Genomic DNA, 42,534 nt, shown 5'->3' with positions numbered 1-42,534 from the left:
CAATGGGGGCGGGCGGGGCGGACATCGCGCTGGCTTCAGCGGACGTGGTGCTGATCGGCAGCGACCTGCGCCGCCTCGGCACCTGTGTGCGCTTGAGTCGCCAGTGTCGGCACACGTTGCAGGTCAATGTGATCATCGGTCTGGGCTGGACGCTGGCGATTGTGGTGTTCGCCGCATTTGGCTGGTTGGGGGCCGCAGGGGCAATGATCGCGGCAGTGTTGCACAACCTCAGCACGTTGCTGGTGCTGGGTAACGCCGGGCGTTTGCTACGCTTCCACGAGCCGCTTTTGAAACTCGACGAATAATTTTCAGCAATATTTGCGCACCGCTGTAACGCCGGTGGGGGGCCTCACTCTAGTGGTGTGTCGAGACTGAACAATCCGTTCAGACCGACGCCACTACTGATCATGAGGAATACAACAATGAACATTAAATCCGCCGCTGCTGGTGCCGCTTTCGCGATGGCCGCCGCTACCATGTTTGCTGGTGTCGCCACCCAGGTACAAGCCGCAGACGCGCCAGTGCATTGCTACGGCGTAACCTCCTGCAAGGGCATGAACGACTGCAAGACCGCTGAAAACGCCTGCAAAGGCCAGGCAGAGTGCAAGGGCCACGGCTTCAAGGCTATGACCAAGGCAGCCTGTGACGCGGCTGGCGGCAAAGTCGGCGAATAACCGGCAAACGAGTGCAACCGCAGCGGCAGCCCCCCTCCGCTGCGGACACACTTTCCCCAGGAGTCAGCCATGTCCGCTTCCCTTCCAAGTCTGGGTTACGGCCTGGGTTTACGCAGTGAGTACTACCAGCAGATCCTTGAACAATCGCCGGCCGTGGATTGGTTCGAAGTGATCTCCGAGAATTATCTGGTGCAGGGCGGTAAAGCCTTGTACTTCCTGGACGCGATAGCCGAGCGCTATCCCCTGGTGATGCACGGGGTGTCCCTGTCCATCGGCGGGCCCCACGCCATCGATATCGATTACCTCAAGCAGATCAAACAGCTCGCCGAGCGTATTCAACCGGCGTGGGTTTCCGATCATCTGTGCTGGAGCCGCGGCAGTGCGCACCAGTTGCACGACCTGCTGCCTCTGCCTTACACCGAAGAAAGCCTCTATCACGTCGCCAGCCGCGTTCGCCAAGTGCAGGACGTGTTGCAGCGTCCGCTGGTGCTGGAAAACGTCTCCAGTTACGTGCGTTCCAAGGCAGATGAATTCACCGAGTGGGAATTCCTCAACGCCTTGGCTCATCTGTCGGGGTGCCAGTTGTTGCTGGACGTCAATAATGTGTATGTCAGCTCTCGCAACCATGGCTTCGATGCCTGGACCTTTATCCGCAACCTGCCGCCCGACAGCATTCGCCAGCTGCATTTGGCGGGGCATATGGACTATGGCGACTACGTGGTCGATACCCACGACCATCCGGTCTGTGATCCGGTGTGGGCGCTGTACCAACAGACCCTGGAGCACGTGGGGCCTGTGTCGACGCTGTTGGAGCGCGATGACCATTTTCCGCCGTTCGAAGAGCTGCTCACCGAGTTGAGCAAGGCCCGCGAACTGGGCGCCACCGCCTTGGCCAGGAGAGCGGTATGCGCCTGACCGATTGGCAGTTGGCCTTTGAACAGCATTTATTAGCCCAAACCCCCGACGCCAACAGTGGCTTTGCCGCCACTTTATTGGGCGGGCCGACGCTGGACGTAGACACGGGCCTGGCGATCTATCACAACGCCTATATCGCGCGGTTGCAGGAAGTACTGCGGCACGACTTCAGCGCCATCCTCTATTGGCTGGGGGATGATGAGTTTGCGGCGCTGACCCACGCTTATGTACGCCGTTATCCGTCGGCCCATTACAGCTTGCGCTGGTTTGGCGAACGGTTGCCGGCGTTTATCCACGAGCACCTCGTGGCCGAACAAAGTGCACCGCTGGCAGAGCTGGCTAAGTTGGAGTGGGCTTTTACCCTGGCCTTCGATGCGCCGCAGGGTCAGCCGCTGTCCCTGAATGACATGGCGCTCCTGCCGCCCGAAGATTGGCCGGGTTTGCAGGTTGCCCTGACACCGTCCGTGCAGCAGCGACTGTGTCACTTCAACAGCGTGGGCATCTGGCGTGCCAGCAAAGATGGGGCGGATTTCCCAGGCAGCTACACCTTGGACCTGGCGCAGATCTGCCTGGTATGGCGCCTTCATCAGGTGTGCCATTACCGCAGCCTGGAACCTGCGGAAGCCTTAGCATTGGCCGGTATGGTGACGACCGGTTGGACCTTCGCAGAACTGTGTGAGCAGCTAGCAGTCACTTATGCAGAGGGTGCGCCGCTGCAGGCTGTTACATGGCTGAAACAGTGGGTCCAGGACGGTTTGCTCCAACGCCGAGCTCCATAGAAGAGGGCTATCAAATCGATAGCCTCCTACTTTTATTGGGATGGTCTACCCTCAGTTCAGACGTCTGAAACAAGGGGGGACTACTCATGCTCGCGCAACTTCCACCGGCCTTACAGAATCTTCAGCTACCGCTGCGTCTGCGACTCTGGGACGGCCATGAATTCAACTTGGGCCCAGAGCCCAGTGTGACCATCGTGGTGAAGGACCCCACGGTCGTCTCGCAACTGACCCATCCCACACTCGACTCACTGGGCGAAGCCTTCGTCGAGGGCAAACTGGAGCTGGAAGGTTCCATCAGCGAAGTGATCCGGGTCTGTGATGAGCTGAGTCATGCCTTGATCGAGGGCGACGGCGACAGTCATCCGGTGCGCTCGATCCACGACAAGGCCACGGATGCGGCGGCGATTTCCTACCATTACGACCTGTCCAATGAGTTCTATCAGCTGTGGCTGGATCAGGACATGGCGTACTCCTGCGGCTATTTCGAAACCGGCAGCGAATCCATCGACCAGGCCCAACAAGACAAATTCCGCCACCTGTGCCGCAAGCTACGCTTGCAGGCGGGGGAGTATTTGCTCGACGTCGGTTGCGGATGGGGCGGGCTGGCGCGGTTTGCGGCGCGGGAGTTCGGGGTGAAAGTGTTTGGCATCACCCTGAGCAAAGAGCAGTTGGTATTGGCTCGGGAGCGAGTCAAAGCCGAGGGACTGGAAGACCAGATCGACCTGCAACTGCTGGACTACCGTGATCTACCCCAGGACGGCCGATTCGACAAAGTCGTAAGCGTGGGCATGTTCGAACACGTCGGCCACGCCAACCTGGCGCAGTACTGCCAGACCCTGTTCGGTGCGGTGCGTGAAGGCGGCCTGGTGATGAACCATGGCATCACCGCCAAGCACACCGATGGCCGCCCGGTGGGCCGTGGCGCCGGGGAGTTTATCGAGCGGTACGTGTTCCCAAACGGTGAGTTGCCACACTTGGCAATGATGACCGCCGAGATCAGCGAAGTCGGGCTGGAAGTCGTCGACGTCGAAAGCCTGCGCCTTCACTACGCCCGAACCCTGGACCATTGGAGTGAGCGGCTGGAGGACAACCTGGAAGCGGCGGCCAAGATGGTGCCAGAACAGGCGTTGCGTATCTGGCGGTTGTACCTGGCCGGTTGCGCCTATGCGTTTGCACGGGGTTGGATCAACCTGCACCAGATCCTCGCGGTGAAGCCTCACGCGGATGGTAGCCATGAACTGCCGTGGACGCGGGAAGACATCTATCGCTGATCTGATGTTCCAGAAAGGTGAAGATCCAACTGTGGGAGGGGGCTTGCTCCCGATAGCGGTATATCAGTCGCCACCCGTTGACTGACCCCCCGCTATCGGGAGCAAGCCCCCTCCCACATTTTGTTTTGTGTTGTCTGGTTAAAGGATTGGTGAGATCAAGCGCGCCACACGCATCCCAAGTTGTTGCAGGCGCCGTGTTTCGCGGCTTTCTTCCTGGCTGACTTCATGGGCCTGCGCGAAGTCATCGAGCAGCATATGCTCCACCTCCTGGGCGAAGGCTTCATCGACGGTCAGCAGCATCACTTCAAAATTCAGCCGGAACGAACGGTTGTCCATGTTGGCACTGCCAATGGCGCTGATCTCGCTGTCCACCAACACTACCTTCTGATGCAGAAAGCCCGGCGTGTAGCGGAACACCCGCACTCCGGCGCGCACGGCTTCGATGGCGTAGAGGCTGGAGGCGGCATACACAATGCGGTGATCCGGCCGCGACGGCAGCAGCAGGCGCACATCCACTCCGCGTAGTACCGCCAGGCGCAGAGCGGCAAACACCGCTTCATCGGGGACGAAATACGGGCTGGTGATCCATACCCGCTCGGTCGCTGCGTGGATGGCCTCGACGAAAAACAGCGAACAGGTTTCATACGGATCGGCCGGACCGCTGGCGAGCAATTGGCAGAGCACGCCATCTTCGGGATAGGTGTCCGGCAAGATCAGCGGCGGTAGTTCGCGCGCGGCCCAGAACCAGTCTTCGGCAAACGACTCCTGCAGGCACGCCACCACGGGACCTGTGACCTGTACATGGGTATCGCGCCATGGCGCCAATGGCGGTTTTTTGCCCAGGTATTCATCACCCACGTTATGCCCGCCGACAAACCCGGTGATGCCATCCACCACCACGATTTTGCGATGGTTGCGAAAGTTGACCTGGAAGCGGTTGAGCCATCCACTGCGGGTGGCGAAGGCCTTGACCTGCACGCCGGCGTCGCGCAGTGATTGCACGTAGCGATGGGGCAGGGCGTGACTGCCAATGCGGTCGTAGAGCACGTAGATGGCCACGCCTTGGGCAGCCTTTTCTTTCAGCAGCGTATGTAATTGGCGGCCAAGTTCATCGTCATGAATGATGAAAAACTGAAACAACACAGCGGTTTTGGCGTTGCGAATGGCTTCAAAGATCGCGCTGAAGGTGGCGTCGCCATTGATCAGCAGGCGTACTTCATTGTTGGCCAGGCACGGCATGCGACCCAGTTTGGGCATGGCGCGCAACGAGGCGTAAGCGCTGGAGTTGCGCGCAGCGAGCGCCTCCTCAACCCAAGGACGCCAGTTCAGCGCGGTGATGGCGGTGTGCATTTCCTGATTGGCCTGGCGCCGCGCCTGGATATACGCGTCGAAGGTGCTGCGGCCAAAAATCAGGTAGGGGATCAACGTGAGATAGGGCATGAACATCAGCGACAAGGCCCAGGCTATCGAGCCTTGAGCGGTCCTGACGGTCAGCACCGCGTGGATCGCGGCGAGAGTCCCGAGAAAGTGCAGCGTGGCGATGAAGTAGGCGAGCAGGTGCGGGCCAAAGAAATCCATGGACGACAGTACTCCAGACAATCCAATGCCTAACAGACCATGTTCGGCTGCGAATGTCGCTATTTTATTTGGCGTGCAACACTGGCGCCTTTGCAGCGTCTAACGCCCACAATTGCCCAGGAGTTACCCGATGAATGCTCGTCTGCTCTGTTTATCCATGGTTGTTGGTTTGTCGTTGCCGGTGGCAGCGCAGGCGCAGATGCTGGCGCCGGGTTTGTGGGAATTGACCACCAGCAATATGAAAGTCGATAACCAGGACCTGCCGGACCTGTCGCTGATCCTCGGTCAGCTCAAGCAACAGATGACCCCCGAACAGCGCGCGATGCTCGAAAAGCAGGGCATCACCATGGCAGGTAAAGGCGTGCAGGTGTGCCTCACTCCAGCCCAGGTCGCCTCGGACTCAATCCCTTTGACCGACCCGCAATCGGGCTGCAAACAGGAAGTGACCGACAAAACCGGCAACCAGTGGAAATTCCGTTTCAGCTGCCCGAAAGCTCAGGGCACCGGAGTCGCCACTTTCCAAAGCCAGAAAGAATTCACCACGACCGTCAACGGCACCTTCAATGCCACCGGCATTCAGCAGAAGGGCAGCCTGGACACTCACGCCCAGTGGCTGGGCAACGATTGCGGTACGGTCAAACCACGCGCTTAACGCAGAAAGTGCAGCGGCAAACCCTGGCAGCTGTCGACCACCTTGCCGTTGTGCCAGGCCAGGTGGCCGGAGACCAGGGTGGTGCTGACGCTGTGGCGAAAGCTGCGCTCTGCAAAGGGCGTCCAGCCGCAGCGGGCAAGAATCGGCTCATCCCTGACCGGCTTACCTTCGGGCTCGGGTTTGATCAGCACCAGGTCGGCCCAATACCCTTCACGCAGATAACCACGGTCCGGGATAGCAAACAGGTCGGCGACCCGGTGGCTGGTCTTCGCGACCAGCGTGGCCAGCGGCAGCAGCCCGTCTGCCACCAGCTCCAGTAACGCCGGCAGCGCATGTTGCACCAGGGGCAATCCCGACGGCGCTTCGCGATAGGCCAGTTGTTTTTGCGCCCAGGTATGCGGCGCGTGGTCTGTGCCAATCACATCCAAACGATCATTCAATAACGCCTGGCGCAACGCGTCGCGGTCGGCACGGGTCTTGATCGCCGGGTTGCATTTGATCTGATGGCCGAGGCGGTGATAGTCCCGGTCATCGAACAGCAAGTGGTGCACACAGACTTCGGCGGTGATGCGTTTTTGTGCCAGGGGCTTGTCTTCAAACAGAGCCAATTCGCGCGCGCTGGTGAGGTGCAGCACATGCAGGCGCGTGCCGTGGCGCTGGGCTAACTCCACCGCGAAAGAGGACGAGCGATAGCAGGCCTCGGCGTCGCGGATCAGGGGGTGCGCGACGGCGGGGATGTCATCGCCGAAACGCTCGCGCAAGCGCCGTTCGTTGGCCTGGATACTGGGCGTGTGTTCGCAGTGAGCCAGGAGGATGGTCGGGACTTCGGCAAACAGACGCTCCAGGATCCGTGGGTCGTCCACCAGCATATTGCCGGTGGACGCGCCCATGAACACTTTGACTCCCGCCACCTCGCAGGGGTCGAGGGCGGCGACGATGTCGAGATTGTCGTTACTTACCCCGAAGTGAAAGCCGTAGTTGACCACCGAGTGCAGGGCCGCGCGGCGTTTTTTATCGGCCAGCGCCTCCAGGTTCAGGGTGGCCGGGTTGGTGTTGGGCATGTCCATCACACTGGTGATGCCGCCAGCCGCGGCCGCGCGGGACTCACTGTAGAAACTGCCTTTGTCCGGCGCGCCGGGGTCACGAAAGTGCACCTGGTCGTCGATCATGCCCGGCAGTAGCCATTGCCCCTTGGCGTCGATGGCCAGTGGCGCGTTACAGCCGGTGATGCTGCTGGCGATCTTTTCGATGCGGCCATTGGCGACCAGCACGTCGGCGTCGAAAATCTGGCCCTCGTTGACCAGGCGGGCGTTGCGGATCAGCAGGCGGCTCATGGCTTAGAACTCGTTTTGCAGGGCTTTGTAACCGCGCACCAAGTCGACGTTGGTAAGTGCCACGTCTTCGGAAAACTCCGAGGCGCTGACGCTCACCGGTGGGAATTGCGACAGGTCGGTATTCGGTCCGATGCGGGTGGTGGAGGGCACGTAGAACGCGGCGGGTAAATCACGACCGTCGACCACCGAGTTATGGCGCACCACGCACCCATCGCCCACGGCGCAGTTGAACAGCACGCTGTTGAAACCGATGAATACACGGTCGCCAACTGAGCACGGGCCGTGGACGATGGAGCGGTGGGCGATGGAGGTGAACTCACCGATGGTCACTGCTGCGCCGGATTTGGAGTGGATGACCACACCGTCCTGAATATTGGAATTGGCGCCGATGGTGATCGGATCCATGGCGCCGCTGGCGTCGACTTCGTCTGCGCGGATCACCGCATACGGGCCGACGAAGACGTTCTCGCCAATGATGACCTTGCCGCAGATGATGGCGGTCTTGTCGACGTAGGCCGATTCGGCAATCACTGGCAGATCGCCGGAAGGGTTCTTGCGGATCATGCGCTGGGCTCCGTGATGATGTGGACGTAGTCGCCATCAATGGCGTTGTAGAAACAGGTGGGCCGGCCTGTGTGGCAAGCCGGGCCGAGTTGGTTGACGATCAGCAGCACCGCGTCGCCGTCGCAATCCAGGCGTGCTTCCACCAACTGCTGCCAGTGACCGGAGCGTTCACCTTTGCGCCACAGTTGCTGGCGCGAGCGTGACCAGTAGCAAACTTGCCCGGTAGTGAGGGTTTCGGTGAGGGCCCGGCGGTTCATCCAGGCCAGCATCAACACCTCGCCGCTGCTGTGTTGCTGGGCGATGGCGGCAATCAGGCCATCGCTGTTCCATGGCAGGGCATCGAGCACCGGTTTGAGTGGGAAGCGACTGCCTTTGGCAGCCCCTTCCAGTTCGAGCATGCTCAGGTTCATGGCTTGCTCAGGGCGGCGCACAAGGTGTTGAGGTTGTATTCGAACAGCCCTGTAAACGTGCTGGCCGGGCCTTCGGCGGCGAGTGCGTCGGAGTACAGCGTGCCGCCGATCTGCGCGCCGCTTTCGTCGGCAATTTGCTTGAGCAGGCGCGAGTCTTTGATGTTTTCCATGAACACGGCTTTGACCTTGTCTTTGCGGATCTGTGTGATCAGCGCAGCGACTTCAGCGGCAGAGGGTTCACGTTCGGTAGACAGGCCTTGGGGGGCGAGGAACTGAATGCCATAGGCCTGGCCCAGGTAACCGAAAGCGTCATGGGAGGTGACGATGCGGCGGTTGCCTGGGGGCAGAGCACTGAATTTGGTCTTGGCTTCGGCCAGCAGGCGGTAGATTTCTTTCAGGTAGGTTTGGCTGTTGCGCAGGTAGTCGGCCTTGTTGGCCGGGTCGGCAGCCACCAGCGCCTTGGTGATGTTGTTCACATAGATTTCAGCGTTGGCCAGGTTATGCCAAGCGTGCGGGTCGGGAATGGTTTCGCCATCCTCTTCCATGGTGTGGGAGATCACGCCTTTGCTGGCGGTGACCACCGTGGCTTTGGTTTCGGTGCTGGTGACTAAGCGGTCCAGCCAGGGTTCGAAACCGAGGCCGTTCTTGATGATCAGCTTGGCCTTGAGCAGCGCCTTGGCATCGTCCGGTGTGGGCTCGTAGGTGTGGGCGTCGGCATCCGGGCCGACCATGTTGCTGATCTGAATGTGGTCGCCACCGATCTGGTGCGTAATGTCATTGAGAATACTGAAGCTGGTGACCACCTGGAGTTTGTCGGCGGCCTGGGCCATCGACAGCGGCAGCAGCAGGCTGAACAGCACGAGTAGAGCGCGCATCGGGAGACACCTCATTGGGATGTAAGCAGGGGCGGGCGGCGCATCAAACCGTGCACCGGACCGAAGACCACGGACAGCAGGTACCCAGCGCCAGCCACCAGCACAATCGCCGGGCCGCTGGGCAGTGAGTAGTAGAACGACAACAACAAACCAAGCCATACCGACAGGCATCCCAGCACCGCCGACACCGCAATCAACACCGGCAGGCGCCGGCTCCAGAAACGTGAAGCGATGGCGGGTAACATCATCAGACCCACCACCATCAACGCGCCGATGGCCTGGAAACCGATCACCAGATTCAGCACCACCAGGGTTAAAAACAGCCCATGGGCCAGCGGGCCAAGGCGGCTGACGGTTTGCAGGAACAGCGGGTCGAGGGTGTCCAGCAGCAGTGGTTTGTAGATCAGTCCCATGGCGACCAGGCTGAACCCGGACACCCAGAGCATTCCGGTAAGGGTGGTTGCGTCGACGGCCAAGGCAGAGCCGAACAGCAAGTGCAAAAGATCCAGGCGTTTACCGGCGAGGCCGAGGATCAGTACGCCAGCGGCAAGGGAAATGGGGTAGATGGCGGCGAGGCTGGCGTCTTCGCGCAGGCCGGTACGGCGAGTGATCCAAGCGGAGAGGCCAGCCATGCTCAGGCCGGCGCCGAGGCCGCCGATGGTCAGCGCCGGCAGGCTGAGCCCGGCGAACCAGAAACCCAGCGCAGCGCCGGGCAGGATGCCGTGGGCCACGGCGTCACCGATCAGGCTCATGCGGCGCAGGATCAGGAAGACACCCAGCGGGGCAGTGCTGCACGCGAGTACAAGTCCGCCGATCAGTGCGCGGCGCATAAAGACGAAGTCGAGGAAGGGCATCCATAAGTGGGCGGCGAAGTGCATCAGGCCACCTGCATCTGGGGCTGCGGGCGGATCAGCTCTTTGCTATCGCCGAACACACAACCGGTGTTTTTGATTTGCAGCACTTGCTCGGTGTGGTGGCGTACGGACGCCAAATCGTGGCAAACGATGACCAGCGTGCGGCCTTCGGCATGCCAGGCGTGGATATGTTTCCAGCACAGCGTCTGGCCGTCCTCATCGAGGGCTGCGTGGGGTTCATCGAGCAGCAACACCGGCGAATCGGCCAAACTCATGCGGGCGAGTAGGGCGCGTTGCAATTGGCCGCCGGACAACGCCATCAGCGGGCGCTGTTCCAGGCCACTGAGGCACCAGTCTTCCAGCACTGCTTGCAGGCGCTGATTGCGTTGTTGCGGGGGGAGTCGGGTGCCCCAGAAACCGGCGGCGACCAGTTCTTGCAGGCTAATGGGGAATTGGCGGTCAAGGTGTTGCTGCTGAGGCAGGAACGCTAGGCCGCCACGGCGTGGAACATCGACGACCACCTTGCCAGCCAGCGGCTTTTGCAGGCCAGCGATGACTTTGAGCAGGCTACTTTTGCCGCAGCCATTGGGACCAATTACGCCGGTGAGGCTACCTTTTTCCAGGATGAGATCTATGGCGGGTGTGAGTGGTTGTCCGGGGGCGCCCCAGCGCAAAGCGTTGCAGGTGATCATTCAGGGTGTCTCGTCCAGCGGCTTTCAGCCACGGCATCGTGCGCGTGCAGGCTTTCGGCGTGGATCACTTTGAGGTGGAAGGCGTTGACGGCATCCGAGCGTTTCAAGGCGAGGTTCAGGCGGCGGGCGGCGTCTTCGCAGAACATTAGGTTCTGTCCGTTGGCCAGGGCGAAGGCTTGTTCGTCTGCACGTTTCACAGCGGTTTGTACGGCGGTGCCGAGTGCAGCTTCGGCGTCGTTGATGATGTCGGTCAGCGCCAGTTGCTCGCCTCGCAGGTGTACGTGCAACTGCGCGCTGCTGCGCTGGCTGTGGGGTGTGGCGACGATGCCGTCTGCGCTACCGAGCCAGGTCAGTACGTCTTCATGCTGCAACGGCGTGTCAGCGAAGTCTTCGAGAAATTGCTGCTGAATCAACTGCCTGGCCAGGGCAGCGGAACAGGGGCAAGTTGAGGAATAAGTAACGTTAATTTTTAGTTCCACGTGGAACATCTGATTTTCCAGGCGCGCTTCGATGCTGACTGGGTAGCCTTTCCAGCCAGCTAAGGGGCTGACCAGCGCCGGGCGTTTCAACAGCAAATTCGTGTGCAGACGCAGGTAGGCGTTCTTAGATAAATCTTCATGACTGTCGAGAAAACGCTGCAGTACATTGCGCAGAAGTGCAGGCGTGAGGGGCTGCTGGTCGAGCATCTCCAGTGCCAGGTACAGGCGTGACATATGAATGCCACGGGCGGTGCCGTCATCCAGGCTCACGCCGGCATCGGCGGTGGCGGTCAGGCGCTGACCGTCGATCAGGATTGGCAGGGCGATGCCGCACATGCCGACCCAGTCGAGTGGCAAGGCTTGGCGTGAAGCCTGCGCGGCGATATCCGGCAGAGTCAGCGCGTTCATGAGCAGGTCCATCGTTGGAAATAATTCGATATGTTATAGTATAACAATAGAGTCTACGATGAATTTTCTGTCGTAGGCTTTTTTCAGTCATGTCGAGTACGGACGCTCATTTATCTGCGGTATTTGTCATGCACAGACGTCAGCTTCTCAATCTGCTCTTGGCCAGCCCCTTTTTTGTTTTGCCGCTCACGGCCTACGCCACGCAGATTCGTAACGCGCGTTTATGGCGCTCAGATGACAAGCTGCGGTTGGTGTTCGACCTCAGCGGTCCGGTGCAGTACAAGACCTTCTCCCTGACGGCGCCGGAGCGCCTGATCATCGACCTGAGCGGCGCGGTTCTCAGTGGCGACTTTTCTCAACTGGAGTTGAAGAACACCGGAATCACCTCGATTCGCTCGGGGCATTTCGGCAAATCGGATACGCGCATCGTGCTCGATCTGGCCGCACCGATGCGGCTCACCAGCTTTGTGTTGCCGCCTCAGGAGGGTCAGGGGCATCGCCTGGTGCTCGATCTCACTGGCGCCACTCAGGCGCCACGTCAAATCGCGGCTGAACGTGCGCCCTTGGTGGCGCTAGTGGAAAAGGCGCATCCCAAGCGCGACATCATGGTTGTGGTCGACCCCGGCCACGGCGGCAAAGACCCGGGCGCTATCGGCTCCAAGGGCCAGCGCGAAAAAGACGTGGTGTTGTCCATCGCCCAACTGCTGTCTAAGCGTTTGAAGCGCGAGAAGGGCTTTGACGTGAAACTGGTGCGCAACGACGATTTCTTCGTGCCGTTGCGCAAGCGCGTGGACATCGCCCGTCAGCACAAGGCCGATATGTTTATCTCGGTGCACGCCGATGCTGCGCCGCGGCTCACCGCTTCAGGAGCCTCGGTGTATGCGCTGTCGGAGGGCGGCGCGACCTCGGCCACCGCACGCTTTATGGCCCAGCGCGAAAATGGCGCGGACCTGTTGGGCGCTACCACGTTGCTCAATCTGAAGGATAAAGACCCGATGCTGGCCGGCGTGATTCTCGACATGTCGATGAACGCCACCATCGCCTCAAGCCTGCAACTGGGCAGTTCGGTGCTCGGGAGCCTGCAAAGCATTACCAGCCTGCATCAGAAACGTGTGGAACAGGCCGCGTTTGCAGTGCTCAAGTCACCGGATGTGCCCTCGATCCTGGTGGAGACGGGCTTTATCTCCAATGCCCGAGACGCCCAGCGCTTGGTGACGGCGCGTCATCAACAGGCGGTGGCGGATGGCTTGTTCGATGGCCTGAAAAACTACTTCCAGAAGAATCCGCCGATGAACAGTTACATGGCGTGGGTGCAGGAACAAAAGAATGGTCAGGCCTAACAGCCGGTAATGCGGCTGCAGGTGAACTTGGCGCTGGCCCCGCCGGAGCTGGAGAAGCGATTGATCGTGGTCCAACCCACGCGCCGCGTGTAGCCGACCCACGCCTCCCCATCTGACGCCAAACCAGTAAAAAACGTCAGTTGCCCATAACGGCTGTTGGTCTGTGCCCAATAGCGTTTGCCGACCACCTCGAAACCGCGCAAATACGTGGTACTGCCCTCGGTCGACACACTGTAGGCGTTGCCCAGTGGGTCGACACAGGCCAGCAGGTTGGCGCTGCGCGTGCAGTTGGCCAGCAGGCTGGGCGCTTGGGCGCAAGCAGTCCCTGCCGCTGCCAGTAACAGGGCGCACAACAGGTATTTCATAAGGTTTCTCGGGGCAGGGATGCGTTCAAGCATTGCCCTCTTTGTCGAAGCTAGCAAGGGGGGATTGGATTATTTGTATTGTTATACTATAACATTGAAAAACAGCCTGACCCGTGAACCTCTCCCCATGACTGAACAAGACCTGCTGACCCAACCGCCTGCCGACTACATGAATGAAGCCCAGCATGGCTTCTTCCGCGAACTGTTGTTGGCTCAGCGCACTGAACTGCAAGCGCGTATCGAAGGCGAATTCCTGGTGCTGCGCGAGCAGGAAACCAACAGCGACCCGGCTGACGTGGGCAGCGCCGAAGAGCAGCGCCAATGGCAACTGCGCCTGCTGGAACGGGAGAAGAAGCTGCTGGACAAGATCGACGACGCCCTCGAACTGTTGGCCCGTGGCGAATATGGCTGGTGCCGCGAAACCGGCGAACCCATCGGCCTGCAACGTCTTCTGCTGCGTCCCACCGCCACCCTGTGTATCGAAGCCAAAGAACGTGAAGAGCTGCGCGAACGCCATAAACGGGCGATTTGACCGGCTAACCCTGATGAGGATTACCTGATGCCCAATCGTCTCCCCGTTACCGTGTTGTCCGGCTTTCTCGGCGCCGGTAAAAGCACATTGCTCAACTATGTCCTGCGCAACCGCGAAAATCTGCGCGTGGCGGTGATTGTCAACGACATGAGTGAAATCAACATCGACGGCAGCGAGGTGCAGCGTGACGTCACCCTCAACCGTTCCGAAGAAAAGCTGGTGGAGATGAGCAACGGCTGTATCTGCTGCACCTTGCGTGAAGACTTGCTTGAAGAAGTCGGAAAACTCGCCAAGGAAGGTCGGTTCGATTACTTGTTGATTGAATCCACCGGTATCTCCGAACCGTTGCCGGTGGCAGAAACCTTCACCTTTCGCGATGAAAATGACCAAAGCCTGGCCGATGTTGCGCGCCTGGATACCATGGTTACCGTGGTCGATGGCATGAACTTCTTGCTCGACTACCAGGCCGCCGAAAGCCTGGCTTCGCGGGGCGAAACCCTCGGGGAAGAAGACGAGCGTTCAATCACCGACCTGTTGATCGAGCAGATCGAATTCGCCGACGTCATCTTGATCAGCAAGATCGACCTGATCAGCAGCAGCGAACGCGAAGAGCTGATGGCTATCCTTGAGCGCCTCAATGCTCAGGCGGAAATCATCCCGATCGTCATGGGCGAGGTGCCGCTGCACAAGATCCTCAACACCGGCCGCTTTGACTTCGAGCGTGCGGCCCAAGCGCCAGGCTGGTTGCAGGAGCTGCGCGGTGAGCATGTACCGGAAACCGAAGAATATGGCATCGCGTCCATGGCCTATCGCGCACGCCGCCCGTTCCATCCGCAACGCTTCTTCGACTTTATCGATCGACCTTGGGTAAACGGCAAACTGCTGCGCTCAAAGGGCTTTTTCTGGCTGGCCAGCAAGCATCAGGACGCCGGTAGCTGGTCCCAGGCAGGCGGCCTGATGCGTCACGGGTTTGCCGGACGCTGGTGGCGTTTCGTACCGAAAAGCCAATGGCCACAAGACCAAGAAAGCGTCGCGGCGATTATGGGCAACTGGCAACTGAGCACCGGCGACTGCCGCCAGGAACTGGTGTTTATCGGGCAGAACATCGACTTCGCCCACATGCGCGTCGAGTTGGATGCGTGCTTGCTCACCGATGAAGAAATGGCCCTTGGCGTGGAAGGGTGGCGCCTTTTGGCTGATCCGTTTGGTCCCTGGTATGAAGAGGCAGCCTGATGCTGGCACCGGCTATCCCCCTGCGCCCCGTGATTCGCCAGACCCGCGGTGAAACCCCGCTGGCGCTGTCCGACATCCTCGAAGACGGCGTGAACCTGGCGCTGTGGCAGCGCCAGTTGCCGCTGCATATCGCTGAGTTCGGCGCCTTGCTTGTGGCACTCAACGAGCCGTTGGCTGATTCGATGGTGATCGAACTCAACAGCGAAGACGCCAAGCCGAACTTGCGAGGATTGGCGTCCAGTTGCCGCGATCTTGAAGGTTATGAAGGCTTTGTCGCCGATGTGTCGTGGCTGGTCAGTGCTTTTGCCTGTCTGCTCGGCGCCAAGCGCATAGGCGTTCGTCTGCGATTGTTGGATAAAGCCATGTGCCCGCGTTTTCACGTCGATCATGTGCCGGTGCGGCTGATCACCACCTATGCAGGTATCGGCAGCCAGTGGTTGCGTGAAGGGGTAATGGACCGGCGCAAACTCAGCCAACCGGACGCCGAGCCCAGCGAGCGCATTGAGCAGATTCAGTGCGGTGAAGTGGCCCTGCTCAAGGGCACCAAATGGCATGGCAACGAAGGCCACGGCCTGATCCACCGCTCCCCCACGCTGAAAGCGGATGAGCGCCGATTGATTCTGACGCTGGATTGGCTCGCGTAACCGCGTAGGATCAAACGCTCTACACGGTCCGAACGATGGCACTTATGCTGCAGAACATTCCCACCCACGTGATTGCCGGGCCCCTTGGCGCTGGCAAGACCAGCCTGATCAAGCACCTGCTCGCCCAACGCCCGGCCAACGAGCGCTGGGCGGTGCTGATTAATGAGTTTGGGCAGATCGGCCTGGATGCTGCGTTGCTGACCCAGGACGACGACGGCATTGCCTTGGGCGAGGTCGCTGGTGGCTGCCTGTGTTGTGTGAATGGCGCACCGTTCCAGGTAGGCCTGGGCCGGTTGCTGCGTAAGGCCAAGCCGGATCGGTTGTTTATCGAACCCTCGGGCCTGGGCCATCCTGCGCAGTTGCTCCAGCAGTTGCGCGAAGCGCCGTGGCAGACGGTGCTTGCGGTTCAGCCTTGTGTGCTGGTGCTGGATGCCCAAGCGCTGGCTGCGGGCAAACCCTTGCCGCCAGCGCAGCAGGAAGCGTTGGCCAGTGCCGGACTGTTGGTGTTGAACAAGGATGAGGGGCTGGATGCTGCGCAACGCGAGGCCGTCGAACGACAGCTACCCGACCGTGGCATTTATTGGACGCGGCAGGCGTACGTGCCGCTCGGCAAACTGCCAGGTTTGAATGCGCAGGCTGAAGAGGCTGTGGATAACGTCGAGGTGCCCAAGGGGCTGGCTCAATTGCCGGCTATCTGGAGCGATCCGGCATTGCCGATCTGCCTGAGCCAGGCCCAGGAGGGCGGTTGGAGTATCGGTTGGCGCTGGCACCCGAGCCAGAAATTCGATTCCGAGCGTCTGCACCTGTGGCTGACATCGCTTGAGTGGCGCCGCGCCAAACTGGTTATCCACAGCCGTGATGGGTGGATATCGGCCAACGCTGTGGATAACAGCCCGCTCGCCTTTCACCCCAGTGAATGGCGCCGCGACTCACGTATCGAATTGATCTTCAGCACACCACAGGATATGGCTGCATTGCAGGCCGCGCTGACTGCCTGCCGTTACTGACGGTTTTTAGTCGCATGGTTCTGACGCCATTGGCTCAGCTCAATGACTTCAGCACTGGGCAGCGCTTCCTTGGCCTCGAACGGGTAGGGCGCCAGTTCGATCTGCGCGCTATGGGCGCCAAATTGCGTGATGGTCCCGCTGTGACGGGTCTCGCCCGTGACGGTGAACTCGAAATTATAGATACGCGCCAGACGCCGCCGGCCATTGGCGTCCTTCACAAAACCGATGCGTTTCAACGCTACGGCACCGTCGAGCAATTCGATATCGAGCTTGGCGCAATGCTGCTTCACCCGCGCGAGCGCCCGTTCGCGCAGGCCGTGGTTGTGCCAAACCCAGGCGGCGCCGGTCGCCAGCAGCATCAACACGAAGATGTTTCCCAGGGTCAGCATGCGAAAAACTCCAACAAAGTGAGAGCAGCTTAACTGTGTCGCTGGCCTGTCGTACAGGCTGTGTTTAGTCGCATACTGCGCGGCCAGAATTTCAATGGCTTTACGGAAATCCCCTGCATGAAACGCACACCTCATCTGCTTGCGATCCAGTCTCATGTGGTCTTTGGCCACGCCGGAAACAGCGCCGCCGTGTTCCCCATGCAGCGGGTCGGGGTGAACGTCTGGCCGCTTAACACTGTGCAGTTCTCCAACCACACCCAGTATGGCCAGTGGGCGGGCGAAGTGTTGGCGCCGCAGCAAATTCCGGCGTTGGTGGAAGGGATTGCCGCCATCGGTGAGTTGGGCAACTGTGATGCGGTGCTGTCCGGCTATCTGGGCAGCGCGGCTCAGGGCCGGGCGATTCTCACCGGTGTGGCGCGTATTAAAGCGATCAATCCCAAGGCCTTGTACCTGTGCGACCCGGTGATGGGTCATCCTGAAAAAGGCTGCATCGTGCCCCAGGAAGTCAGCGATTTCCTGCTCGATGAAGCCGTCGCCATGGCCGACTTCCTGTGCCCCAACCAACTGGAATTGGACAGCTTTGCCGGGCGCAAACCGCAGTCGCTGTTCGATTGTCTGGCTATGGCCAAGGCGTTGCTGGCTCGCGGGCCTAAAGCCGTGTTGGTCAAACACTTGGATTACCCGGGCAAGTTGCCGGATGGTTTCGAGATGCTGCTGGTGACCGCCGACGGCAGCTGGCACCTGCGTCGACCGCTGCTGGCGTTCCCGCGCCAACCGGTGGGCGTGGGCGACCTGACCTCGGGGTTGTTCCTGGCGCGGGTGTTGTTAGGCGACAGCCTGCTGGCCGCGTTTGAATTCACCGCAGCGGCCGTGCACGAAGTGCTGCTGGAAACCCAGGCTTGCGCCAGTTACGAGTTGGAGTTGGTGCGGGCCCAGGATCGCATTGCCCACCCACGTGTGCGCTTTGAAGCCACCCCGATCGGATTGTAAGTACACAACACCCAATGTAGGAGGGGGCTTGCTCCCGATGGCGGTGTATCAGCTACCTAAGTAATGGCTGACCCACTGCAATCGGGGGCAAGCCCCCCCACATTTTTGATCGGGTTTGCGGCTTGGGACTTACAGCGCGTCTGCCTTGATTTCCTGGTAGCGCTTCTCCAGCTCCTGGCGAATCTGCCGGCGTTGCTGGGCCTGCACGAACCGGCGCTTGTCTTCACTGTTATGGGGTTGCAGCGGTGGTACGGCAGCGGGTTTACGCTGGTCGTCCACGGCCACCATGGTGAAGAAGCAGCTGTTGGTATGACGCACCGAGCGCTCGCGGATGTTCTCGGTCACCACCTTGATGCCCACTTCCATCGACGTATTGCCGGTGTAGTTGACCGATGCAAGGAACGTCACCAATTCGCCGACATGGATCGGTTCGCGAAAAATCACCTGATCCACCGACAACGTCACCACATAGCGACCGGCATAACGGCTCGCACAGGCGTAGGCCACTTCGTCGAGGTACTTGAGCAGGGTGCCGCCGTGGACATTGCCTGAGAAGTTGGCCATGTCAGGGGTCATCAATACCGTCATCGACAGCTGGGCGTTTCCGGGTTCCATAACACACTCACGGGTTGTAGGCATTGGTTGGGGTGCACCTCTGCGGGTGCTGGAATCTTTGCAGCGCCATCCCTTACGGGACGCCGGTGGGCGGCTTGCCGTCACGCCTGCACCGATCTGTTTCCATATATTGCACCGGCTTTCTGCTGGAAGTCGCGGTGTTAACCTTCAAAAGCCCATGTCAGGGCATTTCTTACGATCAAGGCAGACTTTTCCTTCCGCACTTTGCGCATTTTCATGTGCGTGGGCGGAAGTGGGAAAAGCGCCAGTACCCTCAAGGAGCCCCTCGCCATGCACGCCATCAGCTTTATCCAGGACTTGGCCGTGATCATGCTGGTGGCAGGGGTGGTCACCATCCTGTTTCACCGCCTCAAGCAGCCGGTGGTGCTGGGTTACATCGTCGCCGGCTTCATCATCGGCCCCCACACGCCGCCGTTCGGTCTGATCCACGACGAAGACACCATCAAGACCCTCGCCGAGCTAGGGGTGATCTTCCTGATGTTCTGCCTGGGCCTGGAGTTCAGCCTGCGCAAGTTGTTCAAGGTGGGCGCGACGGCGTTTATCGCAGCCTTCCTGGAAATCATCCTGATGATCTGGATCGGCTACGAAATCGGCCGCTGGTTCGACTGGAACACCATGGACTCACTCTTCCTCGGCGCGATCCTGGCGATTTCCTCGACCACCATCATCGTCAAGGCCCTCAATGACCTGAAAATGAAGAACCAGCGTTTTGCCCAGCTGATTTTCGGCGTGTTGATCGTTGAAGACATCCTTGGCATCGGCATCATCGCCTTGCTGTCGAGCATCGCCGTCAGCGGCACCGTGAGCTCCGGCGAGGTGTTCTCCACCGTCGGCAAGCTCTCGCTGTTCATGATCGTCGCCTTGGTGATTGGCATCTTGCTGGTGCCGCGTCTGCTGGCTTACGTAGCTAAGTTCGAAAGCAATGAGATGCTGCTGATCACCGTATTGGGCCTGTGCTTCGGCTTTTGCCTGCTGGTGGTCAAGCTGGAATACAGCATGGTGCTGGGGGCTTTCCTGATCGGCGCGATCATGGCCGAGTCCAAGCAGTTGATTAAGATAGAACGCCTGATCGAGCCGGTTCGCGACATGTTCAGCGCCATCTTTTTTGTGGCGATTGGCTTGATGATTGACCCGCAGATCCTGCTGCAATATGCCTGGCCAATCGCGGTAATCACCGTGGCCGTGGTGCTGGGCAAGATGCTGTCCTGCGGCCTGGGCGCATTTATCGCCGGTAATGACGGCCGCACCTCACTGCGCGTGGGCATGGGGCTGTCACAGATTGGCGAGTTTTCCTTCATTATCGCCGCGCTGGGCATGACCTTGCAGGTAACCAGCGACTTCCTGTATCCGGTGGCGGTGGCGGTTTCGGCGATCACTACACTGCTCACCCCCTACCTGATTCGCGGTGCTGATCCCCTGTCGCTGAAGATTGCGGCAGTGATGCCCAAGCGCATGAGTCGGGTCTTCGGGATGTACGGCGAGTGGTTGCGCAGCATTCAGCCTCAGGGCGAGGGCGCGATGCTAGCGTCGATGATCCGCAAGATCATCCTGCAAGTAGGGGTGAACCTCGCGCTGGTGATCGCGATCTTCTTCGCTGGCAGCTTTTTTGCGGTGCGCATTGGTGGGTATCTGGAGGGTTGGATCAGTGATCCGAGCTGGCAGAAGGCGTTGATCTGGGGAGGGGCGTTGTTGTTGTCGCTGCCGTTCTTGATAGCGGCTTACCGCAAGCTCAAGGCGCTGTCGATGCTGCTGGCGGAAATGAGCGTGAAGCCGGAAATGGCCGGGCGACATACCCAGCGCGTGCGAAGGGTAATCTCGGAGCTGATCCCGATTCTGTCGTTGCTGGTGATCTTTCTGCTATTGGCAGCCTTGTCGGCCAGCATTTTGCCGACCAACAAGTTGCTGGTGCTGATTGCAGTAGTCGCGGCGGCGGTAGCGGCCGTTCTGTGGCGCTGGTTCATTCGCGTGCATACGCGGATGCAGGTGGCCTTGCTGGAGACTCTGGACAATCACAAGGACACGTCGGAGCACTAAGGTGCTGCGGTGCATTCGCTTGTGGCGAGCGAGCTTGCTCGCCACAAAAACCGGTCCGCCACGGGTGACAGGACTCAGCTTTCCAGCCAAACATCCCGCGCCCAGTGCCACACCGATTCCCACGTTTCTTCGGTGACGAGTTCTTCTTCGCCGGACCACAGCACCACGGTGCCGTCTTCTTCAACGCAGTAGTAGTCGTCGCCGTCCTGGCAGATCGGGATCATGCTGCGGTCAACGCCGGCATCCCAGGCGTTGGCTGCCACATCCGGCAGGTACGTGTGGGATTGCGGGTCGGTGACGGTCACCGGTTCCAGGCTGCCGTACACCACATCGCTGACGGTCAGCAGGAATTCACGGAAGACAAACGGGATGTCGATGAACAGTTGTTCTTCGATTTCCACCAGTTGATCTTCGTCAGGCAGTTCCAGAGGAACCGGGACCGGTTCGTTGGCTTCACGCAATTGTTCGATGATTTCTTCCACGGCCGGGATCCTCTTGCTAGATGGCGCGGTTTATAGGGGCGTTTTATACAGTAGCTCGCTATAAGTGCAACCGTGAAATAGAAAACCCCGGACATGAGACATGTCCGGGGTTTTTCGTTACGGCGTGCTCAAGCGCGTGGGTATCAGCCGTTTTGGCGAATACCGGCGACCAGCCATGGCTGGTTCTCGCCTTGAGGGCGTTCCATGTTCCAGCTTTCGCTGAACACTTCGCCCTGGTCGAAACGCGAGGTCTTCGACACACCGCTGAAGGTCAGGGTAGCGATGGTCTTGTCGGCGCGATCATCCACACCGTCCAACTGAACGCGCAGGTCGTCAATGTAGGTCGACTGGAACGCGTCGCCGATCTCGGCACGTTCGCGTTTGAGGAACTCCAGCAGTTGCGGGGTCACGAACTCGGCGATCTTGTCCATTTCGTTGGCGTCCCAGTGTTGCTGCAGGGACTGGAAGTGGCTGCGGGCCGCTTCGACGAAGCGCTCTTCATTGAACCAGGCCGGTGCGTTGATCACCGGACGGGCCGCAGCAGGCGCTGCCGAACCACCAAAGATCGAGCCCATGGCTGGTTTCTGCTCGAACACTTCACGCTGCATTGGCGCGCCGGCTGGAGCCAGGTGCTCCTGCTGCTTGCGGCGACGGGCGGCGATAAAGCGGAAGACCAGGAAGGCGATGACGGCCATTATCAGGATGTCGAAGATCTGCATGCCCTCGAAGCCGCCGCCCATGAACATGGAGGCGAGCAGGCCACCGGCCGCTATACCGGCCAGAGGGCCAAGCCAGCGTGAAGCACCGCCAGCCTTGGCTGCGGCGCCAGCAGCACCGGCTGCGCCTGCGGAAGCGGCAGCACCGCCTGCACCGGCGGATGGAGCCATTTGGCTGGTCTGGTGAGTCGGTGCCGCACCCGAGCTTTTGCCGCCACCGAAGCGTTTGGCGTTGGCGTCGAGGCTCATCGTCAGGCCGATGCACAACGCCATGGCGATGCTAAGAAAACGTTTCATAAAGGGAATTCCCATTTGTGGATTGCACGCGCGCCATGTTGCACAGGTGTAGTGGCAGTGGCTAGCGGCATAATGTTTCGGGCTTTTGCGTAAGACCGATTCCGAAGGATCTGTAGGACTGATTACTGATATTGGCCCGCGCTCGTTGAATACAAGGGCGGGCCAATAAGCTTCATGTAGGTAAATGTTTCAGACTGCTTCGAGCTTCGCGTAACCCATCATCAGCCATTTGCTGCCTTCGGCGAAGTTCACCTGCACTCGTGCCTGGGCGCCAGCGCCTTCGAAATTGAGGATCACGCCCTCACCGAAGACCGCATGCCTGACCTGCTGGCCCAAGCTGAACGGAGTTTCCGGAATCTCGGAACCGGCAAACATACTGCTGGAGTTCTGCTGTTGGCCGCCACCGAACGGGCGGCTGACGCTGTTGGACAGGCGAACTTCCTGAATCAGGCCCTTCGGTACTTCACGTACGAAGCGCGACACCTTGTTGTAGGTCTCGCTGCCGTACAGGCGTCGGGTCTCGGCGTAAGTCATGACCAGGTTCTGCATCGCCCGAGTGATACCCACGTAGGCCAGGCGACGTTCTTCTTCAAGACGGCCGGGCTCTTCCAGACTCATCTTGTGGGGGAACAGGCCTTCTTCCATGCCCACCAGGAACACGTACGGGAATTCCAGGCCCTTGGCGCTGTGCAAGGTCATCAGCTGGATGCTGTCTTCATGCTCATCGGCCTGGGTATCACCGGCTTCCAGCGAGGCGTGTCCGAGGAATGCGGCGAGTGGGGTCAGCTCTTCGTCTTCCTCGGTGTTTTCGAACGCGCGGGCGGCGCTGACCAGTTCCTCAAGGTTTTCTACTCGGGCCTGGCCTTTTTCGCCTTTTTCCGCTTCGTGATAGGCGATCAGTCCGGACTGCTCGATCACGGTCTGGGTCATCAAGTGCAGGGGCATTTCCAGGCACTTGGCGGCCAGATTCTCGATCAGCTCTACAAACACGCCCAGCGCACCTGCTGCCCGCCCGGTCAGGCCTTTGTTGGCGATCAGCAAGCGCATGGCTTCCCACATCGACACGTCGGCGTGGCGCGCGTGGTCGCGGATTGCTTCGACGGTTTTTTCGCCGATACCGCGGGCCGGGATATTGATCACCCGCTCCAGCGCCGCATCATTGCCGCGACCTTCCAGCAAGCGCAGGTAGGCCATGGCGTTCTTGATTTCCGCACGCTCGAAGAAGCGCTGACCGCCATAGATGCGGTACGGGATGCGTTCGCGCAGCAAGGCTTCTTCCAATACCCGCGATTGGGCGTTGGAGCGGTACAGAATCGCGATATCGCTACGTGCCAGGCCGGTTTTCAGGGCGCTTTCAATGGTTTCCACCACATAGCGCGCTTCATCGTGCTCGTTGAAGGCTGCGTACAGGTTGATCGCTTCGCCTTCGCCGCCGTCGGTCCACAGCTCTTTGCCCAGGCGTCCGGTATTGTTGGCGATCAAGGCGTTGGCGGCCTTGAGGATGCCAGCGGTAGAACGGTAGTTCTGCTCCAGACGGATGGTGACCGCGTCCGGGAAGTCTTCGGAATACTGGTAGATGTTCTCGATTTTCGCGCCACGCCAGCCGTAGATGGACTGGTCGTCGTCACCCACTACCATCAGGCTGTCGCCGCCCTTGGCCAGCAGGCGCAACCAGGCGTACTGCACGGCGTTGGTGTCCTGGAACTCATCCACCAGAATGTGGCGGAAGCGTTTCTGGTAATGGGCCAGCAAGCCGGGGTTGTCGCGCCACAGGTCGAGGGCGCGCAGCAGCAGTTCGGAGAAGTCGATCACGCCGGCACGTGCGCAAGCAGCCTCATAGGCTTCATAAATGCTGCGCATGGTGGCCAGGAAAAGATCGCCGCTGGCTTGAATATGTTGCGGGCGCAGGCCTTCGTCTTTCTGGCCGTTGATAAACCACTGCGCCTGGCGCACGGGCCAACGCTGTTCGTCGAGGCCGAGTTCGCGGATCACGCGCTTGACCAGGCGTTGCTGGTCGTCGCTGTCAAGGATCTGGAAGGTCTGGGCGAGGCCAGCTTCCTGCCAATGGGCCCGCAACAGGCGGTGCGCAAGGCCGTGGAAGGTGCCGACCCACATGCCGGCCGGGCTGATGCCCATCAACTGTTCGATGCGATGGCGCATCTCGGCAGCGGCCTTGTTGGTGAACGTCACCGACAGGATGGAGTGCGGAGACGCGTTTTCGACCTGGATCAACCAGGCGATACGGTGCACCAGCACTCGGGTTTTACCGGAGCCAGCACCGGCCAGGACCAACTGACGGCCAACGGGGGCCGCTACGGCCTGGCGTTGGGCATCGTTGAGGGAGTTCAGCAAAAGAGAGAGATCATCGCGCATCGGCGCATTCTAGGGTGCTGGGGGGAGTCGGGCAAATCCCAATGCCGGGTGGTCGATGGAAAATATTCAACGTGATCCGGGCCGGCTCAATATTCTGCTCAGGGTGATGACCGGTCGGTCAATGCCCACAGCCCGCGCCGGGTCTCGCTGAAGCCGTCTGGCACCGAGCTTTGCGGCGTGTAACCACGCAGTTTTTATGACGTGGAGCAGTTTGGCCCAAGCGTTTGCTTGTGTATGCTCCGTCCACGTTTCGGGCTCACCATTATAAGAACACTGCCTATGACCCTCAGCACCGACCTGCCTGGCCCCTCGATGGCGCCTGCGCAGGTTATCCATAAACACTACGCCACTGAGATGGCGGTCGAGCGCACTCGCCTGTTGTATCAAGGTTCGCTGCTGCCGACCCTATTAATGTTGGTGAACGGCCTGGTATGCGCCTGGCTGCTGTGGAACCCCAAACAATACCTGCTCGACAGCATCTGGCTGGTGTGGCTCCTCGCCCTGGTGGCCATGCGCGTGATCCAGGTAGCGGCGTTTGATTCGGCGATGCCCAGCCGACAGGCGCAGCCGGTGTGGCGGCGCATGTTCATGCTCGGTTCGGCGGTCAGTGGCCTGACGCTGGCCACTGCGGCCATCGCCCTGGCGCCGGTTAACAGCTTCATGCAGCAAGCCTGGGTGTTCGGCCTGATCGGCGCGGCGACATTATCGGCCAGCGTGGCCTACGCCGTGAGCCTGCCGGCGTTTCTATCCTTCGCTGTGCCGTGCCTGGTGCCGTCTATTGTCTACCTGTTATGGGATGGTAGCCCGCAGCAACAAGGTTGGGGTGTGCTCGGCCTGATCCTGCTGGTGTCGCTGAACCTGGTGGCCTGGCAGGTCAACCGCCTGATCCAGCGTGAACTCCTGCGGCGTTTCCAGAACCAGGCGCTGATCGAGCATCTCCAGCAGGCGCAGCAGCGCAGCGAACAGTTGAATCAGGATTTGGTGCGTGAAGTCGAGCAGCGCCGTCAGGTCGAACAAGAGCTGCGCGAAGCCCAGATCGGCCTGCAGGACCGTGTGGCGCAACGTAGTCAGGAGTTGGACGTCGCCAGCCTGGCCCTGAATAAAAGTGAAGCGCGTCTGGCCATGGCGTTGCAAGCCAGCGAACTGGGCTTGTGGGACTGGAACCTGCAAACCGACGAAGTCCATCACACCCAGCTCAAAGAGCTATTCGGCCTGGAGCCGGAGTACGTCACGGCCATGCTCGGCCACCTCAAACCGCGTTTGCACCCGGATGACTTACCGTTGCTCAAACGCGCGTTGGTGGAGCACCTCAAGGGGCGCACCGAGGATTACCAGGTGGAATACCGCGTGCGCCATGGCGATGGTCACTGGGTATGGATCGAAGACCGTGGCCGCGCGGTGGAGCGCGCTGCGAGCGGGCGAGTGATTCGAATGCTCGGTACGCGGCGCGACATCAGTGCCGGCAAGGCGCTCGAAGAACAACAGCGGCTGGCCTCGACGGTGTTCGAAGCCGCCAGCGAAGGCATCGTGATCCTCGACCCGGATTACGCGCTGATCGCAGTCAACCAGGCCTTCAGTCGCGTCACCGGCTTTGACATCGATGACATGCTTGGTCGCAACGTGGTGGAGCTACCCAGCAGCCGCGATGCCCGCCGTCACTTCCCGGTGATCCGCCAAGCTTTGCTCAGTCACGGCACCTGGCAGGGCGAACTGGTGGAAACACGCAAGAACGGCGAGCTTTACCCGCAGTGGCTGCAATTAAATGTTGTGCGCGATGTTCGTGGAAAAGTCAGTCACATCGTGGGCTTCTTCGCTGATCTGTCGGCGCGGCGCGAGTCCGAGGAGCGCATGCGCTACCTCACTCACTACGATGAATTGACCGGACTGGCCAACCGCTCGCTGTTCCGCGAACGGCTGCGCGAAGCCCACCAGCGCGTGCGCCAGGGCGGGCGCAGTCTGGCGTTGCTGCATATCAACCTGGACCGCTTCAAGCTGCTCAATGACAGCTTGGGCCATGAGGTGGCCGATCAGTTGCTGCAAAAGATGGCCCGCCGGTTGATCAACGCCTTGCCCGAAGCCGACACCATTGCGCGCCTGTCCGGCGATGAGTTCGCTGTCTTGTTCGACGCCTACGGTAGCCTGTCGAGCCTGGCGCGGGTGGCCACGCGGCTGCTGGCCAAGCTGCGAGTGCCGGTGACGGTGGAGGGGCATGAGCTGGTGGTTAGCGCTTCGATGGGCGTGAGTTTGCTGCCGGACAATGCGCGTGAAATTTCCGAGCTGGTCAACCAATCGAATATGGCCATGCAACACGCCAAGCACCTGGGCGGCAACAACTTCCAGTTCTACACCGACAGCCTGCAAGGCAGCACCCTTGAGCGCCTGCAGTTGGAAAACCATCTGCGTAAAGCCATCGAGGAGCGCCAGCTTTCGGTGTTCTACCAGCCGAAACTGTGCCTGGCCACCGGTAGGCTCAATGCTGCTGAAGCGTTGGTGCGTTGGGAGCATCCACAATGGGGCATGGTGCCGCCCTGCGACTTTATCGGCCTGGCCGAAGAAACGGGCCTTATCGTGCCGCTGGGCGAATTCGTGTTGCGCGAGGCTTGCTGGCAAGCCTGTGAATGGCAGCGCCAGGGGTTGGCTTCGATTCGGGTGTCGGTGAATCTCTCGGTTCACCAATTGCGCCAGGGCAAGCTGGTCAGCCTGGTGCGCCAAGTATTGGAAGAAACCGGCCTGGACCCGCAATACCTGGAGCTGGAACTGACTGAGAGCCAACTGCTCGACAGCGTTGAACACATCATCGCCACTTTCCAGCAACTGCGTGACCTGGGGGTGAAGCTTGCCATCGATGACTTTGGCACGGGTTACTCGTCCCTCAGCTACCTCAAGCGCATCCCTGTGGACTACGTGAAAATCGACCAGACCTTTATCCGTGGGCTCGGACAGGGGCGCGAGGATGCGGCCATCACCCGAGCGATTATCGCCATGGCCCACGGCTTGGCGCTCAAGGTCGTGGCCGAAGGCGTGGAAGATCAGCAGCAGCTGGATTTCCTGCGGGCGGAGCGTTGCGACGAAGTGCAGGGGTATTTGATCAGCCGGCCGATGCAGGCTGACGGGTTGGCAGAATTGTTACGGAAAAATGCAGATTATCCTTAGCGACGCCAAGGGCGCCGGAGTGGCTACAAAGCTCCTAGCCTTTGAATATGAGGGTGGCAGGGCAATTAAGTGATGCGTCGGACGGGCAAAACGACAATTCTTGTAGTATAACTACAAGCTTGCTACATCCCCTGGCCCTGCCAATAACAAGAGTCCGTCCTTTGAACCTGTTGCAACATATCGCCCAGTCGCGCCACCTGTTACGCAAATCGGAACTCAAGGTTGCCGATCACGTGCTGCTTGACCCTGCGGCTGTGATGCACAGTTCCATGGCCGACTTGGCCCACAGCGTTGGCATCAGCGAGCCGACCATCGTGCGCTTCTGCCGCGCCATCGGTTGCTCCGGGTTCCAGGACCTGAAACTCAAATTGGCCCAAAGCCTGGCCGCTGGTGCCAGTTTTGGTCAGTTTGCAATCCATGAAGACGACTCCGTCGCCGATTACAGCCTCAAGATCTTTGACACTACCTTGCACACCCTCATGGAAGTGCGCGAGAAACTCGACCCGGTGGAGCTGCAAAAGGCCGTGACTGCCATGTCCCAGGCCCAGCGTGTGGAGTTCTACGGCTTCGGTGCGTCCGGCGCGGTGGCGGCAGATGCCCAGCACAAATTCTTCCGCCTGCTGCTGACAGCAGCGGCGTACAGCGACCCGCATATGCAGGCGATGTCGGCGGTGACTTTGAAGCCGACGGATGTGGCGATCTGTATTTCCCAGTCGGGCCGCTCCAAGGACCTGCTGATCACCGCCAATCTGGTGCGTGAAAGCGGCGCGTCGTTGATTACTCTGTGCCCGAGCCAGACGCCGTTGGCCGAACTGTCCACAGTCAACCTGGCGATCGACGTGCATGAAGACACCGAGATCTACACGCCTCTGACGTCACGCATCGCCCATCTGGTGGTAATCGATGTGTTGGCGATGGGCGTGGCCATGGCGCGCGGACCGAGCCTGGTCAACCACCTCAAGAGTGTGAAGCGCAGCTTGCGTAGCCTGCGGTTGTCGCCCAAGTCCGTCAAAGCCCTCGACGACTGATCCAGGGCCATACACGCTCAAAATGTGGGAAGGGGCTTGCTCCCGATAGCAGTGGGTCAGTCAAAGAGAAATCGGCTGATGTACTGTAATCGGGAGCAAGCCCCCTCCCACATTTGGATTGTTTACCTATTCGGAAGATTCATCGTCCTGTAACCCCCGCGCCGTTAAACCGTCATCGCTACGACCCATCCTGTACTCCCCGTACTCGCTTTGGGAGACACCAAATGGCCCGTCCCTACGAAGACAGCAACAGCACCGTAAAGACCCGTCGTCAGCAGGAAGACCAGCGTCGCATGGCGTTCCGTCGCGCAATTGAAGACCGTTGCCAGGAGCGCCAACTGCTCCAGAGCATCAGTGACTACCCAGAACTCCACTGGCAGGCACCCGCGGCTGCCCAGCGAAGCGTTCAGCCAGCGCGCTGATTTGCACACGCTCGCTGCGAATAAAGCCCAGGAACGCATGTGCCACCGGTGACAGGCGCTTGGCCTTGGCCTGCACCAGGCACCAACTGCGGTACAGCGGCAGCTCTTCCACCGGCAGCTCCTTGAGCCCGCCGGTGGCCAGTTCCATATTCACCGCATGGCGCGTCAGCAAAGCCACGCCCAAGCCTGCGCACACGCATTCACGCTGCGCCTCGGCCGAAGCCACTTCCACCGTCTGGGTGAAGTGCACGCGCTTCTCCTTGAAATACTCCTCGCAGGCCAGCCGCGTGCCGGAGCCCGGTTCGCGCACCAATAGTGTGTAAGGCTCCAGGTCTTGCAGACGCAGTGGCCCCTGCAGACTCAATGGATGATCGGGTGGAGCGACGGCAACAATCGGATTGTTGAGAAACGGCAGGAATTCCAACCCCATGTCTTGGGGCACCATGGACATAATCACGAGGTCGTCGCGGTTGTCGGAAAGACGCCGGATCACCTGGGCGCGGTTGACCACTGTCAGGTGCAGTTGTACTTCCGGATGCTGGCGCTTGAACGCGGCAAACAGGTGCGGCACGAAATACTTGGCACTGGATTCAATCGCGAGCTTTAGCTGACCTTGCAATGAACCTTGCATGTCCGACAGCTGCATATCGAGGTTTTCCAGGCGCCCGAAGATGTCACGACTGGCCCGTTGCAGCGCCTCGGCGGCCTCGGTCATGTAGAGTTTTTTACCGACGTAATCGAAGAGCGGCTGGCCGATCAGCTCCTCCAGCTGACGAATTTGCAGGCTGACGGCCGGTTGTGTCAGAGACATTTCCTCGGCTGCACGGCTGTAAGAGCGTAAATCGCACACCTCATTGAAAATCTGCAATTGACGCAATGTCATACGCATCAATGACTTACGCATAATTCAAATACCCATCCCGGCCGTAATGCGGTGACTATAAGTCTTTACTTATACACAACCCAATAATTATTGATTTTTGTTAATCCCTGCTGGGGCTTAGTGTGTGTCTCGCGACTGTCATGAAACATTTAGTCACGCGCCGACTCAGCTCCAGGGGTCGAAGAACGCAGCAATCGGCTCAAGGGAATTTCCAAGTGATAAAAAAGATCCTGATCGCCAACCGTGGTGAAATTGCCGTACGAATCGTGCGTGCTTGCGCCGAGATGGGCATTCGCTCGGTCGCGGTCTATTCCGACGCCGACCGCCACGCGTTGCACGTTAAACGTGCCGACGAAGCTCACAGCATTGGTGCCGAGCCTTTGGCCGGTTATCTGAACCCGCGCAAGCTGGTGAACCTGGCCGTGGAAACCGGTTGTGATGCGCTGCATCCTGGCTATGGCTTCCTGTCGGAAAATGCCGAGTTGGCAGACATCTGTGCTGAGCGTGGGATCAAGTTCATCGGCCCGTCCGCTGAAGTGATCCGCCGCATGGGCGACAAGACCGAAGCGCGCCGCAGCATGATCAAAGCCGGCGTGCCGGTCACGCCAGGCACCGAAGGCAACGTCGCCGACATCGCCGAAGCCCTCACCGAAGGCGACCGCATTGGTTACCCGGTGATGCTCAAGGCCACCTCGGGTGGTGGCGGTCGCGGGATTCGTCGTTGCAACAGTCGCGAAGAACTTGAACAAGCCTTCCCCCGCGTCATCTCCGAAGCCACCAAGGCCTTTGGTTCGGCGGAAGTGTTCCTGGAAAAATGCATCGTCAATCCCAAGCACATTGAGGCGCAGATCCTCGGTGACAGCTTCGGCAACGTGGTGCACCTGTTCGAGCGCGATTGCTCGATCCAGCGTCGCAACCAGAAGCTGATCGAGATCGCCCCAAGCCCACAGCTGACCCCTGAACAGCGCGCCTACATCGGCGACCTGTCGGTGCGCGCGGCCAAGGCCGTGGGCTACGAGAACGCCGGTACCGTGGAGTTCCTACTCGCCGAGGGCGAGGTGTACTTCATGGAAATGAACACCCGGGTTCAGGTGGAACACACCATCACCGAAGAAATCACCGGGATCGACATCGTTCGTGAGCAGATCCGCATCGCCTCCGGCCTGCCTCTGTCGGTGAAACAGGAAGACATCCAGCACCGTGGCTTCGCGTTGCAGTTCCGCATCAACGCCGAAGACCCGAAAAACAACTTCCTCCCGAGCTTCGGCAAGATCACCCGTTACTACGCGCCCGGCGGTCCCGGCGTGCGCACTGACACGGCTATCTATACCGGCTACACCATCCCACCGTTCTACGACTCCATGTGCCTGAAACTGGTGGTGTGGGCGTTGACCTGGGAAGAAGCCATGGACCGCGGCCTGCGTGCCCTGGACGACATGCGCCTGCAAGGCGTGAAGACCACCGCCGCCTACTACCAGGAAATCCTGCGTAACCCGGAATTCCGTAGCGGCCAGTTCAACACCAGTTTTGTGGAAAGCCACCCTGAGCTGACCAACTACTCGATCAAGCGCAAACCCGAAGAGCTGGCCCTGGCCATCGCCGCCGCCATCGCCGCCCACGCAGGCCTGTGAGGAACATAATAATGAGCAAGAAAATCTTCGTTACTGACACCATCCTGCGCGACGCCCACCAATCGTTGCTGGCGACCCGCATGCGTACCGACGACATGCTGCCGATCTGCGACAAGCTCGACAAAGTCGGCTACTGGTCCCTGGAAGTCTGGGGCGGCGCGACCTTCGACGCCTGCGTACGCTTTCTGAAAGAAGACCCGTGGGAGCGCCTGCGCAAACTGCGCGCCGCGTTGCCTAACACCCGCCTGCAAATGTTGCTGCGTGGTCAGAACCTGCTGGGCTACCGCCATTACAGCGACGATGTGGTGAAAGCCTTCGTCGCCAAGGCAGCAGTGAATGGCATCGATGTGTTCCGTATCTTCGATGCGATGAACGATGTGCGTAACCTGCGCGTGGCCATCGAAGCCGTAAAAGCCGCCGGCAAACATGCTCAAGGCACCATCGCTTACACCACGAGCCCGGTGCACACCATCGACGCGTTCGTGGCGCAGGCCAAGCAACTGGAATCCATGGGTTGCGATTCGATCGCGATCAAGGACATGGCCGGCCTGCTGACCCCATACGCCACCGGCGAGCTGGTCAAGGCGCTGAAGGCCGAGCAGAACCTGCCGATCTTCATCCACTCCCATGACACCGCCGGCTTGGCCGCGATGTGCCAACTCAAGGCCATCGAAAACGGTGCAGACCATATCGACACGGCCATCTCCAGCTTCGCCTGGGGCACCAGCCACCCGGGTACCGAGTCGATGGTCGCCGCCCTTAAAGGCAGCGAATTCGATACCGGCCTCGACTTGGAACTGCTGCAAGAGATCGGTCTGTACTTCTACGCCGTGCGCAAGAAGTACCACCAGTTCGAAAGCGAATTCACCGCCGTCGACACCCGTGTGCAAGTCAACCAGGTACCGGGCGGGATGATCTCCAACCTGGCCAACCAGTTGAAAGAGCAGGGCGCCCTCAACCGCATGAGCGAAGTACTGGCCGAAATCCCGCGTGTGCGTGAAGACCTCGGCTTCCCGCCGCTGGTCACGCCAACGTCTCAGATCGTCGGCACTCAAGCGTTCTTCAACGTGCTGGCCGGTGAGCGCTACAAGACCATCACCAATGAGGTGAAGCTCTACCTGCAAGGCGGCTACGGCAAAGCGCCGGGCACTGTGAACGAGAAGTTGCGTCGCCAGGCCATCGGCAGCGAAGAAGTGATCGACGTGCGCCCAGCCGACCTGCTTAAGCCAGAGATGACCAAGTTGCGCGGAGAAATCGGCGCATTGGCCAAATCCGAAGAAGACGTGCTGACCTACGCCATGTTCCCGGACATCGGCCGCAAGTTCCTCGAAGAACGCGACGCCGGCACCTTGGCCCCGGAAGTGTTGTTACCCATCCCTGAAGCCGGCGGCGTAGCCCGTGCCGGTGGCGAAGGTGTGCCGACCGAGTTCGTCATCGACGTACACGGCGAAAGCTACCGCGTGGACATCACCGGTGTCGGCGTGAAAGCCGAAGGTAAGCGTCATTTCTACCTGTCCATCGACGGCATGCCGGAAGAAGTGGTGTTCGAGCCGCTCAACGAATTTGTCGGCGGCGGCAGCAGCAAGCGCAAGCAGGCCAGCGAGCCGGGCCATGTCAGCACTGCAATGCCGGGCAATATCGTTGACGTGCTGGTCAAGGAAGGCGACGTGGTCAAGGCCGGTCAGGCAGTGTTGATTACCGAAGCCATGAAGATGGAAACCGAAGTGCAGGCACCGATTGCCGGCAAGGTGACCGCTGTCCATGTGGCCAAGGGCGACCGGGTGAACCCTGGCGAAATCTTGATTGAAGTCGAAGGCTGATACAGCCTTCGACACTAACGTTTAATCCTCGGGGGGCATGTGCCCCCTTTTTTTTCGCCTTTAAAACGCCATCGCCCACTGGCCCGTCAGACCCTGGTTGCGGCTGTTGCTGCCAAATTCCGCGGTGTAGGCCAGGCCGACGCTGTGTTGGGCCGACAGCGTCAGGTCCAGGCCGGTGCGCAGCGCGAGGCTGTTGCGGTCAAGAGACGTGCCGCCGATGGTGAACTCACTGTTGAAGTCCTCGCGTTTTTCATGGACGAAGGACTGGCGCACGCGGCTGTCGACATTGCCATACAGGTGTTTCCAACTGCTGCTCAGGTGCGGTTTGAGGGTCATGCGGTTGCCCAGCGCGAAGTCTTGGGAGACACGCACGCCGAAGGTATTGCTGAGGTTTTGCTGGGTTTGTGCGCCAACGTTCAGCGCGCCGTAGCCGCCTTTTTCCTCGAAACGATCACGCTGGTAGCGCTGGAAGCCGACGGCGGCATAGGGTTCGGCACGCCAGCCGGCAGCGTCCAACTGATAGCCCAACTCGGCAAAAGCGTTCTGGCTGTGGGCCTTGTATTTGCCGCTGAGCTGCTCACGATAGTCGAGCAAGCCTAGATCGACCGAGCGTTTGTTCTGCCCGCGATGGCTGCTGTAAAGCGCACCGAGGCGCATCGAGAGCGGCCCGTCCTGACGTGCGGCGTAGGTGCCGAGGTGCCAGCTGTCCACTTCACCCTTGAAACCCTTGGTGCTCAAGTCGCTGCCGGACTTGCCGCCCACCACACCGATTCGCCACGCGTGGTCGATTGACCAGTCGGCGCCGAGCAGCACGCCTTGGGTGCTTTGGCTCAAGCCGGCGCTGCCGTGTTGGGCGTCGAGCCTGCCGCCGCTGTCCAGGCCCTGCAGCCAAACTCGGCCTGTCTCGCGGGTGTCCATATCTAACTGACGTACTGCCGAGAGCAGGCTGGCGTTCAACTGCTTCAGGGCGTTTTGCGTGGCGGTGCCCAGATTGGCGTTTTGGCTGCCGGCCAGTTGCTCAAGCGCGGCCCCGACCTGGCCGGGTGCAAGGCTGGACAGGTACTGGCCGTAATCGTCCAGCTCGTCCTTGGCCTGTTCGCTGATTTCGTCCGACGCGTACAGTTCATCCACGGCAGCGTCGAGCACGCGGGCGACGTTCAGGCCGTTGCGACTCGTCGCCCGATCCGCGAAGTAGAAGTCATCTGGCCCTGGGACGGCCGGTTCGAACTGTCGGCTTTCATCGGGCATGACAATCCAATCAAGCCATTCGCTGTCCGGCTCCATATCGCCCCGTGCCTGCGCGTCTTGAGTACTCGCGACACCCAGCGACAGCATGATCGCCAGTGCGAGTTGTTTGTGTATGAACGGCATTTAGGCCCACCTCTTGATATTTGAGGCGGGGAATTTAGCGATGCTCAGGCGGGATAAATGTCAGGCGCAGTGCCGCTGGATTGCAGGAGACTTCCCAGGTCTTGTGCGATAAGGCGCGCGGTTTGCGGAGGGGGGGGCGGGTGCGACGCCCGCTCTATTGACTTCACCCGCGCCGAACATAGCCCTTGCCAAAGTGACGTTCCATCCGCGCCTGGATCAATTCCAGGGCGAGGGACATCACCCAGTAGATGATTGCGGCGGTGGTGAGCATCTCGATGTAGCGATAGCTTGAGCGGCCGTAGGATTGCGCGAGGAACATCACTTCCCACACGCCCATCACCGAGATCAGGGACGAGTCCTTGAGCATCGAGATGAATTGGTTAGTCGCGGGCGGAACAATGGTGCGCATGGCTTGGGGCAGGGTGACGTGCCAGAAGATCGCGTTATCGCGCATGCCCAGCGCGAGGGCGGCTTCGCGTTGGCCGTGGGGCACGCCAAGGATGCCAGCGCGGAAGATTTCGCTCAGGTACGCGCCATAGTTCAGCGACAGAGCAATGATCCCAGCCGTGATCGCGCCGGGCACCAGGCCCAGTTGCGGCATGCCCAGATAGATCAGCAGGATCTGGATCAGCAACGGCGTGCCACGGAAGAACGAGGCGTAGAAGGTGGCGATGCCAAACGCCACCGCGCTGCTGGACAGGCGCCCCAGTGCCGTGACGAAGCCCAGCGCCGACGACACCAGAATCGAACACAGGCACAGGAACAGCGTTAACGCCGCGCCCTGCAGGAAACCATTGGGCGCCAGGTGCAGGCCGACCAGGTTGGGCAGCTTGTCGAGAATGATCGAGAACTTCAGGTCAAAGCTCAGGAAGAAGCTCGCAAACAGGGCGAACAGCGCCGCCCAGGTCAGGTAAAGCCGCGTGCGAAAACTCATCGGCTGATATCAGCGCCGATCCATTTTTGCGACAGCTTGCTCAAGGTGCCGTCCTGCTTGAGCTGGGCAAACACCTCACGCACTTTGCTGTCCCACGCGGCGTCGCCTTTTTCGATAGCTACCGAGTTGGGCTCCGAGTACAGCGGTTCGCCAGCAAGCTTGAAGCGTTTGTCCTGGGTCAGGCGAGGCTGTGCGGTCACCAGGTTGGTAAGGATCGCGTCCAGGCGCACGCCGGCGCCGAGACCGAGGTCCTGGAAGGCGACGTTGTCAGTGTCGTACGGCGCGATCTGCACCTCTTCGAACGGGTACTGCAGTTGTGTGTCTTCGGCGCCTTCGATCACCAGGTTCTTGTTCAGGTAGCTTTCATAGCTGGAGGCACTGGTGAGGCCGACTTTCTTGCCGCTCAAATCCTTGGCGGCGTGAATGCGGTCGTCCTTGGCATTGACCACGATCACGGCTGGCGAGGCGTAGTACTCCACCGGGAAGTCGAACACTTCGGCGCGGGCCTTGCTCGGGGTCATCGAGCAGATGCAAATATCGTAGCGCCCGCTCCAGCGGCCAGCGGCGATCACGTCCCACGATGGCGTTTCCAAACGCAGCTTCACACCCAATTTTTGCGCCACGGCCTTGGCCACATCGACGTCAAAACCATCCAACTGGTTCTGGTCATTGAGAAATGAGAACGGCGGATAGCTTTCCATCAGCACGCCCACCAGCTCTTTTTTCTGTTCGATCCGGTCCAGGGTCGTACCGCCAAACGCCTGGGTGGAGGCAGCCAGTGTCATCAGGCCCAGGGCCAGCAGGGGTTTAAGTTTCACGAAGGACACCTTTAGAAAAAAGAGTTGGTATGAAGCGAATTGAACGTATTAAATAGTTATAAGAACGACTCTCATAGTGAGTTATTTTCATAAGCTTATGAGTAAAAAGCATATGGGCGCAGAAACAGTAATTCTCGATGGCGGCATGGGCCGTGAACTGCAGCGCCGTGGCGCGCCGTTTCGCCAGCCGGAGTGGTCGGCATTGGCGCTGAGCGAAGCGCCGCAGGCGGTGGAGGCTGTGCATGCGGCCTATATCGACAGCGGTGCCAACGTGATCACCAGCAACAGCTACGCGGTGGTGCCGTTTCATATCGGTGAAGCGCGGTTTGCTGCCGAAGGCCAGGCCTTGGCGGCGTTGGCCGGCGAATTGGCGCGTCGTGCGGTAACGGCGTCGGGCAAAAACGTGCGGGTGGCCGGTTCGCTGCCGCCGCTGTTTGGCTCCTATCGTCCGGACTTGTTTGAAGCACAGCGCGTGTCTGAGTTGCTCACCCCACTGGTGCAGGGGCTCGCGCCCCACGTCGACTTGTGGCTGGCGGAAACCCAGAGTTCAATCGTCGAGGCGCGGGCGATTCATGCGGGCCTGCCTCAGGATGGCAAGCCGTTCTGGCTGTCGTTTACCTTGAAAGATGAAGACACTGACGACGTCCCGCGCCTGCGCTCCGGCGAGCCGGTGGCAGACGCGGCCGAAGTGGCGGCGCAGTTGGGTGTGCAAGTGTTGTTGTTCAATTGCAGCCAGCCGGAAGTGATTGGCGCGGCCATCGACGCGGCGCGTCAAACCTTCGAGCGTCTGGGCGTGTCGATCCAGATCGGCGCCTACGCCAATGCCTTCCCGCCGCAACCCAAGGAAGCCACGGCCAACGATGGCCTGGATCCGTTGCGCGAGGACCTCGATCCGCCGGGCTACCTGCATTGGGCCGCGGACTGGCAGAAACGCGGTGCCAGCCACCTGGGCGGTTGCTGCGGGATCGGGCCGGAGCACATTGCGGTGCTGGCCCAGAAGCTGAACTAAGGCTTAAGCCTGGCGGCACTGCGCCAGGCTTTTTACCTGACCCGAGGCGGTTTGGTTGGACTCCGACAACCACGCCTCAAACCCCGCGCCCACCGTCGGCCATTCCGAATCCAAAATCGAATACCACGCCGTATCCCGGTTCTGCCCCTTGACCACCATATGCTGGCGGAACACCCCCTCAAAACTGAACCCCAACCGCTCAGCCGCATATTTGGAGCGGGCGTTGCCGTTGTTGCACTTCCATTCCAGGCGGCGGTAGCCCTGCTCGAACGCGTATTTGGCCAAGAGGTACACCGCTTCGGTGCTTTTGGGTGAGCGCTGCATCGGCGCGCCGAAGGTGACATGCCCGATTTCTATGCGGCCTTGGGCCGGGACGATGGACATCAGGCTGAGGATGCCCTGCACCTGGCCGGTCGCACGGTCGACGATGCTGAAGAAGTACGGGTCGGTATTGGCCGCGTGGTTGTTCAGCCACGCATCGAACGCGGCGCGCTCGGTAAACGGGCCGTACGGCAAGTAATCCCACAGCTTGGGGTCGGCGCCGGGGCCTTCGAGGGCTTGCCACAGTTGATCGGCGTGGCGCGCCGGGTCGAGTTTTTCCAGGTGGATAAAGCGCCCTTCGAGCAGTTGAGCGGTGGGCGCCGGGACGCCTTTCCAGTCGGCGAGGGAAGTAGACATGCTGCGCTCCTTAAAGACCTTTACGAAATTGAATGAAGCCAGGGCGTTCGGCGATGCGCTCGTAGAGTTGGATCGCGGTGGCGTTGGTCTCGTGGGTCAGCCAGTGCACCTTGCAGCAGCCGTCGGCCTTGGCAGTGGCGTAGACGAACTCGATCAGTTTACGGCCGACACCGGTGCCGCGTTGGGCAGGGTCCACCAGCAAATCCTGCAAATAGCAGGAGTTCTCGATGCTCCAATTAGATCGGTGATAGATGAAGTTGACCATGCCCACCGCCTTGCCGTCCTGCCAGGCCAGTGCCGAATGGGTCGGCTCGCTGGCGTCGATCAGGCGCTGCCAGGTGCTTTGGCTGACGGCGTCCGGCAGTTCGGTGTTGTAGAACGTCAAGTACGCCTGCCACAGCGGCAACCAGGCGGCGTGGTCGGCTGCGGTGACCTGGCGGATGTCGATCTGGCTCATTCTGAAACTCCTTGGGGAATAAAACGTGCGAGGGTCTGGTCGCGCACGTCCGCGCTGGCGGCGAGGCCGTCGCGCACGCCGGCGATGTCCGCCGCGCTGCGGTTCTGGCTGAGTTTGCGTTTGCCGATCAGGCGATCGATGGGCAATGCAAAGCCGACGATGGCCTTGAGCATGCCGTCGATGTAATCAGCGGGGGCGTCGCTGACTTTCCATGGTTGCGCACGGTTACCTTCGTGGCGGTCGGTGAGGGCGCTGACCAGCGCCAGCAGGCGCTCGGCATCGGTAAACACCTCGGCCTTGCCGTAGGCATGCACGGCGATGTAATTCCAGGTCGGCACCACTTTGCCGTGCTCGGCCTTGGCCGGGTAAAACGCTGGGCTGATATACGCGTCGGCGCCGGCAAAAATCAGCAGGGCGTCGTTGCCATTCTGTAAATCGCGCCACTGCGGATTGGCCTTGGCCAAGTGCCCGTAAAGCGTGCCGTTGGGGCCTTCATCGGGGTTGAGCAGCAGCGGCAAGTGGCTGGCTTGCAGGCCTTGCTCGCCAAAGGTCACCAGTTGCGCCAGGCGGGTGTGCTGGATCAATTGATGCAGTTCGGGTAAGTCGTCGAGGGCAAAGGCGCGAGGTGTGTACATGAATATTTTCCTTGGCGAATGCCAGCATCCTAGGCAGGCTAATGGTCCGTTGTAAGAGCCATCTACGGCCAATTTCATAGGTCCAATATGTCGCCGACTGCGCCGCCTCTGTCATTCAACCCCGCCGGTATCGAGCTGGATCGCGGCCGGGGCCTGACGCGCCAGCTCTATGAAGCCCTACGCCAGCGCGTACTCGATGGTCGCCTGATCAGCGGCACGCGGCTGCCGGCCAGCCGTGACCTGGCCGCCGCGCTGTCGATTTCGCGCAACAGCGTGGTACGTGCCTACGATCAACTGTATGCCGAGGGGTTTATCGAAGGGCGTGTCGGCGATGGCACTTACGTCGCTCAACTGCCCTCGACGGAAAAACTATCCACAAAAGTATCCACAGGGTTACACACAGGCTTATCCCCAGCCTTATCCACAAAATGGGAAAATTTGCCGGCGGATCTCGATGATGAAGTTATCCACAGACCGGCTCTGGGGCGACTGCAAAACCACTACCTGTCGCAGCCACCCGCAGGGCCGCCGAAGGCGTTTCGAGTCGGTGTGCCGGCTTTCGATCTGTTCCCGTTCGAGGTCTGGGCCAAGCTGAACGGGGCATTCTGGCGCAAGCCGGACCTGCAACAGCTGTGCTATGGCGACCCTGCAGGCGATGGGCGTCTGCGCGGGCTGATCGCGGCATACCTGCGCAGTTCGCGGGGGATGCAATGTACGGCTGAGCAAATAGTGATCACCAGTGGTGCACAGCAGGCGATTAGCCTTTGTGCACAGTTGCTGGTGGAGCCCGGCGATGGCGTGGCCGTGGAAAACCCTGGCTATCGCGCCGCAGGCCATGCATTCGCCCTGGCCGGTGGGTGCCTGCATGGGGTGCCGGTGGACAGTGACGGCATCGACTGCCAGGCCCTCGATCAACTGGGCGACTGTCGCCTGGCGTACGTCACGCCTTCCCATCAATACCCTTTGGGCGTGGTGATGAGCCTGGCGCGGCGCTTGGAATTGCTGGCCTGGGCCGAGCGCCGAGGCGGCTGGATCGTCGAAGATGACTACGACGGCGAATACCGATACAGCGGCGCGCCCCTGTCACCGTTGGCCGCGCTGGACCGCAGTGGTCGCGTGCTCTACGTGGGCACCTTCGGCAAAGTCGCGTTTCCGGCACTGCGCCTGGGTTATCTGGTGTTGCCGCCGGGTCTGGTGGACGCCTTCTCACGGCGCCGCGCTGTCGACATGCGCCACTCGGAAGTCAGCACTCAGGCAGTGATGGCCGAGTTCATGGCGGCGGGCCATTTTCAACGGCACATCCGCCGCATGCGCCGCGCAGCATTAAGCCGGCGCAATGCCTTGCTGGCCGGTTGGCCCAGCGGTCTGCCGGGGGTTGGCGAGTTGCCGAGCGTAGCGGCGGGGCTGCACATGACGGTGCGCGTGGACAGCTTAGCCCGCGAACAGCAACTGCTGGATCAGGCCCGCTCGGCCGACGTTGAGGTCAATGGTCTGAGCAGCTACTGGCTGGCGCACTCCACCACACCGGCGGATCAACGCGCCGGCCTGGTGTTGGGGTTTGCCGCCGTGCCTGAAGCCGCGATTGCCGACGCGCTGAAGCGTCTGCGCAAGGCCTGGGGCGCCGACAAGCAGCACGGTCAGCTGTCAAAAAACAGCGATTTGGCGAGTTTCGACCCGATCTGACTGCGGTAAATCGCGATCTGGTCGTGGTCGTTCAAGCCGGTGCGCTGCAGGCTTCCCCCTTGCTTCTGTTGTTCACGCGTCTTGAGGTGCCCGGCGAGATATTCTTCGGCGGCCGCTTGCGCTGAGCTGTAGTGAAAGTGGGCATACCACAGCACGTTGTGGGTTTGATGGTCGCGTATTTCGTACTCGTCCAGAAAGTCTTTGCCCGGCCCCTTGAGGCGACGCCGGGTGATGACCTTGGCAATTTCCACCAAACCCCGGTCAAACAGCCACTCCACCCGTGCCGCTGTGGGCGGTTGCTGCTTGGTCATGCTGATCCGGGTCGTGGTGCCCAGCTCGTACAGGCGCTGCGCCGCGTCGTTGAGCTGCTTGTTAGTGGAGGCGGCGGAAGGGCGGTCGCTTTCGGTCAGATTACGTTGGGTCAACGCTTCTTCGATGCGGCTGACGGCACGCTCCAGGCGAGCGGCGTATTGGTGGAACATCTCCTCGATTTCGACCGGAATGCGCCCGGCCTTTTTTGAGTGGCCCAGGGTCCGCAAGGTCGCGGCAGGTTCGTCCTGAAGCAACTGGTCACCCTCTTCGAGGCTCACGTTCAGGTCTATTGCCTGGGGCGGTCGCGGTCCGGAAGGGCGGCTGTCGCGTTCGACCCACACCCCAGGCTCTTTCTCATGGAAGGTCGCAATGACTTTGCCCGTCAGCGGCGACTTTACATCCACCAGCCCTTCTTCGGCCGCGCGCGGTTCGCCGACCACCACGCCGTTGAAGCGTGTCTTGATGATCTTGCGCTTGGGGGGTGATGCGGTTTTCGAACTGCCGGGCTTGGGCTCCAACGCTTTGCTTTCCCTGAGCAACAGGGCCAGCTCGCGAACGACGTGCTGATTGAATTCGTTGATCTGCTTGCGCAGGGTTTCCAGGGGCTCGCGTTGTACCTGCTCGGGGTATTCGGCATGCAGGTCCAGCAGGCGCTGGTCAACGATGGAAAATTGATCGACCAGGCTGTTGAGCACGTCGATACGTTCCTCCAACGAGCGAATAGCCGTGTCGGCCAGCGCCTCCGTGCAGCTCTGTATGTGAAGATCGGCGGCATCGACAATGGTGTCGAGCAGGGCGCGCGCAGTATCGAACGCTTCGCCGTCGCCCTCTTGGACGCACAGGTGACGGGCCAGGGTGACTTGAAACGCCTTCAAGTCCCGCAATTGAAGCTTGGGCAGGGCGTGTTGCGTGCTCTGAATGACCTTGTTGCCGTCGATGCCAAGCGTTTCCAGTTCATGAAAACGTGTCTCCACGTACTCCATGCGTCTGATCATTTCGCCCGTCATGTCCGACATGGCCCGGGCGGTTTGTGTCTTGGTCTTGGCATCAATGCCGGTGACCGACTCAAGGCTCGGGACGGAGCTTTCCAGGGTTTCACGGAACCGCGGTAAGCGTTGGTTGATGGCGGAGCGCGTCAACAGCAGTTGCTTGTGCAAATAGTCGATCATGGAGCTCT

General features: G+C 60.4%; 41 protein-coding genes and 1 pseudogene (1 of these 42 cut by a window edge). 20 read left to right on the top strand and 22 right to left on the bottom strand.

Going from position 1 to position 42,534, the window contains the following annotated elements:
• The 5 genes and pseudogenes from G9Q84_RS06365 to cfaB form a co-directional block, all read left to right on the top strand.
• A pseudogene (locus G9Q84_RS06365) lies at positions 1–305 on the top strand (cation-transporting P-type ATPase); the annotation flags it as partial.
• Positions 306–422: 117 nt separating this feature from the next.
• Positions 423–674 (top strand): BufA2 family periplasmic bufferin-type metallophore, encoded by a 252-nt coding sequence (bufA2, locus tag G9Q84_RS06360; RefSeq protein WP_032884507.1) that lies wholly within the window; start codon positions 423–425, stop codon positions 672–674.
• A 69-nt stretch (positions 675–743) separates the two neighbouring features.
• Positions 744–1,589: an MNIO family bufferin maturase gene (gene bufB, locus G9Q84_RS06355; protein WP_122681878.1), complete on the top strand. Its 846-nt coding sequence runs from the start codon at positions 744–746 to the stop codon at positions 1,587–1,589.
• Positions 1,580–2,368 (top strand): HvfC/BufC N-terminal domain-containing protein, encoded by a 789-nt coding sequence (locus G9Q84_RS06350; protein WP_181639338.1) that lies wholly within the window; start codon positions 1,580–1,582, stop codon positions 2,366–2,368. The genes bufB and G9Q84_RS06350 overlap by 10 nt, the downstream gene beginning before the upstream one ends.
• 86 nt (positions 2,369–2,454) lie before the next feature.
• Positions 2,455–3,639 carry a C17 cyclopropane fatty acid synthase CfaB gene (gene cfaB, locus G9Q84_RS06345; RefSeq protein WP_032884504.1) on the top strand — a complete coding sequence of 395 codons (1,185 nt, stop codon included), beginning with the start codon at positions 2,455–2,457 and terminating at the stop codon, positions 3,637–3,639.
• Positions 3,640–3,777: 138 nt separating this feature from the next.
• Here cfaB and cls read toward each other — a convergent pair whose 3' ends face one another.
• A complete protein-coding gene (gene cls / locus G9Q84_RS06340) occupies positions 3,778–5,217 on the bottom strand; it encodes a cardiolipin synthase (RefSeq protein WP_095185255.1) in 1,440 nt (479 codons plus the stop codon).
• 130 nt (positions 5,218–5,347) lie between these two features.
• On the opposite strand from cls, the gene G9Q84_RS06335 reads away from it, so the two are divergent.
• On the top strand, positions 5,348–5,869 hold the full coding sequence (locus tag G9Q84_RS06335; protein ID WP_032884502.1) for a DUF3617 domain-containing protein: 522 nt from the start codon (positions 5,348–5,350) through the stop codon (positions 5,867–5,869).
• Here G9Q84_RS06335 and G9Q84_RS06330 read toward each other — a convergent pair.
• The 7 genes from G9Q84_RS06330 to folE2 are packed head-to-tail and all read right to left on the bottom strand — an operon-like array spanning position 5,866 to position 11,485.
• Positions 5,866–7,203: a dihydroorotase gene (locus G9Q84_RS06330; protein ID WP_181643043.1), complete on the bottom strand. Its 1,338-nt coding sequence runs from the start codon at positions 7,201–7,203 to the stop codon at positions 5,866–5,868. The genes G9Q84_RS06335 and G9Q84_RS06330 overlap by 4 nt on opposite strands.
• Positions 7,204–7,206: 3 nt before the next feature.
• On the bottom strand, positions 7,207–7,767 hold the full coding sequence (locus tag G9Q84_RS06325; protein WP_032884500.1) for a gamma carbonic anhydrase family protein: 561 nt from the start codon (positions 7,765–7,767) through the stop codon (positions 7,207–7,209).
• The gene (hisI, locus tag G9Q84_RS06320; RefSeq protein ID WP_095185253.1) at positions 7,764–8,177 is read right to left on the bottom strand and encodes a phosphoribosyl-AMP cyclohydrolase; all 414 of its coding nucleotides are present in this window, start codon (positions 8,175–8,177) and stop codon (positions 7,764–7,766) included. The genes G9Q84_RS06325 and hisI overlap by 4 nt, the downstream gene beginning before the upstream one ends.
• The gene (locus G9Q84_RS06315) at positions 8,174–9,052 is read right to left on the bottom strand and encodes a metal ABC transporter substrate-binding protein (RefSeq protein WP_032884498.1); all 879 of its coding nucleotides are present in this window, start codon (positions 9,050–9,052) and stop codon (positions 8,174–8,176) included. Before G9Q84_RS06315 ends, hisI begins: the two co-directional genes overlap by 4 nt.
• Positions 9,053–9,063: 11 nt before the next feature.
• Positions 9,064–9,930 (bottom strand): metal ABC transporter permease, encoded by an 867-nt coding sequence (locus G9Q84_RS06310; protein ID WP_032884497.1) that lies wholly within the window; start codon positions 9,928–9,930, stop codon positions 9,064–9,066.
• Entirely contained in the window at positions 9,930–10,598 is a 669-nt protein-coding gene (locus tag G9Q84_RS06305; RefSeq protein ID WP_032884496.1) for a metal ABC transporter ATP-binding protein, read from the bottom strand. The genes G9Q84_RS06310 and G9Q84_RS06305 overlap by 1 nt, the downstream gene beginning before the upstream one ends.
• Entirely contained in the window at positions 10,595–11,485 is an 891-nt protein-coding gene (gene folE2 / locus G9Q84_RS06300; protein ID WP_032884495.1) for a GTP cyclohydrolase FolE2, read from the bottom strand. Before folE2 ends, G9Q84_RS06305 begins: the two co-directional genes overlap by 4 nt.
• 128 nt (positions 11,486–11,613) lie before the next feature.
• Here folE2 and G9Q84_RS06295 point away from each other — a divergent pair, with 128 nt between their 5' ends.
• Positions 11,614–12,825: an N-acetylmuramoyl-L-alanine amidase gene (locus tag G9Q84_RS06295; RefSeq protein WP_181643042.1), complete on the top strand. Its 1,212-nt coding sequence runs from the start codon at positions 11,614–11,616 to the stop codon at positions 12,823–12,825.
• On the opposite strand, the gene G9Q84_RS06290 is transcribed toward G9Q84_RS06295, so the two are convergent.
• Positions 12,822–13,190: a hypothetical protein gene (locus G9Q84_RS06290; protein WP_032884493.1), complete on the bottom strand. Its 369-nt coding sequence runs from the start codon at positions 13,188–13,190 to the stop codon at positions 12,822–12,824. The two genes, G9Q84_RS06295 and G9Q84_RS06290, sit on opposite strands and share 4 nt — an antisense overlap.
• Positions 13,191–13,317: 127 nt before the next feature.
• Here G9Q84_RS06290 and dksA point away from each other — a divergent pair, with 127 nt between their 5' ends.
• From dksA to G9Q84_RS06270, 4 genes are read left to right on the top strand one after another with little or no spacing between them, the layout of a single operon-like run.
• Positions 13,318–13,722: an RNA polymerase-binding protein DksA gene (dksA, locus tag G9Q84_RS06285; RefSeq protein WP_032884492.1), complete on the top strand. Its 405-nt coding sequence runs from the start codon at positions 13,318–13,320 to the stop codon at positions 13,720–13,722.
• A 27-nt stretch (positions 13,723–13,749) separates the two neighbouring features.
• On the top strand, positions 13,750–14,955 hold the full coding sequence (zigA, locus tag G9Q84_RS06280) for a zinc metallochaperone GTPase ZigA (RefSeq protein ID WP_181643041.1): 1,206 nt from the start codon (positions 13,750–13,752) through the stop codon (positions 14,953–14,955).
• Complete coding sequence (locus tag G9Q84_RS06275; protein ID WP_181643040.1) at positions 14,955–15,599, top strand: DUF1826 domain-containing protein; 645 nt, start codon at positions 14,955–14,957, stop codon at positions 15,597–15,599. Before zigA ends, G9Q84_RS06275 begins: the two co-directional genes overlap by 1 nt.
• Positions 15,600–15,643: 44 nt before the next feature.
• Positions 15,644–16,606, top strand: a complete 963-nt coding sequence (locus tag G9Q84_RS06270; RefSeq protein WP_181643039.1) for a CobW family GTP-binding protein — start codon at positions 15,644–15,646, stop codon at positions 16,604–16,606.
• Here G9Q84_RS06270 and G9Q84_RS06265 read toward each other — a convergent pair.
• Positions 16,600–16,995, bottom strand: a complete 396-nt coding sequence (locus G9Q84_RS06265) for a DUF3301 domain-containing protein (RefSeq protein WP_032884488.1) — start codon at positions 16,993–16,995, stop codon at positions 16,600–16,602. The genes G9Q84_RS06270 and G9Q84_RS06265 overlap by 7 nt on opposite strands.
• Before the next feature lie 117 nt (positions 16,996–17,112).
• Between G9Q84_RS06265 and pdxY the strand changes: the two genes are divergently transcribed.
• Entirely contained in the window at positions 17,113–17,985 is an 873-nt protein-coding gene (gene pdxY / locus G9Q84_RS06260; protein WP_032884487.1) for a pyridoxal kinase PdxY, read from the top strand.
• A gap of 129 nt (positions 17,986–18,114) precedes the next feature.
• Here pdxY and G9Q84_RS06255 read toward each other — a convergent pair whose 3' ends face one another.
• On the bottom strand, positions 18,115–18,600 hold the full coding sequence (locus G9Q84_RS06255) for an acyl-CoA thioesterase (protein ID WP_003177014.1): 486 nt from the start codon (positions 18,598–18,600) through the stop codon (positions 18,115–18,117).
• A gap of 291 nt (positions 18,601–18,891) precedes the next feature.
• Between G9Q84_RS06255 and G9Q84_RS06250 the strand changes: the two genes are divergently transcribed.
• Complete coding sequence (locus G9Q84_RS06250; protein WP_032884486.1) at positions 18,892–20,655, top strand: cation:proton antiporter; 1,764 nt, start codon at positions 18,892–18,894, stop codon at positions 20,653–20,655.
• Between the two features lie 74 nt (positions 20,656–20,729).
• Here G9Q84_RS06250 and G9Q84_RS06245 read toward each other — a convergent pair whose 3' ends face one another.
• The 3 genes from G9Q84_RS06245 to uvrD all read right to left on the bottom strand — a co-directional run bounded on the left by G9Q84_RS06245 (position 20,730) and on the right by uvrD (position 24,523).
• Positions 20,730–21,137 (bottom strand): SMI1/KNR4 family protein, encoded by a 408-nt coding sequence (locus G9Q84_RS06245; RefSeq protein WP_017739032.1) that lies wholly within the window; start codon positions 21,135–21,137, stop codon positions 20,730–20,732.
• 143 nt (positions 21,138–21,280) lie between these two features.
• Positions 21,281–22,150, bottom strand: a complete 870-nt coding sequence (locus tag G9Q84_RS06240; protein WP_032884485.1) for a Tim44 domain-containing protein — start codon at positions 22,148–22,150, stop codon at positions 21,281–21,283.
• Between the two features lie 189 nt (positions 22,151–22,339).
• The gene (gene uvrD, locus G9Q84_RS06235) at positions 22,340–24,523 is read right to left on the bottom strand and encodes a DNA helicase II (protein ID WP_095185244.1); all 2,184 of its coding nucleotides are present in this window, start codon (positions 24,521–24,523) and stop codon (positions 22,340–22,342) included.
• 279 nt (positions 24,524–24,802) lie between these two features.
• Here uvrD and G9Q84_RS06230 point away from each other — a divergent pair, with 279 nt between their 5' ends.
• The 3 genes from G9Q84_RS06230 (at position 24,803) to G9Q84_RS29150 (ending at position 29,126) form a co-directional block, all read left to right on the top strand.
• Positions 24,803–27,676, top strand: a complete 2,874-nt coding sequence (locus tag G9Q84_RS06230; RefSeq protein WP_032884483.1) for an EAL domain-containing protein — start codon at positions 24,803–24,805, stop codon at positions 27,674–27,676.
• Between the two features lie 161 nt (positions 27,677–27,837).
• Positions 27,838–28,704, top strand: a complete 867-nt coding sequence (gene hexR, locus G9Q84_RS06225) for a transcriptional regulator HexR (RefSeq protein WP_003177007.1) — start codon at positions 27,838–27,840, stop codon at positions 28,702–28,704.
• A 224-nt stretch (positions 28,705–28,928) separates the two neighbouring features.
• Positions 28,929–29,126: a PA3496 family putative envelope integrity protein gene (locus G9Q84_RS29150; protein WP_081797576.1), complete on the top strand. Its 198-nt coding sequence runs from the start codon at positions 28,929–28,931 to the stop codon at positions 29,124–29,126.
• Here G9Q84_RS29150 and G9Q84_RS06220 read toward each other — a convergent pair.
• On the bottom strand, positions 29,056–30,030 hold the full coding sequence (locus tag G9Q84_RS06220) for a LysR family transcriptional regulator (RefSeq protein ID WP_032884482.1): 975 nt from the start codon (positions 30,028–30,030) through the stop codon (positions 29,056–29,058). The two genes, G9Q84_RS29150 and G9Q84_RS06220, sit on opposite strands and share 71 nt — an antisense overlap.
• A 194-nt stretch (positions 30,031–30,224) precedes the next feature.
• Here G9Q84_RS06220 and G9Q84_RS06215 point away from each other — a divergent pair, with 194 nt between their 5' ends.
• Together G9Q84_RS06215 and oadA are read left to right on the top strand one after the other, a co-directional pair.
• Positions 30,225–31,640: an acetyl-CoA carboxylase biotin carboxylase subunit gene (locus G9Q84_RS06215; RefSeq protein ID WP_003213442.1), complete on the top strand. Its 1,416-nt coding sequence runs from the start codon at positions 30,225–30,227 to the stop codon at positions 31,638–31,640.
• 11 nt (positions 31,641–31,651) lie between these two features.
• Positions 31,652–33,460 carry a sodium-extruding oxaloacetate decarboxylase subunit alpha gene (oadA, locus tag G9Q84_RS06210; RefSeq protein ID WP_181643038.1) on the top strand — a complete coding sequence of 603 codons (1,809 nt, stop codon included), beginning with the start codon at positions 31,652–31,654 and terminating at the stop codon, positions 33,458–33,460.
• 60 nt (positions 33,461–33,520) lie between these two features.
• Here oadA and G9Q84_RS06205 read toward each other — a convergent pair whose 3' ends face one another.
• The 3 genes from G9Q84_RS06205 to G9Q84_RS06195 all read right to left on the bottom strand — a co-directional run bounded on the left by G9Q84_RS06205 (position 33,521) and on the right by G9Q84_RS06195 (position 36,583).
• Entirely contained in the window at positions 33,521–34,831 is a 1,311-nt protein-coding gene (locus G9Q84_RS06205; RefSeq protein ID WP_181643037.1) for an autotransporter outer membrane beta-barrel domain-containing protein, read from the bottom strand.
• A 163-nt stretch (positions 34,832–34,994) separates the two neighbouring features.
• Entirely contained in the window at positions 34,995–35,765 is a 771-nt protein-coding gene (locus tag G9Q84_RS06200) for an amino acid ABC transporter permease (protein ID WP_032884479.1), read from the bottom strand.
• On the bottom strand, positions 35,762–36,583 hold the full coding sequence (locus G9Q84_RS06195) for an ABC transporter substrate-binding protein (protein WP_032884478.1): 822 nt from the start codon (positions 36,581–36,583) through the stop codon (positions 35,762–35,764). The genes G9Q84_RS06200 and G9Q84_RS06195 overlap by 4 nt, the downstream gene beginning before the upstream one ends.
• Before the next feature lie 112 nt (positions 36,584–36,695).
• Here G9Q84_RS06195 and G9Q84_RS06190 point away from each other — a divergent pair, with 112 nt between their 5' ends.
• On the top strand, positions 36,696–37,592 hold the full coding sequence (locus G9Q84_RS06190) for a homocysteine S-methyltransferase family protein (protein WP_095185240.1): 897 nt from the start codon (positions 36,696–36,698) through the stop codon (positions 37,590–37,592).
• Between the two features lie 3 nt (positions 37,593–37,595).
• Here G9Q84_RS06190 and G9Q84_RS06185 read toward each other — a convergent pair whose 3' ends face one another.
• The 3 genes from G9Q84_RS06185 to G9Q84_RS06175 are packed head-to-tail and all read right to left on the bottom strand — an operon-like array spanning position 37,596 to position 39,362.
• On the bottom strand, positions 37,596–38,270 hold the full coding sequence (locus G9Q84_RS06185) for a GNAT family N-acetyltransferase (RefSeq protein WP_032884476.1): 675 nt from the start codon (positions 38,268–38,270) through the stop codon (positions 37,596–37,598).
• Between the two features lie 10 nt (positions 38,271–38,280).
• On the bottom strand, positions 38,281–38,727 hold the full coding sequence (locus tag G9Q84_RS06180; protein ID WP_032884475.1) for a GNAT family N-acetyltransferase: 447 nt from the start codon (positions 38,725–38,727) through the stop codon (positions 38,281–38,283).
• On the bottom strand, positions 38,724–39,362 hold the full coding sequence (locus tag G9Q84_RS06175; protein ID WP_122754173.1) for an FMN-binding negative transcriptional regulator: 639 nt from the start codon (positions 39,360–39,362) through the stop codon (positions 38,724–38,726). The genes G9Q84_RS06180 and G9Q84_RS06175 overlap by 4 nt, the downstream gene beginning before the upstream one ends.
• An 87-nt stretch (positions 39,363–39,449) precedes the next feature.
• Between G9Q84_RS06175 and pdxR the strand changes: the two genes are divergently transcribed.
• Complete coding sequence (gene pdxR / locus G9Q84_RS06170) at positions 39,450–41,045, top strand: MocR-like pyridoxine biosynthesis transcription factor PdxR (protein WP_181643036.1); 1,596 nt, start codon at positions 39,450–39,452, stop codon at positions 41,043–41,045.
• Here pdxR and G9Q84_RS06165 read toward each other — a convergent pair.
• On the bottom strand, positions 41,000–42,534 hold the end of the coding sequence (locus G9Q84_RS06165; protein ID WP_181643035.1) for a dermonecrotic toxin domain-containing protein. 3,109 nt of this gene lie beyond the right edge of the window; 1,535 of the gene's 4,644 nt are visible here — the last part of the coding sequence; its start codon lies beyond the right edge, outside the window; its stop codon occupies positions 41,000–41,002. The genes pdxR and G9Q84_RS06165 overlap by 46 nt on opposite strands.

The organism is Pseudomonas sivasensis (genome assembly GCF_013778505.1).
Taxonomy (GTDB): domain Bacteria; phylum Pseudomonadota; class Gammaproteobacteria; order Pseudomonadales; family Pseudomonadaceae; genus Aquipseudomonas; species Aquipseudomonas sivasensis.
The sequence above is the reverse complement of the archived record's forward strand: the minus strand, read 5'-3'. Positions and strand labels throughout refer to the sequence as shown.

Bases quoted from the DNA above. Each gene is read 5' to 3' on its own strand.
- bufA2 (WP_032884507.1), top strand. From the start codon at position 423: ATGAACATTAAATCCGCCGCTGCTGGTGCCGCTTTCGCGATGGCCGCC.
- bufB (WP_122681878.1), top strand. From the start codon at position 744: ATGTCCGCTTCCCTTCCAAGTCTGGGTTACGGCCTGGGTTTACGCAGT.
- G9Q84_RS06350 (WP_181639338.1), top strand. From the start codon at position 1,580: ATGCGCCTGACCGATTGGCAGTTGGCCTTTGAACAGCATTTATTAGCC.
- cfaB (WP_032884504.1), top strand. From the start codon at position 2,455: ATGCTCGCGCAACTTCCACCGGCCTTACAGAATCTTCAGCTACCGCTG.
- cls (WP_095185255.1), bottom strand. From the start codon at position 5,217: ATGGATTTCTTTGGCCCGCACCTGCTCGCCTACTTCATCGCCACGCTG.
- G9Q84_RS06335 (WP_032884502.1), top strand. From the start codon at position 5,348: ATGAATGCTCGTCTGCTCTGTTTATCCATGGTTGTTGGTTTGTCGTTG.
- G9Q84_RS06330 (WP_181643043.1), bottom strand. From the start codon at position 7,203: ATGAGCCGCCTGCTGATCCGCAACGCCCGCCTGGTCAACGAGGGCCAG.
- G9Q84_RS06325 (WP_032884500.1), bottom strand. From the start codon at position 7,767: ATGATCCGCAAGAACCCTTCCGGCGATCTGCCAGTGATTGCCGAATCG.
- hisI (WP_095185253.1), bottom strand. From the start codon at position 8,177: ATGAACCTGAGCATGCTCGAACTGGAAGGGGCTGCCAAAGGCAGTCGC.
- G9Q84_RS06315 (WP_032884498.1), bottom strand. From the start codon at position 9,052: ATGCGCGCTCTACTCGTGCTGTTCAGCCTGCTGCTGCCGCTGTCGATG.
- G9Q84_RS06310 (WP_032884497.1), bottom strand. From the start codon at position 9,930: ATGCACTTCGCCGCCCACTTATGGATGCCCTTCCTCGACTTCGTCTTT.
- G9Q84_RS06305 (WP_032884496.1), bottom strand. From the start codon at position 10,598: ATGATCACCTGCAACGCTTTGCGCTGGGGCGCCCCCGGACAACCACTC.
- folE2 (WP_032884495.1), bottom strand. From the start codon at position 11,485: ATGAACGCGCTGACTCTGCCGGATATCGCCGCGCAGGCTTCACGCCAA.
- G9Q84_RS06295 (WP_181643042.1), top strand. From the start codon at position 11,614: ATGCACAGACGTCAGCTTCTCAATCTGCTCTTGGCCAGCCCCTTTTTT.
- G9Q84_RS06290 (WP_032884493.1), bottom strand. From the start codon at position 13,190: ATGAAATACCTGTTGTGCGCCCTGTTACTGGCAGCGGCAGGGACTGCT.
- dksA (WP_032884492.1), top strand. From the start codon at position 13,318: ATGACTGAACAAGACCTGCTGACCCAACCGCCTGCCGACTACATGAAT.
- zigA (WP_181643041.1), top strand. From the start codon at position 13,750: ATGCCCAATCGTCTCCCCGTTACCGTGTTGTCCGGCTTTCTCGGCGCC.
- G9Q84_RS06275 (WP_181643040.1), top strand. From the start codon at position 14,955: ATGCTGGCACCGGCTATCCCCCTGCGCCCCGTGATTCGCCAGACCCGC.
- G9Q84_RS06270 (WP_181643039.1), top strand. From the start codon at position 15,644: ATGCTGCAGAACATTCCCACCCACGTGATTGCCGGGCCCCTTGGCGCT.
- G9Q84_RS06265 (WP_032884488.1), bottom strand. From the start codon at position 16,995: ATGCTGACCCTGGGAAACATCTTCGTGTTGATGCTGCTGGCGACCGGC.
- pdxY (WP_032884487.1), top strand. From the start codon at position 17,113: ATGAAACGCACACCTCATCTGCTTGCGATCCAGTCTCATGTGGTCTTT.
- G9Q84_RS06255 (WP_003177014.1), bottom strand. From the start codon at position 18,600: ATGGAACCCGGAAACGCCCAGCTGTCGATGACGGTATTGATGACCCCT.
- G9Q84_RS06250 (WP_032884486.1), top strand. From the start codon at position 18,892: ATGCACGCCATCAGCTTTATCCAGGACTTGGCCGTGATCATGCTGGTG.
- G9Q84_RS06240 (WP_032884485.1), bottom strand. From the start codon at position 22,150: ATGAAACGTTTTCTTAGCATCGCCATGGCGTTGTGCATCGGCCTGACG.
- uvrD (WP_095185244.1), bottom strand. From the start codon at position 24,523: ATGCGCGATGATCTCTCTCTTTTGCTGAACTCCCTCAACGATGCCCAA.
- G9Q84_RS06230 (WP_032884483.1), top strand. From the start codon at position 24,803: ATGACCCTCAGCACCGACCTGCCTGGCCCCTCGATGGCGCCTGCGCAG.
- G9Q84_RS29150 (WP_081797576.1), top strand. From the start codon at position 28,929: ATGGCCCGTCCCTACGAAGACAGCAACAGCACCGTAAAGACCCGTCGT.
- G9Q84_RS06220 (WP_032884482.1), bottom strand. From the start codon at position 30,030: ATGCGTAAGTCATTGATGCGTATGACATTGCGTCAATTGCAGATTTTC.
- oadA (WP_181643038.1), top strand. From the start codon at position 31,652: ATGAGCAAGAAAATCTTCGTTACTGACACCATCCTGCGCGACGCCCAC.
- G9Q84_RS06205 (WP_181643037.1), bottom strand. From the start codon at position 34,831: ATGCCGTTCATACACAAACAACTCGCACTGGCGATCATGCTGTCGCTG.
- G9Q84_RS06200 (WP_032884479.1), bottom strand. From the start codon at position 35,765: ATGAGTTTTCGCACGCGGCTTTACCTGACCTGGGCGGCGCTGTTCGCC.
- G9Q84_RS06190 (WP_095185240.1), top strand. From the start codon at position 36,696: ATGGGCGCAGAAACAGTAATTCTCGATGGCGGCATGGGCCGTGAACTG.
- G9Q84_RS06185 (WP_032884476.1), bottom strand. From the start codon at position 38,270: ATGTCTACTTCCCTCGCCGACTGGAAAGGCGTCCCGGCGCCCACCGCT.
- G9Q84_RS06180 (WP_032884475.1), bottom strand. From the start codon at position 38,727: ATGAGCCAGATCGACATCCGCCAGGTCACCGCAGCCGACCACGCCGCC.
- G9Q84_RS06175 (WP_122754173.1), bottom strand. From the start codon at position 39,362: ATGTACACACCTCGCGCCTTTGCCCTCGACGACTTACCCGAACTGCAT.
- pdxR (WP_181643036.1), top strand. From the start codon at position 39,450: ATGTCGCCGACTGCGCCGCCTCTGTCATTCAACCCCGCCGGTATCGAG.